The organism is Abyssisolibacter sp. ZYX002 (assembly GCF_056892235.1).
Map to the genome: position 1 here is coordinate 346,029 of NZ_JARMXH010000004.1, position 57,671 is coordinate 403,699.

57 protein-coding genes (2 of these 57 cut by a window edge) are annotated in these 57,671 nt (G+C 29.9%); 42 read left to right on the forward strand and 15 right to left on the reverse strand.

All coding sequences use genetic code 11. The annotated features are described in order from the left end of the window. Together P3X86_RS14095 and P3X86_RS14100 are read left to right on the forward strand one after the other, a co-directional pair. Nucleotides 1–677, forward strand: partial view of an ROK family protein gene (locus P3X86_RS14095; protein WP_483293343.1) — the 3' portion only. The gene continues 3,322 nt to the left of window position 1, outside the view; 677 of the gene's 3,999 nt are visible here — the last part of the coding sequence; its start codon lies off the left edge, out of view; the stop codon is at nucleotides 675–677. Nucleotides 678–701: 24 nt separating this feature from the next. Continuing rightward, on the forward strand, nucleotides 702–1,316 hold the full coding sequence (locus tag P3X86_RS14100; protein WP_483293344.1) for a class I SAM-dependent methyltransferase: 615 nt from the start codon (nucleotides 702–704) through the stop codon (nucleotides 1,314–1,316). Nucleotides 1,317–1,664: 348 nt separating this feature from the next. Here P3X86_RS14100 and P3X86_RS14105 read toward each other — a convergent pair whose 3' ends face one another. Next, the gene (locus P3X86_RS14105) at nucleotides 1,665–2,300 is read right to left on the reverse strand and encodes a TetR/AcrR family transcriptional regulator (RefSeq protein WP_483293345.1); all 636 of its coding nucleotides are present in this window, start codon (nucleotides 2,298–2,300) and stop codon (nucleotides 1,665–1,667) included. A 148-nt stretch (nucleotides 2,301–2,448) separates the two neighbouring features. On the opposite strand from P3X86_RS14105, the gene P3X86_RS14110 reads away from it, so the two are divergent. The 3 genes from P3X86_RS14110 to P3X86_RS14120 are packed head-to-tail and all read left to right on the forward strand — an operon-like array spanning nucleotide 2,449 to nucleotide 4,619. Next, nucleotides 2,449–2,988: an ECF transporter S component gene (locus tag P3X86_RS14110; RefSeq protein WP_483293346.1), complete on the forward strand. Its 540-nt coding sequence runs from the start codon at nucleotides 2,449–2,451 to the stop codon at nucleotides 2,986–2,988. After that, nucleotides 2,948–3,379 (forward strand): DUF1893 domain-containing protein, encoded by a 432-nt coding sequence (locus P3X86_RS14115; RefSeq protein ID WP_483293347.1) that lies wholly within the window; start codon nucleotides 2,948–2,950, stop codon nucleotides 3,377–3,379. The genes P3X86_RS14110 and P3X86_RS14115 overlap by 41 nt, the downstream gene beginning before the upstream one ends. Nucleotides 3,380–3,395: 16 nt before the next feature. Next, on the forward strand, nucleotides 3,396–4,619 hold the full coding sequence (locus P3X86_RS14120; protein ID WP_483293348.1) for an aldo/keto reductase: 1,224 nt from the start codon (nucleotides 3,396–3,398) through the stop codon (nucleotides 4,617–4,619). Between the two features lie 98 nt (nucleotides 4,620–4,717). Here P3X86_RS14120 and P3X86_RS14125 read toward each other — a convergent pair whose 3' ends face one another. Further along, a complete protein-coding gene (locus tag P3X86_RS14125) occupies nucleotides 4,718–6,598 on the reverse strand; it encodes a hypothetical protein (RefSeq protein WP_483293349.1) in 1,881 nt (626 codons plus the stop codon). Nucleotides 6,599–6,980: 382 nt separating this feature from the next. After that, nucleotides 6,981–7,502: a PadR family transcriptional regulator gene (locus tag P3X86_RS14130; protein ID WP_483293350.1), complete on the reverse strand. Its 522-nt coding sequence runs from the start codon at nucleotides 7,500–7,502 to the stop codon at nucleotides 6,981–6,983. A gap of 166 nt (nucleotides 7,503–7,668) precedes the next feature. Here P3X86_RS14130 and P3X86_RS14135 point away from each other — a divergent pair, with 166 nt between their 5' ends. After that, a complete protein-coding gene (locus P3X86_RS14135; protein ID WP_483293351.1) occupies nucleotides 7,669–8,181 on the forward strand; it encodes a hypothetical protein in 513 nt (170 codons plus the stop codon). A 144-nt stretch (nucleotides 8,182–8,325) separates the two neighbouring features. Here the strand turns inward: P3X86_RS14135 and P3X86_RS14140 are convergent, their stop codons facing one another. The 3 genes from P3X86_RS14140 to P3X86_RS14150 all read right to left on the reverse strand — a co-directional run bounded on the left by P3X86_RS14140 (nucleotide 8,326) and on the right by P3X86_RS14150 (nucleotide 10,422). Continuing rightward, nucleotides 8,326–8,838, reverse strand: coding sequence for a peptidoglycan-binding domain-containing protein (locus P3X86_RS14140; RefSeq protein WP_483293352.1), 513 nt, complete (start codon nucleotides 8,836–8,838; stop codon nucleotides 8,326–8,328). A gap of 163 nt (nucleotides 8,839–9,001) precedes the next feature. Then, nucleotides 9,002–9,868, reverse strand: a complete 867-nt coding sequence (locus tag P3X86_RS14145) for an EFR1 family ferrodoxin (protein ID WP_483293353.1) — start codon at nucleotides 9,866–9,868, stop codon at nucleotides 9,002–9,004. Continuing rightward, nucleotides 9,865–10,422: a hypothetical protein gene (locus P3X86_RS14150; RefSeq protein WP_483293354.1), complete on the reverse strand. Its 558-nt coding sequence runs from the start codon at nucleotides 10,420–10,422 to the stop codon at nucleotides 9,865–9,867. Before P3X86_RS14150 ends, P3X86_RS14145 begins: the two co-directional genes overlap by 4 nt. A 125-nt stretch (nucleotides 10,423–10,547) precedes the next feature. On the opposite strand from P3X86_RS14150, the gene P3X86_RS14155 reads away from it, so the two are divergent. The 11 genes from P3X86_RS14155 (at nucleotide 10,548) to P3X86_RS14205 (ending at nucleotide 21,416) form a co-directional block, all read left to right on the forward strand. After that, a complete protein-coding gene (locus P3X86_RS14155) occupies nucleotides 10,548–11,189 on the forward strand; it encodes a TetR/AcrR family transcriptional regulator (protein WP_483293355.1) in 642 nt (213 codons plus the stop codon). A gap of 150 nt (nucleotides 11,190–11,339) precedes the next feature. Then, nucleotides 11,340–12,182, forward strand: coding sequence for an AraC family transcriptional regulator (locus P3X86_RS14160; RefSeq protein WP_483293356.1), 843 nt, complete (start codon nucleotides 11,340–11,342; stop codon nucleotides 12,180–12,182). A gap of 83 nt (nucleotides 12,183–12,265) precedes the next feature. Further along, entirely contained in the window at nucleotides 12,266–13,597 is a 1,332-nt protein-coding gene (locus P3X86_RS14165; RefSeq protein WP_483293357.1) for an MATE family efflux transporter, read from the forward strand. 585 nt (nucleotides 13,598–14,182) lie between these two features. Next, nucleotides 14,183–14,725, forward strand: a complete 543-nt coding sequence (locus P3X86_RS14170; protein WP_483293358.1) for a hypothetical protein — start codon at nucleotides 14,183–14,185, stop codon at nucleotides 14,723–14,725. An 11-nt stretch (nucleotides 14,726–14,736) separates the two neighbouring features. Next, on the forward strand, nucleotides 14,737–15,012 hold the full coding sequence (locus P3X86_RS14175; protein ID WP_483293359.1) for a hypothetical protein: 276 nt from the start codon (nucleotides 14,737–14,739) through the stop codon (nucleotides 15,010–15,012). Nucleotides 15,013–15,666: 654 nt separating this feature from the next. Beyond that, on the forward strand, nucleotides 15,667–17,109 hold the full coding sequence (gene proS / locus P3X86_RS14180) for a proline--tRNA ligase (protein WP_483293360.1): 1,443 nt from the start codon (nucleotides 15,667–15,669) through the stop codon (nucleotides 17,107–17,109). Nucleotides 17,110–17,208: 99 nt separating this feature from the next. Next, on the forward strand, nucleotides 17,209–17,493 hold the full coding sequence (locus P3X86_RS14185; protein WP_483293361.1) for a hypothetical protein: 285 nt from the start codon (nucleotides 17,209–17,211) through the stop codon (nucleotides 17,491–17,493). Between the two features lie 70 nt (nucleotides 17,494–17,563). Continuing rightward, nucleotides 17,564–18,127: a GrpB family protein gene (locus P3X86_RS14190; protein WP_483293362.1), complete on the forward strand. Its 564-nt coding sequence runs from the start codon at nucleotides 17,564–17,566 to the stop codon at nucleotides 18,125–18,127. Between the two features lie 539 nt (nucleotides 18,128–18,666). Next, complete coding sequence (locus P3X86_RS14195) at nucleotides 18,667–19,593, forward strand: alpha/beta fold hydrolase (protein WP_483293363.1); 927 nt, start codon at nucleotides 18,667–18,669, stop codon at nucleotides 19,591–19,593. A gap of 306 nt (nucleotides 19,594–19,899) precedes the next feature. Continuing rightward, nucleotides 19,900–20,826, forward strand: coding sequence for an alpha/beta fold hydrolase (locus P3X86_RS14200; RefSeq protein ID WP_483293364.1), 927 nt, complete (start codon nucleotides 19,900–19,902; stop codon nucleotides 20,824–20,826). A gap of 125 nt (nucleotides 20,827–20,951) precedes the next feature. After that, the gene (locus P3X86_RS14205; protein ID WP_483293365.1) at nucleotides 20,952–21,416 is read left to right on the forward strand and encodes a hypothetical protein; all 465 of its coding nucleotides are present in this window, start codon (nucleotides 20,952–20,954) and stop codon (nucleotides 21,414–21,416) included. Nucleotides 21,417–21,485: 69 nt separating this feature from the next. Here the strand turns inward: P3X86_RS14205 and P3X86_RS14210 are convergent, their stop codons facing one another. From P3X86_RS14210 to P3X86_RS14220, 3 genes are all read right to left on the reverse strand, one after another. Continuing rightward, on the reverse strand, nucleotides 21,486–22,262 hold the full coding sequence (locus tag P3X86_RS14210; RefSeq protein WP_483293366.1) for a hypothetical protein: 777 nt from the start codon (nucleotides 22,260–22,262) through the stop codon (nucleotides 21,486–21,488). A 176-nt stretch (nucleotides 22,263–22,438) separates the two neighbouring features. Continuing rightward, the gene (locus P3X86_RS14215) at nucleotides 22,439–22,987 is read right to left on the reverse strand and encodes a GyrI-like domain-containing protein (protein ID WP_483293367.1); all 549 of its coding nucleotides are present in this window, start codon (nucleotides 22,985–22,987) and stop codon (nucleotides 22,439–22,441) included. 18 nt (nucleotides 22,988–23,005) lie between these two features. Next, the gene (locus tag P3X86_RS14220) at nucleotides 23,006–23,887 is read right to left on the reverse strand and encodes an AraC family transcriptional regulator (protein WP_483293368.1); all 882 of its coding nucleotides are present in this window, start codon (nucleotides 23,885–23,887) and stop codon (nucleotides 23,006–23,008) included. Nucleotides 23,888–24,455: 568 nt separating this feature from the next. On the opposite strand from P3X86_RS14220, the gene P3X86_RS14225 reads away from it, so the two are divergent. The 4 genes from P3X86_RS14225 to P3X86_RS14240 all read left to right on the forward strand — a co-directional run bounded on the left by P3X86_RS14225 (nucleotide 24,456) and on the right by P3X86_RS14240 (nucleotide 28,474). Then, the gene (locus P3X86_RS14225; RefSeq protein WP_483293369.1) at nucleotides 24,456–25,145 is read left to right on the forward strand and encodes a hypothetical protein; all 690 of its coding nucleotides are present in this window, start codon (nucleotides 24,456–24,458) and stop codon (nucleotides 25,143–25,145) included. Between the two features lie 169 nt (nucleotides 25,146–25,314). Then, nucleotides 25,315–25,677, forward strand: coding sequence for a BlaI/MecI/CopY family transcriptional regulator (locus P3X86_RS14230; protein WP_483293370.1), 363 nt, complete (start codon nucleotides 25,315–25,317; stop codon nucleotides 25,675–25,677). Nucleotides 25,678–25,679: 2 nt separating this feature from the next. After that, complete coding sequence (locus P3X86_RS14235) at nucleotides 25,680–27,731, forward strand: M56 family metallopeptidase (RefSeq protein WP_483293371.1); 2,052 nt, start codon at nucleotides 25,680–25,682, stop codon at nucleotides 27,729–27,731. 203 nt (nucleotides 27,732–27,934) lie between these two features. Beyond that, nucleotides 27,935–28,474 carry a nitroreductase family protein gene (locus tag P3X86_RS14240; RefSeq protein ID WP_483293372.1) on the forward strand — a complete coding sequence of 180 codons (540 nt, stop codon included), beginning with the start codon at nucleotides 27,935–27,937 and terminating at the stop codon, nucleotides 28,472–28,474. A gap of 56 nt (nucleotides 28,475–28,530) precedes the next feature. Here the strand turns inward: P3X86_RS14240 and P3X86_RS14245 are convergent, their stop codons facing one another. Continuing rightward, nucleotides 28,531–29,088, reverse strand: a complete 558-nt coding sequence (locus P3X86_RS14245) for a TVP38/TMEM64 family protein (RefSeq protein ID WP_483293373.1) — start codon at nucleotides 29,086–29,088, stop codon at nucleotides 28,531–28,533. Between the two features lie 332 nt (nucleotides 29,089–29,420). On the opposite strand from P3X86_RS14245, the gene P3X86_RS14250 reads away from it, so the two are divergent. Continuing rightward, on the forward strand, nucleotides 29,421–29,663 hold the full coding sequence (locus P3X86_RS14250) for a hypothetical protein (RefSeq protein WP_483293374.1): 243 nt from the start codon (nucleotides 29,421–29,423) through the stop codon (nucleotides 29,661–29,663). Nucleotides 29,664–29,756: 93 nt separating this feature from the next. Here the strand turns inward: P3X86_RS14250 and P3X86_RS14255 are convergent, their stop codons facing one another. Further along, complete coding sequence (locus P3X86_RS14255) at nucleotides 29,757–30,581, reverse strand: GNAT family N-acetyltransferase (protein WP_483293375.1); 825 nt, start codon at nucleotides 30,579–30,581, stop codon at nucleotides 29,757–29,759. A gap of 227 nt (nucleotides 30,582–30,808) precedes the next feature. Between P3X86_RS14255 and P3X86_RS14260 the strand changes: the two genes are divergently transcribed. The 4 genes from P3X86_RS14260 to P3X86_RS14275 all read left to right on the forward strand — a co-directional run bounded on the left by P3X86_RS14260 (nucleotide 30,809) and on the right by P3X86_RS14275 (nucleotide 34,388). Continuing rightward, nucleotides 30,809–31,366, forward strand: coding sequence for a hypothetical protein (locus P3X86_RS14260; RefSeq protein WP_483293376.1), 558 nt, complete (start codon nucleotides 30,809–30,811; stop codon nucleotides 31,364–31,366). A gap of 340 nt (nucleotides 31,367–31,706) precedes the next feature. Beyond that, a complete protein-coding gene (locus P3X86_RS14265; RefSeq protein WP_483293377.1) occupies nucleotides 31,707–33,209 on the forward strand; it encodes a thiol-activated cytolysin family protein in 1,503 nt (500 codons plus the stop codon). A gap of 122 nt (nucleotides 33,210–33,331) precedes the next feature. Further along, nucleotides 33,332–33,886 carry a GNAT family N-acetyltransferase gene (locus P3X86_RS14270; RefSeq protein ID WP_483293378.1) on the forward strand — a complete coding sequence of 185 codons (555 nt, stop codon included), beginning with the start codon at nucleotides 33,332–33,334 and terminating at the stop codon, nucleotides 33,884–33,886. Between the two features lie 37 nt (nucleotides 33,887–33,923). Continuing rightward, complete coding sequence (locus P3X86_RS14275; RefSeq protein ID WP_483293379.1) at nucleotides 33,924–34,388, forward strand: GNAT family N-acetyltransferase; 465 nt, start codon at nucleotides 33,924–33,926, stop codon at nucleotides 34,386–34,388. An 89-nt stretch (nucleotides 34,389–34,477) separates the two neighbouring features. On the opposite strand, the gene P3X86_RS14280 is transcribed toward P3X86_RS14275, so the two are convergent. After that, a complete protein-coding gene (locus P3X86_RS14280) occupies nucleotides 34,478–35,674 on the reverse strand; it encodes a type I restriction endonuclease (RefSeq protein WP_483293380.1) in 1,197 nt (398 codons plus the stop codon). 282 nt (nucleotides 35,675–35,956) lie between these two features. Here P3X86_RS14280 and P3X86_RS14285 point away from each other — a divergent pair, with 282 nt between their 5' ends. From P3X86_RS14285 to P3X86_RS14340, 12 genes are all read left to right on the forward strand, one after another. After that, the gene (locus P3X86_RS14285; protein ID WP_483293381.1) at nucleotides 35,957–36,127 is read left to right on the forward strand and encodes a ribbon-helix-helix domain-containing protein; all 171 of its coding nucleotides are present in this window, start codon (nucleotides 35,957–35,959) and stop codon (nucleotides 36,125–36,127) included. A 125-nt stretch (nucleotides 36,128–36,252) separates the two neighbouring features. After that, nucleotides 36,253–36,543 (forward strand): hypothetical protein, encoded by a 291-nt coding sequence (locus tag P3X86_RS14290; RefSeq protein WP_483293382.1) that lies wholly within the window; start codon nucleotides 36,253–36,255, stop codon nucleotides 36,541–36,543. Between the two features lie 335 nt (nucleotides 36,544–36,878). Further along, a complete protein-coding gene (locus tag P3X86_RS14295; protein ID WP_483293383.1) occupies nucleotides 36,879–38,714 on the forward strand; it encodes a sulfatase family protein in 1,836 nt (611 codons plus the stop codon). Between the two features lie 497 nt (nucleotides 38,715–39,211). Then, nucleotides 39,212–40,717 carry a thiol-activated cytolysin family protein gene (locus tag P3X86_RS14300; protein WP_483293384.1) on the forward strand — a complete coding sequence of 502 codons (1,506 nt, stop codon included), beginning with the start codon at nucleotides 39,212–39,214 and terminating at the stop codon, nucleotides 40,715–40,717. Between the two features lie 149 nt (nucleotides 40,718–40,866). Beyond that, entirely contained in the window at nucleotides 40,867–42,024 is a 1,158-nt protein-coding gene (locus P3X86_RS14305; protein ID WP_483293385.1) for a DUF6557 family protein, read from the forward strand. A gap of 25 nt (nucleotides 42,025–42,049) precedes the next feature. Then, nucleotides 42,050–42,889, forward strand: coding sequence for a PHP domain-containing protein (locus tag P3X86_RS14310; protein WP_483293386.1), 840 nt, complete (start codon nucleotides 42,050–42,052; stop codon nucleotides 42,887–42,889). A 21-nt stretch (nucleotides 42,890–42,910) separates the two neighbouring features. Further along, nucleotides 42,911–43,105: a hypothetical protein gene (locus P3X86_RS14315; RefSeq protein WP_483293387.1), complete on the forward strand. Its 195-nt coding sequence runs from the start codon at nucleotides 42,911–42,913 to the stop codon at nucleotides 43,103–43,105. Nucleotides 43,106–43,216: 111 nt separating this feature from the next. Continuing rightward, nucleotides 43,217–43,912: a lantibiotic protection ABC transporter ATP-binding protein gene (locus P3X86_RS14320; protein WP_483293388.1), complete on the forward strand. Its 696-nt coding sequence runs from the start codon at nucleotides 43,217–43,219 to the stop codon at nucleotides 43,910–43,912. A gap of 9 nt (nucleotides 43,913–43,921) precedes the next feature. Further along, complete coding sequence (locus P3X86_RS14325) at nucleotides 43,922–44,659, forward strand: lantibiotic immunity ABC transporter MutE/EpiE family permease subunit (RefSeq protein ID WP_483293389.1); 738 nt, start codon at nucleotides 43,922–43,924, stop codon at nucleotides 44,657–44,659. Beyond that, entirely contained in the window at nucleotides 44,659–45,420 is a 762-nt protein-coding gene (locus P3X86_RS14330; protein WP_483293390.1) for a lantibiotic immunity ABC transporter MutG family permease subunit, read from the forward strand. Before P3X86_RS14325 ends, P3X86_RS14330 begins: the two co-directional genes overlap by 1 nt. A 29-nt stretch (nucleotides 45,421–45,449) precedes the next feature. Next, a complete protein-coding gene (locus P3X86_RS14335) occupies nucleotides 45,450–46,109 on the forward strand; it encodes a response regulator transcription factor (RefSeq protein WP_483293391.1) in 660 nt (219 codons plus the stop codon). Continuing rightward, nucleotides 46,100–47,476 carry a sensor histidine kinase gene (locus P3X86_RS14340; RefSeq protein ID WP_483293392.1) on the forward strand — a complete coding sequence of 459 codons (1,377 nt, stop codon included), beginning with the start codon at nucleotides 46,100–46,102 and terminating at the stop codon, nucleotides 47,474–47,476. Before P3X86_RS14335 ends, P3X86_RS14340 begins: the two co-directional genes overlap by 10 nt. Nucleotides 47,477–47,676: 200 nt before the next feature. Here the strand turns inward: P3X86_RS14340 and P3X86_RS14345 are convergent, their stop codons facing one another. Next, on the reverse strand, nucleotides 47,677–49,269 hold the full coding sequence (locus tag P3X86_RS14345) for a carbohydrate-binding protein (RefSeq protein WP_483293393.1): 1,593 nt from the start codon (nucleotides 49,267–49,269) through the stop codon (nucleotides 47,677–47,679). Between the two features lie 402 nt (nucleotides 49,270–49,671). Here P3X86_RS14345 and P3X86_RS14350 point away from each other — a divergent pair, with 402 nt between their 5' ends. Beyond that, the gene (locus P3X86_RS14350) at nucleotides 49,672–49,956 is read left to right on the forward strand and encodes a hypothetical protein (RefSeq protein ID WP_483293394.1); all 285 of its coding nucleotides are present in this window, start codon (nucleotides 49,672–49,674) and stop codon (nucleotides 49,954–49,956) included. Nucleotides 49,957–50,046: 90 nt separating this feature from the next. Here the strand turns inward: P3X86_RS14350 and P3X86_RS14355 are convergent, their stop codons facing one another. Then, on the reverse strand, nucleotides 50,047–51,909 hold the full coding sequence (locus tag P3X86_RS14355) for a cellulose binding domain-containing protein (protein WP_483293395.1): 1,863 nt from the start codon (nucleotides 51,907–51,909) through the stop codon (nucleotides 50,047–50,049). Nucleotides 51,910–52,159: 250 nt separating this feature from the next. Between P3X86_RS14355 and P3X86_RS14360 the strand changes: the two genes are divergently transcribed. Both P3X86_RS14360 and P3X86_RS14365 read left to right on the forward strand, forming a co-directional pair. Then, nucleotides 52,160–52,600, forward strand: a complete 441-nt coding sequence (locus tag P3X86_RS14360; RefSeq protein WP_483293429.1) for a Type 1 glutamine amidotransferase-like domain-containing protein — start codon at nucleotides 52,160–52,162, stop codon at nucleotides 52,598–52,600. A gap of 105 nt (nucleotides 52,601–52,705) precedes the next feature. Beyond that, a complete protein-coding gene (locus P3X86_RS14365; protein WP_483293396.1) occupies nucleotides 52,706–53,659 on the forward strand; it encodes a hypothetical protein in 954 nt (317 codons plus the stop codon). Between the two features lie 255 nt (nucleotides 53,660–53,914). Here P3X86_RS14365 and P3X86_RS14370 read toward each other — a convergent pair whose 3' ends face one another. Continuing rightward, entirely contained in the window at nucleotides 53,915–54,598 is a 684-nt protein-coding gene (locus P3X86_RS14370; protein WP_483293397.1) for a Crp/Fnr family transcriptional regulator, read from the reverse strand. A 117-nt stretch (nucleotides 54,599–54,715) separates the two neighbouring features. Between P3X86_RS14370 and P3X86_RS14375 the strand changes: the two genes are divergently transcribed. After that, nucleotides 54,716–57,671: the 5' portion of an acyl-CoA dehydratase activase gene (locus P3X86_RS14375; protein ID WP_483293398.1), read on the forward strand. Its footprint extends 881 nt past the window's final position; only the first 2,956 of its 3,837 coding nucleotides appear in the window; its start codon is at nucleotides 54,716–54,718; its stop codon lies off the right edge, out of view.

Consider the following 57,671-nt stretch of genomic DNA (forward strand, 5'->3'; position numbering starts at 1 on the left):
ATATTGTTAGAACTGCACATAAAAAGACTAGAGAAAAATATTTGCTAAAGGTGATTGATTTTATAAAAAATGGTTGTTTTAAGATAAATAAATTACAAATATTAGCGAAAGAAGTCTATCATGAGTTAAAAACAACAAGTTATAAAAAAAGACTCTTAGCAGTTGGTGAAACTATAGTTTTGTATAATGATTTTTTAAACAACTTAACATTCAGCAATCTCGAAGATAAAGAGCATAGAATTGTTTATAGTCCATTTAGTGAAACTATGGTAATGCTCTGGAGTGACTTTGCAAAGCAGAATAATATTGATAAAACATCTTTATATTATCAAAGACTCAATGAATTTAAAAATTCCATCAAAACTATTTCTGAAGCTTTATTAGAAGAAAGTCCGTTTGAAAAAGATTTTAATAAACTTATTTCTATTGCAGATACAACAGTTGGATATTATTCAGGTGCAAATGGAAGATATAGACAAGCTAAAGTGTTAGGAGAACTAGAAAGGATTGATGGAATAATAACTGTAGCTTCTATGTATGAAAATACAAGTATTGTGATGAATGCGTTATATAAAGGGTTCAGTAAAAATAAAACACCATTGCTTAATTTAGTGTTTGATGGAAACAAAAATGAAAATGATGAAACAAAAATAGAGTCTTTTATATATTATTTATAAATTAAAATGAAAGGAGAATAAAATATGGATTATGGCAAAAAATGTAACAAGGAACATTTTGGACATTACAAAAAAAATAGTAATAGAAAAGGGCCTAGTAGTTTCAATATGCATGATCCTGAACTGGTGTTTAATAAACTTAATCTTAGAGAGGGAGACATATTTTTAGATTTAGGATGTGGAGCAGGAGATTATTCTATGTATGCATCAGAAATTGTTGGAGATTCAGGAAAGATATATGCTCTTGATATATGGGAAGATTCATTAAATTCTATTAAAGAAGAGTCTGTATTAAAAGGTTTCACAAACATTAAGACAATTGTTTCAGATATAAAGAAGCCATTACCTATAAACAATAAAAGTATTGATGTATGTTTTATCGCTACAGTACTTCATACACTTGATATAGATAAAGTAGGAGAGAAGATATTTAGAGAAATTAATCGTATCCTAAAGACTCAGGGACGTTTGGTGATTATAGAATGTAAAAAGGAAGATTTACCTTTTGGGCCACCTAAACAGTTGCGTCACTCTCCTGAAGAACTTGAGGAAATTGCTAAATTAAATGGGTTTAAAAAGACAGCTTATGTTGATCTTGGATATAATTATATGGTTGAATTTATAGCTAATAATCTATGATAATGCATTATAATAGGCGTGGATTAATGTAACGTAAAAGAAATAGAAGTTACTTAGTAAAATGTTATGAAAATTTAGTAATTAATTTTGGGTTATTCTAACAAAGGCAGGATTTGATATACCAATCAAATCTTGTCTTTTTACAGTCGAACACAGTAAATCAAAATTCAACTTATTTCATTTAATAATTTGTTCATTATTGGCGTTATGTAAACACGCTCTAAACAACTACTACTCATTAATTCTAGTTGCTTATCGTACTATTTAATATGGTATGAATTGCTATCCTGCGCATATTTACCATAACTATTTTTCTTGTTGTAAATTAATCTTTGTAGTAACATGTAACTATAATAAAGATGATAATGCCAATAATCCGTTGTAACACATATCTCCAAAATTTAAAATAGGATATTCAATGCCTGAGTTCTTAATTGCTTTCTTTTGTTTTTCAGTCAAATTTGTTGCTGGGTACAAACCAGAAATGAAGCATGACAAATTATAAAAAAATATGTGCTTAGAGTCATTGTCAGCGTTTGGAAAATATTTAGATATACTTGAGTATAACGGTTCCATTAATCCCATTAATTTAGATTTGAATTCTGTTAGTTTTTCTAGGCTACAATTTTTCTCTAATATTGAGTAAAGTACTGACATTAACTGAAGCATACGAGTATTTTTAAGGAATGTATTTGTTAATTCATGGCAGTAATCTTCTCTAGATAATGTTTCATGTTTCTCTAAAATGGTTTTGACATCCAAAGACCAAGTCCTAATATCATCAAGTAAAAGATCAAGAAGTATTTCTTCTTTTGTTTTGTAATATGTGTATATTGTTGATCTTACGAAAGATGTTATTTTACTTACTGCTTTGAAATGCACGCCATCAATGCCTGATTCATCATAAAGCTTTGCACAGGCTTTTAGGATTTCTTTTTTTCTTTCTTGTATTTGCTCATTAGTTCTCGCACGTTCAAATTTCATTATTTTCACCTCGTGTAAATATAGTAACATAAATTCAGTTAATTTTCAATAAATAGTTGACATAGTGTCAATCAAAGCGTATAATGCAATTATAGACACTGTGTCAACTAAAATTAAATTATATGGGTCACACAGAAAGGAGTTGAAAATGAAAACAATAAGATTGACATATACAGCGTTCTTTATAGCTTTAGGGATAATATTACCACAGATTTTTCATTTGATAGGAGGACCTAGTATAGGGTCTATATTATTACCAATGCATATTCCAGTTTTAATAGGTGCAATTATACTGGGTCCAATTTCGGGAGTAGTTATAGGAACTGTATCAGTATCAATGGGTTTTGCGCTAGGAATGCCTGCCTTACCAATGGCAATCTTTATGTTCTTTGAGCTGGGCGTATACGGATTAGTAGCTGGATACTTAGGATATACGAGAAAATTTAGCCCTTATATTGCACTAATTGGTGCAATGATTTCAGGGAGATTGGTATCATTAGCATTAATGCAAATTACCATTCAGTTAATCAAGATAAAGCTTCCCATTATATTTGGAACACTAGCCGTTTATAGTACAGGTGTACCTGGAATATTAATTCAACTTATTATAATACCAGTATTAGTTAATACTTTAAGGAGGAATCTGTATGTCGATAATCGTATCACAGCAGCTAGAACTACTAAATAAGTATCCTAAAAAAACATGTTTTGTGTTATTGGAAGATAAAATAATCTATAGTTCACAAGCAAAAGGTGTAAAACCATTAAAAGATTATTATGAACAGTTTGGTTGTTCTAATAAGCCGATAATAGTAGTTGATAGGATTATGGGTAAAGGTGCAGTTATGCTTGCTGATTTGATTGGAGCAAAAGAAATAAATACACCAATAATCAGTCAAATAGCACTGGAGTATGCCAATGCGCATAGAATAAATACTCATTATATAAAGATCGTGCCATATATAATTAATAGAGCAGGTGATGGTAGATGTCCCATTGAAACTGCGGTATCAGAGATAGATAATGCAAAGAACGGATATGATGTTATAGATATGACATTAAAAAGCTTAGTTAAATAATAAAGGAGGTAATCATATGCAATATAGGAAACTGGTAAAGGGTGGTGAGAAACTATCTGTTCTAGGTTATGGTTGTATGCGCTTTCCTAGTAAAAACGGCAGGATAGATATCAAAAAATCTGAAGAACAAATGCTATATGCTTTTGAAAATGGAGTTAACTATTATGACACAGCCTATCCATATCATGGTGGTAAAAGTGAAGTTATATTAGGCAAATTTATCAATAAATATAATCTTAGAGATAAGATATATATAGCTGATAAGCTTCCAGCATACTTAGTGAACAAACCTATACAAATTGAAAAATATTTTAATACTCAGCTTAAGAGACTTAACACTGATTATATTGACTATTATCTTATGCATATGCTTGATAGTTTACAATCTTGGCAAAAGCTTAAAAAGTTTGGTATTATTGATTTTATTAAAGAAAAGAAAAAAAATGGGCAGATAAAACACATTGGCTTTTCTTTTCATGGTAGGCCAGAAGAATTTATAAAAATACTTGAAGATTATGATTGGGAGTTTTGTCAGATACAGTTTAATTATTTAGATGAGTATAATCAAGCAGGGCTTGCAGGATTAAAGAAAGCATATGAAAAAGGAATCGGTGTTGTTATAATGGAACCGCTTAGAGGTGGAAATTTAGCTTCAAAAGCTCCTGATAAGGTGAAAGAGAAATTTGCAGATTACAGTGAAAAAAGATCGCCAGCTTTCTGGGGGTTAAGGTGGATATGGAATCATAAAGAAGTTGGTGTTGTTCTCAGTGGAATGAATGTTGACGAACATATTAAAGAAAATATAAAAGTTGCAAATTTGACAACACCTGATAGCATGTCTGTAGATGAGATTAAGATTATCGATGAAGTCAAAGAAATATATAAGAAACTTATGAAAGTGCCTTGTACGGGTTGTAATTACTGTATGCCTTGTCCATTTGGAGTTGATATACCAGGTGCTTTCAGTGATTATAATAGTAAGTATTTCTTTGGGAAGAGTAGAATAACGCAATTTCAATACATTAGTCGAGTAGTCGGATTTGGTGGTGGAAATAAATCAGGCGCAGATCTTTGTACAGAATGTGGAAAATGTGAGAAACACTGTCCACAAAATATACAGATAAGGAAAGAATTAAAAAATGCCCATAAGGAGCTTGATAGTAAATTAATGAGGTTTTTTGTAAAAATAGTCATGAGGTTCATGGGAGCAAGAAATAATAAAAAAGAAGTATCTGAATGATACTTGAATACGTATCATCTTGACAATTTTTTATAACTGGTATAGCTATAAGAAAACTCTTTAGTAGTTAATATAATATCTACCAAAGAGTTTTTATATTATGATTTACGAAAAGGGATAACAATTGGAGATTCAATTAGTTTAGGAATTGTTTTCTTTTGTTCATAATCAGATATGTTGGGTTCAAGTAAGGATGTTAATTTACTATCTGAAGTGGATTGCCACTGTTGCACGGTTTTTTCTATACCAATCGGATAAATTGTTAGGTCACCATTTTTATCTATGTGAATACGTAAAAAATTCTTCCAATCTTCTATTTTTAAGGAAGAGAAAGCTTCGTTTCCATGATAGCCAAAGACATTTAAGGATATATACAAATATAGTCCCATTATAACTGAGCCAAAGATCCAACCACCAATAAAAATAAGTAATCCTGAGAATATTATAGTAATTAAATTCCATCCTAAGTTAAATGTAAATCTTACAAGATAAACAACACAGCAGGTCATAACAAAGGCAACTAATATATGACATAAACCATGGAGACCACCTATAATATATTTAAACCTACGAGAATGACCATCTGCAAATAAAATGAAACCACCAATGATAACTAGAATGCAAAAGATAGATATAGGAGAATGGGTAATCGTCGAAAGTTCTAATAGTGAAAATTCATAAAAATTAATAGCATCAGAATAAATAGGTGCTGTTTGTAATACCGATAATGATACAAATAAATATATAAAAGCAGTTACTAAACCAAATTTTTTATTTTTCCATAAGAACGTTATATTTTTTCGGCATAGTTCCCTTGAAGTTTGCTCTGTGGGAAAATCTTTTTTTCTTTCAAATTTACGTTCTTTTACCTCTATACAATCATCAGAAAAGTGTTCAGTTATATAATTTTCACGCATATTATGAGTTGGATGCAAAAAAGCTCCACCTCCACCAGATGTTATTTTTTCAGTTTTTAAGCTATGATTTAGAGTTTTATCTGATCTCTGAGGTATATGTTCAAAACGTCTGTAGTGGTGTTTGTCTCCAGCAATAAATATTTGTATATGCTTACGTAGGATATTTTCTAAAAACATTAAATTATTTTCATCGCAGATTAGACTATTCTTTTTTTCTTTTCTAGTAGATATCCAGTAGGGCTCAGCATTGCATAAAATGACGCGATCAAGATCTTTCATTTTTTTAGCAATATCTTTAAAGTATTGAACTTGAGGTCCGTCAATGTCAGCATGAAGCTGTATATCTGTACCTATCAGCCACCAATTATGGGGAAGCTTTAGAGCGAAATAGCTTTTTTTCTGAGGAGCTTGCCAACCATTAAACCATTTATGTGAGCAGAAAAGTCTTGTAAACGAAACAAGCCCATCATACCAATCATGATTACCTGGGATGGCAAAGACTTGGGGATGTGGAGCATTTGTATATCTAAGAGCAAGATGATAAGGAGTAACTAAACGCTCTAGATATTTTTGTCTACTGGACACAGGATATACCTGATCACCACCAAAAATAAGTATATTACCTCTTAAAGTAGCCAATTCTTTTTGTGACTTAGGATCTTCCAATTTTAGCTTTAAACGGGATAAATAATATGCAACAGTATATGTTGAATTGAATCCCTCACCCAAATCACTGACATAATCAATCCAAATATCTTCTCGTTTACACGTTTCATCTCTAATATAAAAGCCTTCCTCATCGGTTATGTAACCACCATCTTCAGTTTGGAGATATTCTTTAGAAAAGTCGAAATATCCCTTTTGTTTACCGTATGCTTCTATCAATCTAGGGTCGGAGTACTGTCCTAGGATAGTTGATAAAATCGCTTTAATACCAGTTTTGATAAGCTGTTTAGGATTATACCAGTCTGTCATCTTAGGACGAGCATGTGGATTATGTATCATTGATTGCGCCATCTGTTTAATACAACAAAAATTAAACCTTTGAAATTTATCATTCATAATATACTCCTGTCTATAGGATGTATCAGATTAAATAGATTGTTTCTAGTAATACAAGATTTCATACTACCTTTTTTATCAAAGGTAGTATAACCAAAATATTTTATTAGTATCCTATAGGATAGATGTGTAAAGATTTACACATCTTTAAAAAGTTTTGCGAAAGATGGTACAAATACGTCATACATTGGATATAAGCAATCAAAATTCTTTGGCTCGTAATTAATCCATATGAGTAAATGAACATTATACAGAGACAAAAACTACTTGTATGACTTTTAAATAAGCATACTTATAAAATATGCTCAATTCTATATAAGCTACAAAAATAAACGCCATCCAAGTATTGTTTACAGGGATGGCGTTTTATTAATCACTTAAATTAAGTATATTGATTAATGACCATTTGAATCCACTTACGTTCCTGCTTATACAACATTAGGTCATGTTCAATAAAAAACTTATATTCATTTTTAGTAGTATCATTATTTTGATACTTGATCATTTTTTCAATTATATTATCTATTATTTCAATAGCTTTATTGGCATATATTATTATTTCTTGTGGTGTACGCCTTGTATTAAATTTCAATCCTAATTTAAACCCCATAAAGCTTGGGAACATTCCTTTAAAAGCTTCTTCTTGCATACTATCAAAAAGTGATCTTCCAGATTTTGTTGTTTCAAAAATGGTTTTAGTCGGATAAGCACCTTGTTTGGTTTCCATTACTTCAACTATATGCCCTTCTTGCAACAACTGTTTTATTGCAAAGTAGATAGAACCTTTTTTTGTATGAGTCCACTTATCTATCATCTTATCTCTTAGCTCTGCAAATATATCGTATCCACTTCCTTTATCTATCTGATCAAGAGTACCCAGTACTAAGAATTTACTAATATTCATTAATAACATCTCCATTATATTAAAAATTAAGTATACCATTATCACCATCTTAAGTGAATTAAATATAAAAGTCAAGAGAAAACACTAAAATAAACTAGTCAAAATTGACAAGTCAAAATTGACCTGATATACTTAAAAAAAGATAAGGTGAAAGGAGCTAAATAGAATGAAAAAATTAAAGAAAATAATAATTATCAGTATTATAGGTTTATTAGTTATTTTTGGAGGAGGTATATTGACTTATCGTTATATAAAGACGCAACATGTTATTGTAGACTGTGAAATTAACACAGTTAAAGAAGAAAAGCATATATTACTTATAACACAAAAAAGTACGTTTAAAGAGAGTGTTTTACAAGAAGTCAAAAAACATTTTGAAGGGAAGGCAGTTTATATCTTTGTAACAGATGCAACAAAGATAGGTGATATTTATCCAAAAGAGTGGGATTACATTCAGATTATTACAACAATAGAGAGCAATAAAGTACAACAAGATGTTTATAAATATCTTAAAGATAATAGTGACTACAGTAATGTATCTTTATTGTTAACAGCAGATTCAAGCAGGTGGAAAAATAAGGACATAGAAATTAATGCGTATACATCAGCTTCTAGGAAAAAGAATGTCTCAGATTATGCAAAAAAAATCATAGACAATATTGAACAGGTGATAAACTAATATTTAAAGAGAAAATTTAGAGTTTATTCCTATAAAAAAATACTTCCAAATAGATAATCTGATTTTAGATTAGACTGTCTATTTTGGAAGTATCATATTAAAATGGATGGTTTGGGTTAATATGCTTAAATAATTTTAGTTTATCTAATTGTTTGGATATGTTGCAAAGAGATATTTCCAAGTTGTTGGACCAACAATACCATCAGCAACAAGACCAATTTTAGATTGGAACATCTTAACATATTTCTTTGTTTCTGGTCCGAAATCTGCATCAATCTCATAATTATAACTAACACCTAAAAGTTTTTTATATTTATACTTTAGTTGATATTGTAATGCTCTTACCTCAGAACCTTTTGAACCAATTTGTATAGTTCTTATTAACTTTGACCAAGTTTTTGGACCAACATCACCATCCACTTGTAAGCCATTCTTTAATTGAAAACTCTTAACAGCTGATTCTGTATCACGACCAAACTTACCATCTACATCATTGCCGTAGAATCTTAAAAAACACTGCAAAGATTTAACATTGGTATTATCATCTCCCCTTTTAAGAATCGGCCATGATGCTGCGTAAACTGTAATACTACTTAGTGTAATCGTCATTATAAGTACAGCCACTAATGTAAATGTTTTTCTGTTTATGTTTCTCATACAATTTCCTCCTTTTAACATTTTTTACAATATTAATATAACACACAAATATAAAAAATAATAGAGGAAATTGTTATTTTAACTAAAATTTATAAAAGTTTGTACAGAATTATACCCTTCTATTTTAAATGAATTTGAAATGGATAATATAAATTAGTTTCTTTTACATCTCATCGCTATTAACATAATCATCAAAAAAAGATGGAATTGGTCTATCTGATGTTGTAGTAGTATCATATGGATGGTTCAATATTTCCTTTATGTTGTAGTCGTCAGCAACAGGAAAAAAAGTTAAGAATCTAAAATTAATTGAAGATGTCTGACACGAATAAACACACCTCATACAACTATTACATGAAAGTTTAAAACGAATTTTTCTATTCTTTAGATATATATTATTAACTGGGCAATTTTTAATACAAACGCCACAATTAGAGCAGGATTTATTTATAGTCAAATCTTTTCCTACTAAACGTAGTAAGTATGGAAAGCTATGCATTGCAAATTCAGCGAGTATTTTGAGACCTATACCTGTCTTCAAGATTCTTTTTTTCCCATCAATTAATTCATTACACATTATCCCCACTTTCTTGTTTGTAACTTCATAGAGCTGTTTAATAACCAAGTCATCAAATTTAACAACCCAATTACTGCTTATGGAAAATACTCTTTCATGAAAAACTTCATACCCTTTTTTTGCTAACTTTCTCATAATTAATTTTGAAGCATTGTAGTTAATAGGTGCAACTCCTCCAGCTGTACGAAATATAAATATTTTTTTACTATTTTCTTTTGGAAGTATACGTATAAAATCATAAATAATAGAAGGAGCTCCAAAACCGATAATCGGGGATCCAATACCAATCATATCAAATTTTTCAAGTTCAAGTTTTAGGTTGTTTTTTAGAACATCTTCAATGCGGATTAAAGTAATATTATAATTATTTTTTGAGAACTCATTTTTAAACATGTCTGCAACAATTTCAGTATTTCCAGTACCGGAAAAGTAGTATATAACAACTGATTTCATATTATTTCACTCCAATTCTTAGTTTTGTTTACCTTTCTATGACTTCTTGCATAAAAAGAGATAGGTATGGCTATCACCCATAAAGCTAATATTATAAACTTTAAGGATGTAACAAAACTACAGACTTTCACAAGATTTGGCAATTTAGTAGGATAACTATTCAATAGAAAAAGAATAAGTGTATTTTCGCCAATATCAAATAAAGCACGTAAATATGAAAGAGAAAGCAAAAATCGCCATTTGGTTTTTATCATAGATTTGCCCATAATCCATTTTAATAAATTGCTTTGCACATATATAAAACTGATAATAAATAAAAAATCAACAAATAAAAGTTTTATATAAAGGAGTCTTCCTTCATTTTCTAAGCTATGAAACATATTATAAACATCATCCGTTACATAGCTAAAGCGCATGTCCAGTATATTAGCTCCATTACTATAATGCATAAACGTAGGATTATAACCCCTCATAACCAATAAAGTTGAAATAAAAATAAATACAACTAATATTTTATAAATGGTTACTTTATTGAATATTCCTTTTCCTTTCATTTAGGATACCTCCTCTTTGGGTAGTTGACAAAATTCATATAATCAGATATACTTCAAGTATACTAGGTATACCGGTAGTATACTTTATCAAATTTCATTTGTCAATAAGTAAGGGAGGAATATTTTTGAGAGAGCTAACAAGGCGTCAACGAGAACAATTAGAACGAGAAGATGCTATTATTTCTAAAGCTGGGGAATTGTTTTGTAAGCATGGGTTTGAAAATGTATCTATGAATGATTTGGCAAGAGAAGCGGAGTTTACTAAAAGGACAATCTACAGATACTTTACTTCAAAGGAAGATTTGTATTTTGCAGTTTCATTTAGAGGATTCAAACGACTTTTAGATATGATAAAAAACAAAATCAAAAAAGGGAATACAGGATTTGAAAAAATCCGATTATCTTATTATGAATACTATGAATTTTATTGTAAATTCCCACGCTTAGTTCAATTAATAAATATGAGAGGATTGGTAAAGTCTGAAACTAAAGACGAGGATGTACCTTACCGCAAAAAATTTATGGATATTGATAAACTCTTATTTGAAGAGCTTATAGGCATGTTTATTGAAGGAAAAGCAGATGGAAGTATTAGGTCTGATCTAGAAATATCTGAACTTGCTCTTTCTTCTATATTTATTGTATCAGGTTTTTTTCAGATGCTTTCATTATCTGGGAATACCTATACACAACATTTCGACTTAGACAAGGATACATTTATTAAACATACAATTGAAATATTATTAGATTCATTGCGTAATAAATAGTATGATATAAAATAACTTGTATATAAGGTAATTGCTAAATAACTATTAATGATTTATGATTAGTAGTAATAATAAGCAAAATACTCTTACTTGACAAACAGATTAATTATGTATAGCAATGCTAAATCAGCATGAAAGGATGAAATAATTTTGCAAGATATAATTATAATTAAAGCTATTGACTATATAAAAGAGCATTTAGATGAAGATTTAACTGTGGAGGTTATAGCAGAACATTGCCATTTTTCAAAGTATTATTTCAATCGTCTTTTTAAATCAATAATAGGAGAAAGTGTTTATGCGTTTATTAAAAGATTGAGAATTGAAACAAGTGCTTTTCAAATTACTAGGGAATACGATAAATCAATAACTCAGATAAGTTCTAGTTATGGATATAGTTCATCGAACTATAGTACAGCTTTTAAAAAGCATTACGGTAAATCACCAGCTGTATTTAAAAAGAACCGGTATAAGGATAAAATCATAAGTAATGACTTAACATACTGTGCTGACCTTACAGATAAGGATTACGACTACTATAATAGTAGAATGAAATTAGTAGAGTTAACGGATGTAGAGGTAGTGTATCAACGATTTATTGGGAATTATGTAAACCTTAAAAATTATTGGCGAGAGTTTTTAGACAAACACAGAATATATTATAATGATGAAAGTATACAGTTTGAGATTTCATATGATGATCCGATATTAACAAATCCAAATAGATGTATAACGGATGTTTGCATAACTACATCAAAACCTATAAAAGATGGATGTAATACTATGATTCTAACAGGTGGAAAATATATGATGTATGAATATGAGGGATCTAATAAGAAGATTTTTGAAACATTTCAAGGTCTATTAGGAATATGGTCTATTAATACACACTATAAAATGGATTTTAAGTCAAGAAAAATTATAACTAAATATAACACTATTAATCATAATTGTAACTATTTTTCCTTTGACATATACATACCTATTATATAAAGCACGAATTCAGAAGTTTTTAATTCAAAACTCCTATATAATCATTTATGAAATTAAGCTAAATGAGTTGAAAGGAGTTTTTTATGAATTTAGAAGAAATAAAAAAGAACACAATAAAAAGTATTTTGAAGTACTCAATACCTGCTACTATAGCAATGATACTCTCATCATTTGTAACTATAGTTGATGGATATTTTGTATCAACAATAATAAGTAAAGATGCACTTGCGGCTATGAATTTAGGACTGCCAATTCTTTATGTTTTTCTTGCAGTTAGTATTATGATAGGCGTTGGTGGGGTATCCATAGCAGGAAGACGGTTAGGAAAAAAGAGAATTGATAAAAGTATAAATGGATTTAATCAAACTTTAGTGACAGGGATATTAGCATTTATCATATTAGCAACAATTTTTACTATAATATTAAGACCTATTTTAAATCATGTAGGTATAGATATAAGTACTAAGAATATAATGCTTGATTATTATGACATAATGTTATGGGTATATCCATTTATGATGTTAAACATAATTTTGGGGATGTTTATTAGAGGAGAAGGTAAACACAGCTTGTTTATGATTAGTACCATAATTACCACTATACTTAATATAATATTAGATTATTTATTTATAGACGTTCTAAAATTAGGTGTAAGTGGCGCTGCTTATGCATCTGGGATAGCAGTTGTTTTGGGAACATTTATCATGGTGGGTTATTTTATTAGTAAAAAGACACTATTTAGTTTTGGTAAATATAAATTTGATAAAAAGGATTTAAAACAAACTATAACAAACGGTGGATCAGAGTTTATAGGTCAATTGTCTCTTTCTATTACAATGTTTTTCTTGAATTTAGTTGTTATAAAAAGAATGGGTCTTATTGGTGTGGCAGGAATGACTATAATTGGATATTCACGATATATATATAATATGATAGTTATAGGATTTGGACAAGGAATATCGCCAATGATTAGCTATAGTTATGGTGCTAAAGATTATAAAATATGTGATAAATTGCGCCAATATACCAGTAAATTAGTATTGGGGTTAGGCGTTTTATTTTATATATTACTTAATGTGTGTGGCAAATACTATGCAGGTTTATTTACAAGAGATATAGAATTAGTAACATTAGTAATATACGGACTTAGAATATCCAGTTTTTCATTTATTGCAACGGGATACAATGTAATAACCTCTTTCTACTTTACAGGAATTGGATATGCTAAGGAATCGGCTATTATTTCAAGTTTTAGAGGATTGATTCTTCTACTAATTAATATATGTGTATTACCAGTAATTTTTGGAGATACAGGAATTTGGCTAATAGCACCTGTAACTGAGATAGGTACATTATTAATTGTATTTTATTTATTAAAAAATAGAAATGTAAAAAGAAGTATTCAAAAATTATAAAATATGAGTCAAAATTACATTAACTAAAAAACAAAAAAGACGCTGTGAATAATTGAACGGGCATATTTACCAACTCTGGTTGAAAATTGAAAAAATATAAAATCAAAGCTTTGATTATTCTTAGATTAAATAAAATTAATTTAGCAAAAAATATAATGTTTACAATTTAAACTGGAGGAAGACACATATCTATAAAAATGCAGTTTTATAATCAAATTTCTAATAAATTAGAAAAATATATCAGAATAGTTTTGTTATGATTCAACATTGAGAGTCAATTGAATTAGCAAAGGAAGCCTCAAGCAAAATGGTCAATTCTAGTGATACTCTTGAGTTTAGAAATGTACTTGATCCAAAAACTGTTAAATTAAGATTTTTAACATTAACTCGAAACTTGGAGTAAATCATAGTATTTTTAAAGACTAAGGACTTAAATATAAAGCCTCCTATATACTTAATTTATACACATTATTTATACACTTTTTATCCCAAATAATGGATTTTATTTTTTGAATTTTATCTATTGTGTTTTTTCTTGTACGGTAGTATAATATGAAAAAAATAAAATCAATGGAGGTGCAACCAATGAAAAGAAGTATAGGTAAGTTAAGTTTATTTGTTTTGCTTATGTGTTTAATTGTACTTAATGTAGGTAACATAAACGCTACTACTGGAATGAATGATACAAATTACAGCATGAAGTCTATGTACAATACAACGACAGGAATTGATGCTAAAGTAAAAGAGCTTAATAAGGATAATTCATTACCAACATGGATCCAAGAATCTTTTGCTAATAGCAATTACAGAACAGTAGAAGCCACTCAGGATATAATAGTATACAGAGCTTTTGGTGGAACTGCAAAGGCAAATGGTGGATTTGTAACAACTTTTAATAGCAATAACAAGCAAGAGATTATGGATAAACTAGCGTTACTTCCTGAATGGGGAAATACAATGGATTATGTAGCTACTATAAAAATACCAAAAGGAACTGTACTAAACATTGGTAAAGTAGCTCCTCAAACATCACAAAATGGTCAAAGACTAAATGGTGGGGCAGATCAGATATTAATGCCATTAAATTGGCCAAATTCATGGATCGTCAACATTAGTCCACTTAATTAGGAGAGATAATAATGGAAAATACTGAGTTGAAAAAACTAATAGAGAATGCACTAGTTTTACTAGAGAAAAAATATTCTGAAACTAAAGAAGATATTATAAAAACATTTATAGATGAATATACAAGGGTATTGTCTTTATTACAGAATAAATCTACTAAGAGCATTAAACTTGAAAAAATAAAGACTTTTACAAGAATGTATATGGAGACATCTTCTAATTATGCTCAAGATTTTCTGTATGCAATGTCTAAGGTAGAAGAAGCAATCAAAAATAAATATAAAAGGTGAGGAAAAGTTTATAAAGATTCTTCATAGCACAATGAAGGCTGTCAAATAGCAAATAACATTTGACAGCCTTCGATTTATAATTTTAAAAATAATAATACATGTATATGTCAAGTCAATCTCCAAAAATATAACTATATGAGATTTACTATGATTAGCTAATTAAAAGATTAGTGGATTATAATTGATGCCCCTTATTCAAACCATTACTGCTACTATACTTTTACCTTTTGGTGTTTACATGGATGCTGTATACTTCTAGATATAATGATAGTGATTATATTACGGGTAGCGTATACGGGTAAAAATAAGCTGTATATTTTTGAGTGAAGTTATATCTACTAAACATATTTTTAGGGTAATCATGATACTAGGATATAATTATTATAATGAAATTAGAAAGTTAAAAAGGTAATTGGATATAATAAACTTATCTTAAAATATTTATGAAGCTTTATTAAATATTGTGCAGTTAGAATGTTGTTATAAAGTTATTATTTTCTATTAATTATACAGGTTTAAGTACATTGTAAAATTTCTTTGTTAAAAAAGTGCCAATCCACTTGACAAAAACCGTATATTAAAGAATAATAAATATACTAAAATAAATATTAAGGAGGAAAATAATATATTAGTAAAATATATTATTAAACAAATATGAGTGCAAGAAAAGAAGACTTTTCAAAATGGTATCTAAAAGTTATACAAGATGCAGGTTTATCAGAAAATTCGCCTGTAAGAGGATGTATGACTATGAAACCGTATGGATACGCTATATGGGAATTGATTAGAGATGAATTTAATAAAATAATTAAAGAAGATGGAGTGAAAAACTGTTATTTTCCATTACTTATACCAATGTCTTATTTTGCAAAAGAAGCAGAACATGTAGAGGGTTTTGCAAAAGAAGTTGCAGTTGTTACACACTATAGATTGAAAAATAATGATGGAAACTTAGGGATTGATGAGAATGCAAAATTAGAAGAGCCATATGTTATTAGGCCAACTTCTGAAACAATAATAGGAGAGGCTATGAGTAGGTGGATAAAATCCTATAGAGATTTACCACTAAAGCTAAATCAATGGGCAAATGTTATGAGATGGGAAATGCGAACTCGTCCGTTTTTGAGAACAGCTGAGTTTCTGTGGCAGGAAGGACATAATGCTTTTGCAACTGAAGAAGAATCTAGTGAAAATGCAAAACAAGTACTACGCATATATCAGAACTTTGTAAGAGATTATTTAGCTATGTATTCAATAGGTGGAACAAAAACAAAAGAAGAAAGATTCGGTGGAGCTAAGGAAACTTATACTTTTGAATCAATGATGCAAGATGGTAAAAGCTTGCAATCAGGGACATCACATGATTTGAGTAATAACTTTGCAAAAGCTTTTAATATACTATACCAAAATAAAGATGGTAAACAAGAACTTGCATACACTACATCATGGGGGATTACAACAAGATTGATAGGTGCAATCATAATGTCTCACAGTGATGATGATGGGCTAATACTTCCACCTAAAATAGCACCAACACAGATAATAATATTACCATTTATAAAGAAAAACACAGACAATACTTTATTGCTACAAAAGTGTAATGAAATCAAACAAAAACTACAATCAAGAGGTATTAGAACAGAAGTAGATGGTGATATGGATAAGCGATTTAGTGATAAAATATGGAATAGCATAAGAAAAGGAATTCCACTAAGATTAGAACTTGGCGAGCGAGAGTTAGAGAAAGAAATGATAACATATGTACGTAGAGACCTTGGTAAAATATCAAAAACTACTATAAGCATAGATGAATTTATTGAAAATAGCGATAGTTTGCTAAATGAAATGCAAGTAGATATGTATGAAAAACATAAAAATTTCACAAACCAAAACACTAAACGTTGTGCTACATTAGAAGAATGTGAAAAATTATTTGAAAGCGGTTTTATAGGGTTTGTCGAGTTACCATTAAGTGAAACAGAAAAAGAAGAATATGATAAAGTAGCGTCTACTTATAAACTTACAAGACGTTGCATGCCTTTTGTTGATGAAAACTTTAATTTAGGTGAATCTGTAATAGTTGCAAAGAGTTATTAGAACATAAACAGAAAGACAAAAGCAACTTTTGTGTATTATAAGGGTAATAGATGTATTACTTATATTTTTTCAGACAACTAGTTTTAAGGAGAATAAAAAATGAAAAAACATGAAATCATTTATCAATCCTATAAAAAATATCACAAAGGAGAACAATGTTTAGAACTTGAAGAAAAAAAGATTCACAAAGAGCAAATGATGGCTAAAAAGAAAATGAAACAGGCATCAAAAAAACTAGATAAATTAATGAATTATGAAAACATTAATGACGAATATATTGAAGAGTTAGATAATTTGTTATACGCAGAAAAAAAAGTAAGGAAAAATAGAAAGACGCACAAAAGACGTCTTAACGAGTTAAAAAAGAATAAAGATTTTAAATAAAAATATAATGTGAATTTATTTCATTAGGTTCGTTTATAATCTACATTTTAACCATTCTATGGAGGTACCAATGAGAAAAATATTAGTAAAACCATATAATCCTAATTGGAAAACGGAGTTTGAAAAAGCTAGAAAATTCTATGAAGAGCTATTAGTTGAAGTTAATACCAAGATTGAGCATGTTGGAAGTACGTCAGTTGAAGGATTATGGGCAAAACCAATTCTTGATATTGCTATTATTGTAAAAAATGAAGAGGACAATTTGAAAGTAATAAAACTACTTGCAAGTGTTGGTTACAAACATGTGGGCGATTTAGGCATAAAAGGTAGAGAAGCTTTTAAATATAAAAAAGATAATTCTCATATAAACTGGATGGAGCATCATTTATATGTTTGTATTGATGGTTGTGTAAATCTTAGAAATAATTTATTAGTCCGAAATCATTTGAGAAAAAATAAAGAAGCAGTTAAAGCATACAGCGATATAAAACGTAAGCTTGCCAAAGAATATCCAAACGATATAGAATCATATATAGATGGAAAAACAGATTTATTGATTAGCTTTTTAAAAGCAGAAGGAATGAATGCTGATGAATTAAATAGCATTAAAGCAATAAATAAAAAAGATAAATAATATAATGCACTGCATAAGCCTCCTTATTAAAAATAAGGAGGTCTTTTAAACTATTCGGATTCAATAATCACCTAGATTTCTTATTGTTCCACACTCACTAATAGTGGACATATGAATGAGATTGATGAATATATCTATTTAATCAAAGGCAGTGTAAAACTTATTCTGGATAGTGAAGAAGGGAAATTACCTCATGAATTTGTTAATTGTTATGATAATACCGCTAGTCTGATGAATATATTGAATTATAAATAGATGTGTAAAGAGAGTTTATGAAGACAGACATATGATACAAATTTAGTTCTGTCTTTATTTGTGAGTTTTTATAGCTTTTATTATAAACTGTATTAATGTACAAATAAAGAAAAATCTATACATCTCTATAAAATGATAATAAAAATCATTATTATTTGTTCTAAATGGACACCTTTTCATCTTTTTAATTAAGAAATAAAAAAAAAACTATGGTAATATAAGCTAGAATGTATTTCTGTTTTAAAAAAATAAATGAAGATTAAATGAAGGAGAGTTGGTTGAATATGAAAAAAGTACTTTGGATAGCTATAGGACTTGTTGTGATTATAGTATTACTTCCATTTATTACAGGCGATATGGAAAGTAAAGATCTTAATGAAATAACAAGGGCTGATATTGGTGGTAGTTTTGCAAAACTATCGGATGGATACACTCATTATGAGTTAAAAGGAAATGAAGATGCAAAGGTAATAGTGTTGGTTCATGGAAACGCAGCACCTGCTGTAACATGGGATTATAATATACAGCCATTATTAGATGAAGGGTATAGAGTTTTAAGATATGATATTTATGGTCATGGATATTCTGACAGACCTAAATTAAAAGAGTACAATAAAAGTCTTTACGATAATCAACTTATGGAACTTTTAGAAAAACTGCATATAAAAGAACCTGTTTATTTAGTGGGAACATCTCAAGGAGGTAGTATTTGTGCTTATTTTGCAGCTGAACATCCTAGATTAGTAGAAAAAATAGCATTTTTAGCGCCATTATTTGATGATTTTGAAGGTAAAAACAGATTAAAACTTATGCAAACTAAAGTAGGAGATTATTTGATGGGGGTAATGGGGGATAAATTAATAATAAAACCCGCTAGTATGCTTTCGGATAAGGCAAAAAAAGAAGAACTTGAAATAAAACTCAAAAATCAGTTAATATATAAAGGAAAAAAAAGAGCAGTATTAGCAAATATGAGAGGAGATAGTTTGCACGATGCAAAAATCTATTATGAAAAAGTTAAGCAACAAAATATTTCTACGCTATTAACGTGGGGCGAAAATGATAAGAGTATACCAAAACAATCTATGGATAGATTACGAGTAACTTTACCTAATATGGAATTTCACTTGATTAAAAATGCCTCTCATTTAGCACATTATGAATTTCCAGAAAAAATAAATTCTATTTTAATCGATTTTTTTAAAAAATAATGAAGAATGGCGTATTATCTACAAAAACACTTATAGTGCTATGTTTAAGTGAAGAAAGTATAAATTTTATAAGAAAAATAGTGAAGGCATAAGAGTGACGAGCATTAAGGTGAGTTGCTCTTATTTATTAATATAATAAATCATGTAAGTTTATAAAGCACTTCTAAATGGATTCTTTTTTATCTTTTAATTAAGCAATAAATAAGAACTATGTTTAATATAATTTAGTATAGTAAAAACAGAATAATTTTTTAGTTTAGAAAGAATAGGCTAAATTAGAATTAATTGAAGGAGCGTTGATAGAAAATGAAAAAAGTGTTTTGGATAGTTCTAGGGCTTGTTGTGATTATAGTTTTACTTCCAGTTATTACAGGTGATATGGAAAGTAAAGAACTCAATGAAACAACAAGAGCTAGTATTGGTGGTAGCTTTGTCAAATTATCTAATGGATATACTCACTATGAATTAAAAGGAAATGAAGATGCAAAGCTAATAGTGCTAGTTCATGGGAATGCAGCACCTGCTGTAACATGGGATTATAATATGCAACCATTATTAGATGAAGGATACAGGGTTTTAAGATACGATGTATACGGACATGGATTTTCTGATAGACCTAAATTAGATAAATACGATAGATATTTATATGATCAGCAACTAATAGAACTTCTTGAAAAACTAAACATACGAAAACCTATATATTTGGTTGGAACATCTCAAGGAGGTAGTACTTGTGCTTATTTTGCAGCTAAACATCCTGAATTAGTAGAAAAAATAGTATTCTTAGCACCATTATCTGATGCCTTTGAAGGGAGTAATATTGTAAGGCTTTTGAGAAGTAAATTAGGTGAATATTTCATGAGTGTAGCAGGAGATAAATTTATACTTAAAAAAGCTAGTATACTATTAGATGATACAAAAAAAGAAGAACTAGAAAGTAAGCTTAAAGCACAATTAGTGTACAAAGGAAAAAAACGTGCTGTATTAGCAAATGCGAAAGGAAATTGCCTAACCGATTCAAAACCGTATTATGAAAAAGTAAAACAACAAAATATACCTGCATTATTAATATGGGGCGATAACGATAAGAACATACCTAAAGAGTCTATTGATAGGTTAAGATTAATTATACCTGATATGGATTTTCATATTATCAAAAATGCATCTCATTTAGCACATTATGAAGTTCCTGAAAAAGTGAATACTATATTAATTAATTTTTTTAAACAATAGAACTTGGATTAGGTATGTAATTAAAAAATATTACAATATAATTATTTACTAGATTCTATCAAAATTAAACTAAGTATTGGCAAAATGGGAGCGATTTTGTCGAGATAATAAAAGGAGTGATATTAATGAATATTAAAAAGTTAGCTGTATTATTACTAGTTATATGTATGGCATTTATGATAACAACTTCATTTGCAATTTCATCATCAAAAACTGTTACTTCTTCAAAGAAAATGAGTTTATACTTAGATGCGGGTAAAAGTGGTGATTCAAGTGTTATAAAATTTAATGTCTATGGTATTCCATCAGGTGCAGTTGTAAAAAAAGTTGTTGTTGATGCAAATTCAAATATATCATGGAGTGGGAAAGGTGCTATCGTATCAAATAGGATACACGTAAAAAATAGTAAATCAGGATATGTTTCAGCACCTTGGGGTTCATTAAATAAAACAGAAGTAACAGGAGCACTTGTTGGCACACCTGCAAAAGGAACATGGTATGTTTACTATAATGGTACAAATATAAGTAACTACTATTATGGTTTAAAGTCTTATCAATATGTTAAGCTTACTGTTTATTATAATTACTAAATAAAATTGAAAAACCCCGATACTATTCCGCCTAGTATTGGGGTTTGAAATAATAATGAGTACAGATTGTTATAAACCCATTAAAGATATAAAATTAGATATACCATTATTATAGATGTTGACTATATTATCCAAATGGTTTGATAAAAATAGTTTGCCACTAACAGATGCATATTTACTCCAATAAGAACCATAGTTAGATTCAATAAGTAATTGATCTTGTTTGAGGGGTTTTTTTTCTTGTAGTGCATCTTTTAGTTTTGTGAAAGATCTATTATAGTGTTCATCTATATATGTAGAAAAATCTATTTGCTTAATATTATCTTTAAATGATAGTAAATGTGCAAAACTTTCATCAAAAACGATATATTTCATTTTGTCAATATAAGCGTTAGATAGAGGAAAAGGATATTTTTCGTGCAAACAAATGTGAGAAGTTTCGTGAGTGATTAATTTTTTTACTAACGTATCAATATTATGCCCCTTTATAGAGTATTCATAAAAACGGATCAAATCGAATATTATATATTCTTTATTATTATAAGTTCTTACCAAAGCATCATAAGGCTCAGGACATCCCACAACGAGTAGTATATTGAGATTACTTGTGATAGATTTCCAGTTAGGATACAAAGCAGAATAAATTGATTCATTAAGAGGTGTAAAATTTAAAAGAATCGATTTCATTATTGTATGGATTTTATTTATCTCATCTTTAAGGTTGCAATCTGGTGTTTCAAATAAAAATATTCCTCTATTTATATTTTGAAATACCCAATGATTTTTAATACAATCATGATTTTCTTTATTTAAAAAATCTAATACTATACTGTCGTCAACCAACATAGAAAAACCTCCTAAGGTGTATTATGTGAATAATTATAGTGTTTATTTTTTGCAAGTATAACATACTATTAAAAGCATGTAAATAAAGTGTATATATAAATAAGATATTAATCAATAAAACTCTAGCAGATAAGATCATATTTGCTAGAGTTATTGTGCCATAAGCTTTTATCATTTTACTTTTTTAAACAAGGTATATAATAATCAAGTACTAAAACCTTTTGACCATTATTTTTAGGTATATTGAACCTTATATCAGTATAAACTTCACATTCAAAGTAATTTTGCAGATCTAAAGTATACCCATTTTGCTTAATAGAATTAATTGTTAACTTACTAGCATTAGGCAATATATCATATTCTTCACCTTCAATCCATGCTCTTGCAATAGTGCAAGCAGGAACATTGTAAGAAACATATCCATCAGGAGTAGGAGTGCTAGCTTTCATAAAAAAACCCACAAGATAAGTAAATGTTCCATCCTTATCACAATAGTCTCTTTTGTACCCTTGGTAACCTTCAGGTGTTTCTGATGGGAAGTATTTTTCCATAGCTATAAGCTTGTCAAAGGTACCATCAGAGAAGCATCTTTTCCATAGAGATGGTATAGTTTCATGCTTTGATCCCCAAACAGGGTTAAAACTTTGATGCTTTGTTTTTATTTCCTTTCCGATAATTTTATAAGGTCCAAATTCTATGAATTCTATCTTTTTTAATGTTGCCATTTTATCATTCCTTCCGTGTTATAGAGTAATTGAATTTTGTTTGTTAATAGGTATCCAAAGTTCATTTTGAGGATTATGATCTGGAGGATAATAACATTCAATTGCTGGTAAATTAGCAAGAGAATATATTGACGTTGGAAGCCAGTCGGTGTACAATTTTTTCCAAGCGTTTGCTACTTCAGAAAGATTTGAGGCTTCAAATACTACCCAATGGCTTTCAGGAAAGTGCAATTTCTCCATATTTACAGGTGTATTTTTTTCATACAGAATGGCTAGGTAGTATGATAAATCCATATTCTTTCCCCAATCTCCACCTGATAAAATACCAAGTATACCATTTAATTTTTTTTCTTCATTTGTGTCTATTAAATCTAGTAATTTCTTTGAAAAGCCTTTGTGATGTATTTGATGCCAAAGTTTAGGTACTGTTGTAAATACTTCATCAGTTTTTACAGTATGCTTGAAACCCACTGCTGAAAACTCATTCATTTTTTCGATCCTGTAATTCATGTTTGTACCTCCTGTAATCGAGATAGAAAAAGACATTCGTGGATAAGCCTTCAAATTTACACCTGATTTACGTGCTAAAGTAGGAGCAATCCCATGAAGTTCGTTAAAAGCACGAGTAAAGGCTGAGTGAGATGTATAACCATATTTATATGCAATTTGAATAACACTACTATTGCTATGTTGTAAATCAAAAGCTGCAAGTGTTAAGCGTCGACGTCTTATGTATTCAGAAAGTGATATTTCTGTAATAAACGAAAACATACGTCGAAAATGGTAATTGGGGCAACAAGCAATTTTTGCAATCTCATTGTAATCAATATTACCAACAATATTATCTTCAATATAATTTATAACTTTATTCATTCTATCTAGCCAATCCACAGTTATCATTCCTTCCATTACAGTCTAACAAAGTAAATAATACTTTGCTTTGTAATTGGTGTACTAAAAATGCAAAGTAAAATATAATGTCATTAATTTAATGTATATATTAGTATATCAGACAGTGTTTAGTAGTCAAGATAGTATGTTAGCAAAAATTGTAGATAAGCATTTTTTATGTTATAATCATTAACAAAGTGAAGAAATATTGGTAACCAATATCTCTAATTGTAACAAGGAAGCTAAAGAAGTAATTATATTATTATTTTGCAATACATTGCTAACAGATTAAGAGTTGGATTAACTAATTAAAAGGAGATGTGTATATGAAAAAATACAATATAATAATAGTATCTATTTTACTAGTTGTATCAATCATTTTCTTCATCATAAATCCAGCGATATTTTTAATGGTTTCTACAAATATTAGTATAGGCTACATTTGCATGAAAACATTTAGTTTAATTTTCACTAGAAATCCTTACTTCCAATTTGTCGATATAATTCTCTTTACACAAAAACTAGAATAAAATTCTCCTTTATATGAGTACAAACATATTGAAGGGAGAGTTAATATATGAATAATAATTCAGCATTAAAAATAGGCTATTGGGCATCAATAATGGCTGTTATCGCATTTGTAACATATACTATTTGCTATGTTGCAATTTTAGCCTTAAACCCAATTTTCTTGTGGACAAACTTTGAAAACTATGTAAATACAGTTCTAACAACTAATCAAATATTTAAGCATATTGCAATGTGTTTCATGATTTTGTATGGAGTATGTTTTGTTATACAGCTATGTAGCATTGAAGAGCTTGTTAAACCAACAAAAAAGTATTATATAAAGATTGCTAAACTATTTGGACTTGGTTTTTTAATATTAATTAGTATAAATTATTTTGTTCAAATAAGTAGTGTTAGAATGTTAATAAATAATGGGCAAACAAATGGGCTTGAGCAATTTATTTTATCGAACCCAATTTCAGCTATCGCCGCTATTAATATGCTAGGATGGACACTTTTTTTTGGTATGTCATGCATTTTTGTATCTTTAGCATTTGATAAAGATAAAAGAAGTAAGATAGTAAAATATGCTTATCTTGCTAACGGTGTGATAATGCTTATAGGATTAGTTGGCTATTTGATTAATAGTGCCATTGTTGTTTTTTTCTGCATGAATATTGGGATGGGAGTTGCTATTCCTGTTGCTACAATACCTTTAAGTAAGCTATTTAGAGATAAACAACAAAATTATAATTAGATATATTGATATAAAACTAGACCGACATATTGTATTTTGTCGGTCTAGTTATTTTTAGTATAGGAACTATGGTAAAAATTTTATGTAAGTTTCTATTGACAATTTGGTCTACAAGTTGTAAACTATAGAAAGTGGTTTACAACTTGTAGACTGAAAGGAGATGTTGATAGTGAAAGAATATAGACTTACTGATACGGAGTCAAAATTTGCAGATATTATTTGGGATAGTGAGCCTATCAAATCAAAAGAATTAGTAAAGTTGTGTGAGAAAGAATTGAGCTGGAAAAAATCTACTACATATACCATGCTCAAACGTCTTGAGAAAAAAAGAGTTTTTGAAAATAAAAATGGTGTGGTAATAGCTCTCATAAAAAAAGATGACTTTCATGCCGAACAAAGCAAACAGTTTCTAGAAGAAACATTTGATGGTTCGCTTCCGAAGTTTTTAGCATCATTTACAAGAAGTAAAAGATTAAATAACAAGGAAATAGATGAGTTGCAAAGGTTGATCAATGAGCATAAGGAGGGATAGATATGGATCAATTGTTTTTACAGATTTTAGATATGAGTATTACAACAAGCTATGTTATTTTATTTGTTATTGTTGCACGATTTCTACTTAAAAAGACACCTAAAATTTTCTCATATGCCCTTTGGTTAGTAGTATTGTTCAGATTTTTATGTCCATTTTCATTTGAAAGCATATTTAGTCTAATACCTGCCAATACACAGACTGTCCCACAAAATATAATGTATTCTAATTCACCACAAGTTAACAGTGGTATTACAGTAATAAACCAAGTAGTAAAAAGCTCAACGTCTGCATCTGATGTTAGTGCCAAAATGAGTTCAACTCAATTTTGGTTTACATTAGCAGAATTAGTGTGGGTTTTAGGAGTAATTGTTTTATTAGTATATAGCATTTTTACAGCTATTAAATTATATCGTAAATTAAAATCAGCAAAATTTATTTCAGATAATATTTATGAAGTAGCGAGTATAAAAACACCTTTTGTATTTGGTATAATTAAACCTAAGATATATCTTCCTAATAATCTTAATGAACATGAAAGAGCTTATATTCTTAAACACGAACAAACACATATTAAAAGATATGATTACATTGTAAAACCTTTAGCATATTTTGCATTATGTATACACTGGTTTAATCCTCTTGCTTGGGTTGCATTTTTTCTTATGTGTGAAGACATGGAATTGTCTTGTGATGAAAGTGTTATAAAACAAATGGGTAGTGATATCAAAAAGGATTATACAACTTCGCTTTTATCGCTATCTACGGGCAGACGAAACATACTCACTTGTCCTCTTGCATTTGGTGAAAATAATACTAAAGGTAGAATTGTAAATGTATTGAACTATAAAAAACCTGCATTTTGGGTTACTGTAGTAGCTATAGTAGCTGTAGTAGTAGCTTGTGTCGGGCTAATGAGTGACCCTAAAAAAGAACAATTTACAGTAGATGATTATGCTAATCAGTTTGTTGAGAAGGAGATTAATGCTTTTAATGATAATAAGAAGTCAGATATCAGGGTAGCTGATAAGAAAATTACGAAACTCGAAAAAATGGCGTCGTTTGATACTCTATATTCATCACCATTAGAAATCTGGAGTCTTGAATATAGGTTGAAGCTTGAAGAAACAGATAAAGTTATGCTTCCTGGAGGTAGAAATATGGTTGATGGATGGATTACTGAAGACACTAGTAGAGGAAAGCCTATATTGGTATTTTCGCGTAAGAAATCACAGTTACAGTATTTAGGGTGCATCTGGAGTGGTGAAGGTGATTTTACTACTATAGCGCAGCAGGAAACTGCAGTTCGAATATTCCTTGAAAGCATAAAATTATTGCCACATGAGACCTACAAAGGCAATCATATTGTGATGAAATTTACTACATCTTCAGGAGAGACAGCTAAACTTCTTTTATCTCAACCTGCGAAGCAAGGAAAAGCAGGTATATGGTGTGTAGAGCGATGGAAGGATACCAATGGAAATGTATATTATGTAACACCTAAAACAGATAAAAAGACAATAGACTATTATAATGAAATGCAAAAACAATGTGATGATGGGAATAAAACTTCATTACTTGATCCATTGCAGGTAGCTACAAACTTTACAAAAAATGATAAAGGATTGAATATTGTGCCTAAATCATTTGATACTGTAAATCCAGCTATGATAGAGGATTTTGCAAAAACTCCAGAAAGTCATTTTGTTGGTTTTATATTAAACTTTAGCACTGACAAGCCATCATTTCATTTTGATCAAGTTGAGTGGTTAACTGACAAAGATACAGAGAGATTAAAGGAACTGAAGATATCTCCTGTGGATATGCCAAATGGGTATTATATACACAACCCTGTTACTTACCCAATGTATTGTGAAGTGAATAAGCAAACTAAATATAATATTGTTGATTGGAAAGGAAAAGGTGGGTATAAAACTGTTAATAAAGAGGAGTTTGACAAATATCTCAAGGAATATAAAAGTTCTAGACCACCATTTAGGATTGTCACACAAGATGGATATGTGCAAAGCATTACAGAACAGTTTTTACCATAAATCATGAAAGATTAATTTATACGCTAAATAACCCAATAGGGATTATTACATCATAAAGCTAGTATAATTAGCATAGGTACCGAATAAAATATACTGCGTATTTATAATTATAAAGATTGGCTTTTACCTGTTGTAAGAGTATATCATAATCAAACTTGACATAAAGAAATATGTTTGAAATTAAAACGTAGGAGGATGTTTTAATGACTTTTCAAGATTTGATTAAAGCTAGACAAAGTGTTAGAAAATTTTCAGATGAACCAATTAAAGAAGAAGATATCCTAAAATGTGTTGAAGCTGCCAGATTAGCACCATCAGCTACCAATTCACAGCCTTGGCGTTTTGTTCTTGTAGATGAACCAGATAAAATGAACAATATAGCTAAAGCAACATTTAATTCTGTTATTAGATTTAATAAATTTACACTTAGAGCAAAGGCGTTAATAGTGGTTGTTGCCAAGAAAGGAAACAGTTCTTCTAAAATTGGTCAGATGATAACAGGATTGCCTTATTATCTTTTGGATGTTGGTATGGCTGCGGAGCATTTTTGTTTACAAGCTGCTGAGTTAGGTATTGGAACATGTATGATTGGATGGTTTAATGAGAAGAAGATTAAAAAACATGTAACTTTAGAATCAAATGAACGAGTAGTATTAGTTATTGCATTAGGATATCCTAAAGATACAATTGTACACAAGAAAAAAAGAAAAACTATTGAGCAGATATATAGCAGAAATAAGTAATATAAGGAGAAAATGATTAATATAAGAAAAGAGAGCATATCAAATTTGCTCTCTTTTTAGCTACTATTTTTTCTTCCAATCGTAAACTTCAATACTACTAAACCTATAATAGTTATACCAAGCCTTATCCAGTTATTATAAGCATTTATTATCTGATAGCTAACTAAAGCTTCCAAAGCTATAGAGGGCATCTTTCCTACAAAAGTTGCGATAGTAAATGTTAAGCTATCTACATTGCTTATTGAACCAGCTAAAGTTACTAATCCCGATGGAAGAAAAGGAATCACTCTTCCTTCAAATATCAATAGACCTGCTTTTTTACCCTCGCTGTTAGCTAACCTATTGAGTAGTTTGTTTTTATCTGTTAGTTTATTAATTCTCTTTTTAAGACCTAGTCTATAAATAGTAAAAGTGATATAAGCACCAATAGTTTCACCTAAAAGAGATATAAAGAAACCTTTTATACTTCCAAAAAAAACTATATTAGCCCCTGTTACGAATACGGAAGGCAGTACTCCTACTAAAGCTATACCTATGTTAATAAGTAAACTTATAGGGATTGCTATAGAGCTATTATTCTGAAAAATTTCCACTAGGTCGTTTAAATTAAACATGATTTCTCCTTTATAATGTTTTTTATAAAATTATTATAACAAAAACCGACAAGTTTTGTTACAATTTTAGTACAAATATTGAAATTAGCAATAAAGTGGTTTACTATATAGACAATGAAAAAACAAATGTATAATTGGTGTGGATAGACAAAAAGAATAAATTGATTTGGAGTTTATAAATACGAGTATGAGAATAATACAAAAAATTTAGTTGAAGATCATTATATTGTATTAGAAGAGGAAGATGAAGAATTAGTCGGAAGATACTATGGAACCAGTGATGAATTTGATGAAGGTAGAGAAGGGTATTATCCTGGCTTTTTTGTTGTGGATTGAAGGCGTTAAAAGTAGATAATAAATCCATAAGCTTTATATTGAGTGTTAAAGCAGATCAAATATTTACTAATCCAGTTAAATTAGAATATAAAGCTAGTACAGATATTCCTAAAGATGAAAATCCACAATGGACTGTAACAAATCTTTTGGGTAAAAGACAATATTCTGGAACTATAGAAGATGGTCAAATAAAATTAAATATAGTTGATGGTAAAAGGATATTTAAAAGGATAAAGTAATTAAAAACATTGACAACTTTAACTAGTATAACCCCCAATAGAAACTGCTTCTATTGGGGGTATTTGTATCATGATACTAGATAATAATGGTCGTTATATCCACATCCCTACAGATGATTCAGTTTCTTCTTTGAAGCTATAACCCATTTTCTTATATAAGTTGTAAGCACGTATATTAGCACTCCATACTTCAAGTCTTGACTCATTTAATCCTAATGATTTAAAGTAATCTAGACCGGATTTTACTAAAAATTCTCCCAGATGCTTATTTCTGTATTTTTTAGAAATAAACATATCCTCTAACCAACCAATTTTCAAGCCAGAATCTTTATTATCTTCAACTATGAGCAAAATATTGCCTATCATTGTTTCGCCATCATAAATCGCTATGTTTTTGAATCCCTTTTGTTCTTTAAATTCAATGATTTGTTCTTTAGTATAAGGATGAGATCTGAATACCTTGCTATGTACATTTATAAATTTATTTATTTCTTCGTCGTTGTTCAAGCAATCTTCTTTTATTTCGTAGTCAAGGTTACTACTTTTATGAGGAGTAATTGTACTTAGGTCACAGCTTAGTATATGCATACCTTCATCGTGTTTAAAGCCATCAATTGATGAAAATAACACAAGCTTTTTTTCATCATTAGAAAAACAACAATTGTACACTTTCGATTTATAACTTGGATAATTTTTTCTTTTTGTCTTTGCTTTCTCTACCAAATTTTGAATAATGAATTTTTTTATTTTATTATCATTGTCTCCTACTTCAGCTTTAACATCAATGAAATAGTTAACTCTATCTATTTCATATATCTCAGAAGCTATGAATTCATAAATATATCCTTTACCTAATATGTTATCATCTTTGTTAATTGCGAGTATTTCATTCTCATTTTTACCAGTAACTATTTTCAAATTTGTCAACTCCTTTTAATGTGTTTAAAGAATTAATTTAGAACAAATAATATGAAGAATACTTAGCTAAAATAAATCTACCTAGAATCGTTTGATTGTTATTATAACACAAACAAATGCATAGACGCAAAACTTAATATATTTTGTTAAATAGTAGATACTAAAACTGGAATTAAATATGACCATATTCTATAAAGATTAAAAATGAGAAAATAGGGTGAAGTTGTATGTCACAAAGACAAGAAATGATTGCTTCTTTAAAAGAACATGTTATACCATTGTTAGAACAGCAGGGATTTAGTGGAGACTTTCCGCATTATAAGAGAAATTTAGGTAATCGAATAGAATTATTAGTGTTTTATACTTATAAATGTGGGGGAGCATTTAATATTGAAATATCTACAGTCTTTACTGATTGCGAAAAAGAATTAACTAATTATTATACTGAAGAATTTCAGTCTTTAGAAAATATTACAGTATATTCAACTATTAAAAGATATAGATTAAAAGGGATGTTTGATGGATGGTTTTATTATACAGATGTGTATAAATCAAAAAAACGTTATACGAGATTTAGAACATACTATCATTATGAATCAGTAGGAGAGAAAAAAAGTAAAAATTTTATACCTAGTAAGGATCAAATTCTAGTGCAAAAATCAGATTCCTATTTGTATACCAAAATTTCAAGTGAAGTTAATCGTCAGATGAAAAGTGCCTATAATTGGTGGAGTAAATATAGTACACCTAATAGAATGAAGAGAAATAAATGGTCATATATTTAGAGATAAGGGTAAATGTCTAGAACGCATAACTACGCTATCCAATTATTGATAAATTTGACAAAAATGTATACTGTTGATATAATAAATTAAATACAAATATACTTAATGCTATCAAATCAAACTGATAGCTAATTTTTTAAAACAATTCTTTAGTTAAATAACGCAATATCTAATTAATACAATAGCAAGTTATAAAACCACAAAAACAAAGTTGTTTATCCTATCTTTTTTTCATCACCATATTTTATACCCAAATAAATACATAGTACATTATTCTAACATTAGCAGTATGGATGAAGTAGTGAAAGCTACCAATAAAAAAATATAGGAGGTTTGTATAATGAAATTAACAAGAGTTAACAAACTAATTGTGGGACTAGCTTTATCGTTATGTATAGTGGCACAACCTGTTATAGCTTCATCATCACCACTATTGCAAAGTACTAAAAGTATTGACATAGGTATTGCCAAACTTGATTACAACAAACATGAAATACTAGCAAATCAAGGAGATACCATTGAAAATGTTGTACCAAAAGAGGGGTACAATAAAGACGGAAAGTTCATAGTTTTAGAGCATACTAAAAAATCATTAGGAACTTCTCCTATTGATATAACAATAGTTGATTCAATAAGAGATAGAACCTATCCAGGATCTATATTACTAGCGGATAAAGATTTTGTTAAAAATAGACCAACACCATTGATTGTGAGAAGACAGCCTATAGATATCAGTATTGATTTACCGGGTTTAAGTAGTGATAATACTATAACAGTTAACAATCCATCTTATGGTACAGTAACAGCAGCAGTAAATGACTTGGTTGATAATTGGAGTGAGAAAAATTCAGATACACATACTCTACCAGCTAGAACTCAATACAGTGAAACAATGGTTTATAGTAAGAATCAGTTGAAGATGGGGTTAAATGTGGATATAGAAGTTGCTGATCAAATATTAGGAATTGACTTTGGAGCAATAACTAAGGGTGAACAAAAATATATGGTAGCTTCATATAAACAAATTTTCTACACTGTTAGTGCTAAATTACCTTATTATCCATCAGATTTATTTGCTACAGATTTAGAATACGAAGATTTAGCTAGAAAAGGGGTAAGTGATGATTCACCACCAGTTATTGTATCAAATGTTGCATATGGAAGAACTATTTATGTCGTATTGCAGACAAGCTATAAGAGTGATAAAGTCGAAGCAGCATTTAAAGCATTAATTAAAGGACAAAAGATAGAGGCGAACACAGAATTTGAAAGAATAATAAACAATAGTTCATTTACCGTAGTAGTATTAGGAGGAGATTCTCAAGAACACCATAAATTAATAACAACAGATTTTGAAAAGATAAGAAAAATAATAAAAGACAATGCGACTTTTAGTTTGAAAAATCCAGGATATCCTATATCTTATACAAATACATTCTTAAAAGACAACTCTCTTGCAGTAGTTCATAACACCACAGATTATGTAGAAACTAAAGCAACAGAATATAGTAAAGGAAAAATAATACTAGATCATAGAGGTGCATATGTAGCAAGATTTATAGTATCTTGGGATGAAGTGGAGTACAATGATAAAGGAGAAGAGATATTGACTCATAAGACATGGGAGGGTAACGATAAAGACAAAACAGCTCATTACTCAACAGTTATCAATGTTCCAGCTAATACTAAGAATATTAAGATTCTAGCTAAAGAATGTACAGGACTTGCTTGGGAATGGTGGAGAATAGTCTTAGATGAAGTAGATGTACCATTATCAAATACTATAAAGGTAGCAATTTGGGGGACAACCTTACATCCAGCTTCAAAAATAGAATATAAATAGATATAAAGGAGCCAAGTTATCGTATAATAATGCGATAGCTTGGCTCCTTTTTCATTTTTATGTAATCTATTTGTGATAAAATAATAATAAATGTTTGTAGTGTTAATTTGTAGGGAGAAGATATGAAAATCTCAAATGATATAATAAAAACTAAACGACTTATTTTAAGATTACCAACTACAGATGATTATAAAGAACACTTTAAATTTCAATGTTCATTAGACAATTTTGAGTTTGTAGATATGAAAGAGCTACTACACGAGAAGGAGGCTAAAGATTATTTTAAGCGTATGGAATCAGGTGTTAATAATAACAAATGGCTTTTTTGGGTGATAGCAGGTAAATGTACAAATGAACCATTTGGGACTATCTCTGTTTGGAATATAAACCATAAAAAAGGAGAGTATGCGTATACATTGTATCCCAAAGCAAGAGGAAAAGGATATATGATAGAAGCATTACGTGCAATAAACAATTTTTGCTTTAATACTTTAGGGTTTGAGACTCTATATGCATGGACACACGAAAAAAATGAAGCATCTATTAAACTTTTAAAGAGAGCAGAGTTCTTATATGTTAAAACTGTAGTAGAAAAAGGGCATGCTGTAAAAATAGACTTTCCTTATGCAGTATTTAAGTTAGATAATCCAAAGTTTAATATTTTCTTTTCAAAATGATGAATGTTACTAGTATATAAGAGGAGTGTGAGTTGTTTTGTTTGATAAAAAGATTGAGTACATTATAGGAAGTAAGGAATTATTAGATGAAGTACAACCTTTATGGGAAGAACTTAATGAAGTACATATTGCAAAATCCATTGACTTTAGTGATTATTTTAGTAGTTTTAATTTTAGTATGAGAAAAAATAGTATATTAAATAGTGATAGGGATGTTTTTATTATACTAGCTAAAGATGCGGAAAATGATAAATTTATAGGATATATCATAGCATCTATTGATAACAAATTAGTAGGAGAAATTGATTCACTTTATGTAAAATCTGATTATAGAGGAAAAAAGATAGGCAAAGTATTAATGGAAAAAGCGTTAGAGTGGTTAAGTAAGAAAGACTCTCGTAGAATTAAAATAGGAGTAGCTGTTGGTAATGAAAGTGTTATTGGTATGTACAAAAAATATAATTTTTATCCTAAGGTTACTATCTTAGAGAAAAAGAATTAGAAGTCAAAAGTATAATTGGACTCAAATCGCAAAACTATTAGAAAAGTGAGACGATTTGAAGTCCTATTTTATTTATACAATAATTAAACTTATGCAAAATATTCTTGATAAAATTCTTGAAAATCACTCATATTAACTACTAAATATGGAAAATTTTGAAAAGAAACACCACTAATATTACTCTGCAAATAGTAAGAAATACTATTGTTTTTACTGACTCTTTTTATAAATTTTGCATTAATAAATCCACTTTCATTAACAATAGGGTTATTTTGTACAAAAGATGCTATGTTGTCCCAAGGGGCACAATATAGCATGATATTTTCATTACCAGATTCATCCTTTGTTCCTAAGTAATGTCCTATTAAATAGCCTTGGATATTTTTTTTATCACTATAAATTGCAGCAATAAAAAAATCGCTGTATGGATTTCCTTTTTCTACACAATAATTATCTTTATCAGTTCTAATTAATTTATCAAATTTTTGACGAGATGGTATAAATATTTTATGTCCTATAGAATCAATCATTTCATATCTTCCTAAATTTAATAATTGTTCTTGGGAATAACGAAGTACGACTTTTTGCTTACGTTCTTCTTCGTACTCATCACCTTTTTTGATAACAGCTCTTTCTATGGCAATAGGAATTAGTCTGTTTATGGTATCATTCGGTAATCCATTAAAATCATCTATAAAAAAGTCTTTGAGTTCATTTGGATTCCCTAACAAATTGAATAAACTATTGCTCATTTTATTAATAAGTCTATTTTCATAAGCTAGTATACGCATTTCTCTATACGAGTATTTATTTTTAGTAAAGCCTACAAGCGTTTCAAGATCATCTATGGAGTAATCTAAAAGATTAAACTGAAAAAATGGTTGAGTTATCATTCTTTCAGTTTGCTTAGAACTTGTGAAGAAATAATAATTAATACCATTTGTTAAAATACCATATTCCACACTATCGGACGCGTTGTAATATTTCTCCATTTGCTCTGTGTATTTTACAATGTTTTTATTGTAGCTTTTTGCTTCAATGAAAACGCAATTCTTATTGTTAATACTTATACAATAATCTACTTTTAAAGAATTTGGTGCATTTATTGGAGAAAATTCTGCCTTTACTTCATTTGGATTTTTAGTATTAAAACCTAGCACTTTAATAAATGGTAATATAAGAGTTTGTTTTGTTATTTCTTCATTTGTAAAACTGGATTTGTTTTTAATTGCAAAGCTTTGTAATTTTTCTATTTCTTTTTGTAGATTAATAACAGGGTTTATCATTATGTAGTATCCTCCTAGTGTAAACGTAAATTTAGTAATAAACTAAAGTTTATTGATAGTGTATATGAAAATTATAGCATAAATAATTAATGGTAAAAATGCTTATTTTGTTAAATAATTAGTCATATAGGTAAAAGTATTACAAAATTATTTATTAAAACATAGTTTTTTTATTAGAGCTAAATTGAGGGAGAAATTTTAAAAAAGAAATTTATGCATAACCCTTGACTTTTGTTCGACGAAACTATATGATAATTATGTCGGACAAAAGGAGGTGAATTATTGAGCGACAAAAAAATAGGTCGTCCAACTGAGAATCCGATGCCTGTACGTATTGGTTTTAGGATAGATAAATCAACGTTAAATAAATTGGACAAATATTGTGAAGCTAATAAATTATCACGTTCTACTGTGATAAGAAAAGCAATAATTCAGTTGGTTGACAATAAATAAAAGGAAGCGGTGCATGTCGGACAAACAAATTCACCACTTCCAAGTTCCACTATCACAAATAGCGGTAAATCTATTATACCCTGTTTGTGGCAGTATTGCAAGATACCATAAGGAGGACAATAATTATGTTAAACGAGTATAAGGAGTATTTTCAAGATTTATTTGTTGACATTCATGAGCATGTGCTAAGTGGTTTGCGTAATAATGATAATGAATATAAAGCTTTATTAGATAATAATATAAATGAAAGTGTAAAGGCACAAAAAATTCTTAGTCTTCTTAAAGATGAAGATAGAGAGTTCTTGTTAAAATATAGGGATAGCTCTACAAATATTGAATGGATAGAGAAAGAAAAACTTTATTTTCAAGGTTTTAAAGATTGCGCTAAGCTTTTAAATGAACTCGGAATAATATGAAAGTTTAATTATCAACCAAATGATGTTTAGTCAATCAACAATAAACATAGCAACCCAATAATTTTATTAATGGGTTGCTAATTTTATCACTTAATTATGATAGCGTAAATTAGTCAACTTTTTAAATATATCTAGCTATAGGTATATATTGTTTTGCGAACGCCAACTACATTTACATACTACAGGGTAATATTACTCTAGAATCATTAAATTATGTAGTTGTTTTATTATTGTAAATAGAATCATATTAAAGTTTCACTCATATATTATAATAAAATTTGTCTATTATGCAGTTTGATTAATTTAACAAATTTAATTTTATTTGAGGTGATATTTTGAATCAAAATAAAGAAAATAAAACAATATCTAATTCTTTAAACAAACCTAATTTTCTATTCATACTAATTGACCAAGAACGTTATCCTACGGTATACGAAACGGAAGAAATTAAACTTTGGCGCAAGTTAGAATTAAGAGCTCAAGAAATGCTAAAAGAAAATGGATTAGAATTTAATAACCACTATACTGGTAGTACTGCATGTTCACCTAGTAGAGGGACTATCTATACTGGGCAATATCCTTCGTTGCATGGTGTAAGTCAAACTACAGGGGCTGCTAAAGTAGATTTTGAACCTGATATGTTTTGGTTAGACCCAAATACTGTACCAACAATTGGTGATTACCTTAGAATAGGAGGTTATAGAACGTTTTGGAAAGGTAAATGGCATGCATCTCAATCTGATATACTGATACCTGATACACAAGATTCTTATTTAACATATAATGCTGAAACAGGTGTACCTATTCCTGAAAATGAAAGCATATATGTTAACTCAAATCGCTTAGGGCCATTTGGTTTTGATGGATGGATTGGACCTGAGCCTTTTGGAGGAAATCCTAGAAATTCAGGGTCATCGGCAGCTATAGGTCTTAGTGGAAGAGATATAGTTTATGCTGATGAAGTAATTGAGTTAATAAATCAATTGGATGAGAATAAATCTAATTTAGATAATGAATGTAAACCTTGGATGATAACATGTTCTTTTGTTAATCCACATGACATAGCTATATTTGGTGATATTACAAGAATAGACCCATTATATGATTTTAGAATAGACCCATCTGTTCCTGATATACCTAGAGCGCCAACAGCTAATGAATCACTACTTACTAAACCAATAGCGCAACGAAGTTACAGAGAAGTTTATCCAAAAGCACTTCAACCTTTAGAAGATACTTTATTTTATCGTAAGTTGTACTATTCTTTGCAACTAGCAGTGGATAGAGAGATGCAAAGAGTTATTGAAGCTCTCAAAAAATCTTCGTTTTATGAAGATACTATTATAATCTTTACTTCTGACCATGGAGAACTTTTAGGTGCTCACGGAGGACTTTATCAAAAATGGTACCAAGCTTATGAAGAATCTACTCATGTTCCTTTTATTGTACACAATCCAGCAATATTTAAAGAAAGTAAATCTACAGATATACTTACTAGTCATGTAGATATATTACCAACAATTTTGGGTCTTGCTGGATTAGATGAAATAGAAATTCAAAGTGTACTTAAAGAAAATCATACAGAAGTACATCCTTTAGTAGGTAAAGATTTAGCACCTTTTATAATAGAAGAAATCAAAAGTACAATATTAGATGAACCAATATATTTTATGACCGATGATGATTTTACCAAAGGGCTATTTCAAACTAGTTTTTTGGGTGTGCCATATTCTTCAGTGGTTCAACCTACTAGTGTCCAGACCATAGTTACAATGTTACCTACAGGTGAAAATAATACTTTAGAGAAATGGAAATATTCCATGTATTTTGATAATCCTCAATTTTGGAGTAATCCAGGTTGCGAAGACGTCGTAACCACTACAGAGAAACCTATTGAAATTAATGATACAATTAGTTGCTCGGCTTGTATTACTACAACTAAGACGACTCCAATATCTCCTGAAATAGAATTTTATAACCTCACAAAAGATCCTCTTGAAAAACATAATCTCGCTTTTACAGAATTTTCAACACCAGAAACAGAAGTTGTAAAAGTAGTCTTAGCTAAGGTGCTTGAAGAACAGTGTCAACTAAAGCGGTTATATCCTACTAGTGGAAATGTACCAGGGAAGCCATCGTGTCCAACTTGTTCCCCTGAGTACCTTGTGTAAAAGCTCTTATGCTCTAAACATCCAAACTATATTATTAGTGCATTTAAATAGAGGACTGACTTTTATGTGTTGGTGTTTATCAACAAACATAACAACCCTATAATTAAATTATAGGGTTGTTTAATTTTAGTATTTAATCATAATAGAGTAAATTAGTTTGTATTTCTTCTTTTTTACTTTTTTTACTTTGAAAATATAGTTTTTTACAATTTTAATATACCAAATCATGTTAGCTTTTTATGTTTTTTGATTAATTTAAATGCAAACTAATCTTAGAAAAGTGAAATAAATTAAGATTTGATTATATTGGTAACCTATAAAAAGAGAGATTTCATTCCTATTAAATACGTGTTCACGGCAGATTATGTTCCTTTTTTACATTGTATATTTTAATTGGATAGCAAGGCATAACCTTCCGGTTGTAAACGTTCTTAGGCAGGTGTACAATCAACTCAAGAAGTAGACTCAAAAATATCTAAAGAAGAGGAGGATTGTATATGAAGTTATCAAAAATGAACAAGTTAATAGTTGGACTAGCGTTATCAGTGTGTTTAAGTGTTCAACCAGCATTAGCCTCAAATGAAGCATTAACACAAAGTAAAACTAACAGTATTGACAAAGGTATAGCTAATCTTGATTACAATAAGTATGAGGTTCTAGCTAACCAAGGAGATGTTATTGAAAACGTTGTACCAAAAGAAGGTTACAAGGAAGATGGAAAGTTTATTGTGCTTGAGCATACTAAGAAATCTTTAGGAACTAACCCCGTAGATATTTCAGTAGTTGATTCAATTATGGATCGTACGTATCCAGGTGCACTTCTGTTAGCAGATGGCGATTTTGCTAAAAACAGACCAACAGCTTTAACTGCAAAAAGAAAGCCGATAGATATCAGTATTGATTTACCGGGCTTAGGAAAAAATAACACAATCACAGTAGACAATCCATCCTATGGTGGAGTTACAGCAGCTGTCAATGAATTAATTGATAAGTGGAGTAAAAAAGATTCAGAGACACATACTTTACCAGCAAGAACTCAATACAGCGAAACTATGGTATATAGTAAGAATCAATTAAAAATGGGTTTGAATGTAGATATTGATGTTGCTGACCAATTATTAGGTATTAATTTTGAAGCAATAACTAAAGGCGAGCAAAAGTATATGGTTGCTTCTTATAAGCAAATTTTTTATACTGTAAGTGCACAATTGCCAGATAATCCTTCAGATTTATTTGATGAAAGTGTTACATTTAAACACTTACAGGGTAAAGGAGTAAGTGATCAATCACCACCAGTAATGGTTTCAAATGTTGCATATGGAAGAACAGTTTATGTTGTATTAAAAACAAATTCTCAAAGCAATAAAGTTGAAGCAGCTTTTAAAGCTTTAATCAAAGGTCAAAAGATAGAGGCAAACTCCGAATATGAGAATATAATAAACGATAGTTCTTTCCAAGTTGTTGTATTAGGTGGAGATGCACAAGAGCATAATAAGCTTATAACAACAAATTTTGAAGAAATAAGACAGATAATAAAAGACAATGCAACATTTAGTTTGAAAAATCCAGGATACCCTATATCTTATACAAGCACTTTCATTAAAGATAATGCATTAGCAGCAGTTCACAACTCTACTGACTATGTTGAAACTACAGCTACAGAGTACAGCAAAGGAAGAATAGTTCTAGATCACAGTGGTGGTTATGTTGCTAGATTCAATGTATCTTGGGATGAAGTATCTTATGATGACCAAGGAAATGAAGTATTAACTCACAAGGTTTGGGATGGTAATGACCATGATAGAACAGCACACTATTCATCTATTATCAACTTACCTCCAAACACTAAAAATATCAATATTTTCGCAAAAGAATGTACAGGACTAGCTTGGGAATGGTGGAGAACCGTAGTTGATGAAAAAAATGTACCATTAGCAGGAGAAATAAAAGTAGCTATATGGGGAACAACTTTATTCCCAGCTTCATCTATAGAATTTAAATAAATTATAAATATATAGAGCCAAACAGATATATGACGTTTGGCTCTATTTTTATGCAAATTTTGAGTTTTCTTACCACAATATAGAAGGATATAACAGAAAAATATAGAACTATACATATATTATATATTACCTAATTATGGAGGTCATTCATGGGAAAAAATGAGCTATTGAGCAAGCAGATAAAAGATTTAAAAAACAGAGAATTATTTGAAGTAATAAATGCAAAACGAGATGAATATGTAGAGGAAGCTGTTGATATTGCAAAAGAAGAACTAAAAAAAAGAAATCTTCCTCTATATATAGAATCAGATAACTATATTAATTCTAAAGAAAAGCATAGTGAGCATATGATGTTTATGGAATTATTTTTACAAGTTTCATTTGAGGATGTATTTAAAGAACTTTGTAAAATTGACTACTCATTTAAACAACTTCAAAAACAGTATGAAATTGTTTTCGATAGTCTAATAAGTACTTTTGCTCTCAATGATGAAAAGATATATATTTCTTTAAAGGTAAAAGATAATCTATTCGATTCTAAAATTAAAGAATGGGAAATTTGTGGTATTGATATAGATACTAAAGAAGAATATTCTGTTGAATTATTAGAGTGGGAATACTGGATGTCGTCAATAATAAATATAAAAGAGGTTGATGTTATAGGTAGAAATCTTTTTGTAGCTCACTGTTTAAAGACGATGACCAAATACGGATTGTCTGCTGAAGAAATAAACAATGAATATAACAATTTGAAAGATACTCTTAATTGCGAGGAGGTTTTAGTTGAGAATGAAATAGAAGAAGCTGAAACTAAAAGTGAACATAAACCTTGGCTTAGATTTTGGGCAAGGTGTGCTGACTATATAATAGTCTCATCAATTTATATTATCATTACTAGAATTCTGGGTATAAGAAATATATTTGTAGATATAAAGCATATCAATTTTATGCCTATTACGCGACTAGTGTATGTTATAATAGAAATAATAATATTATCAACATTAGGCACTACACCTGCAAAGTATATTTGTAACATTAAGATTAATACTGGAAATGAGAAAAAAATTTCATTTAAAAATGCTTGTATAAGAAGCACACTAGTATATGTTGTAGGCTGTGGTATGTATATTGCTTTCATAGATTTAATTACGGGAGGTTTAGCATACAATAAACTTGAAGAAACAAACTCTACGTATTGGGATAATAAAGCTAAAACTACCATAACCTATGGTAAAATGAGTAATGTAAGAATTATAATCATGCTTATCATAACTGCGATACCATTAGTGTTATTATATACAAAATGATGATAGAAGGTTTAGGAGGAATCACATGGCAGATGAGAAGACGGCAGATTTACATATTCATTCGTTGTACTCAGATGGTACAAAATCTCCAAAAGAAATTTTAGATACAGCTATCCAAAATGGAGTAGGATTGCTTGCTATAGCTGATCATAATGTACTTGACGGCACAAGACAGCTAAAGGAATTATGCACAGAAAAAGGAGTTAAAAGTATTGTTGCTGTAGAGTTAGACTCGCTTGATAAAGGTATTGATATACATATACTAGGATATGGTGTTGATCTAAACAACAAGGAGTTTTGTGATTTTGTAAAGGAAAACCGTAGATTATTGGATGAAATAAGTATTAAGCTGATAAGAAAACTAGAGGAGTATTATGACAATATTACACTAGATGATTTTATGGAATATGACTATGATAGTAGAAAAGGTGGATGGAAGGCATTACATTATTTTATGGATAAAGGATTGACAGATAGCTTAGTGGATGGTTTTGTACTGTATACTGATTATGGATGCTTTTATGATTCGGTAGAGTTTCATTCAGTTAAAGAAGTTTGCGAGTTTATACATAAAGCAGGAGGCAAAGCTGTGTTAGCACATCCAGGAGTTCGTATTATAGAAACAGATATGAGTATCTTTAAAAAAGAACTACTAAGACTTGTATCACTAGGATTAGATGGTATAGAGTGTTACTATCCTAAGCATACAGAGGCTGTGACTAACGCATGTCTAGAGACATGTGTTCAAAACAACTTGATTATCACAGCTGGCTCAGATTTTCACGGAAGTTTTGGAAATACAGATATAGGGCAAATGAGTATACCTATAAACAAACTAAACTTAGAGGGAATCAATATAGATTAGATATGTAAAGGAGTGAAAATGATGAATAAATCAAAATTATTTTTGGTTATTGGGAGTTTAATGGTTATAGTGATGATTGTATTTGTTGGATATGCCTTTAGGCACCCAGAGATGTCATTTGGGATAGGTATTGAAGCTACATATACAATTTATACAATATATATTTTAATCATGATAGTGATGTTTGTATTATCAGCAAAGTTGAAAAATAAATAGAAAATTACCAAAAAGATTGTATGTTTTTAAAACATTACAATCTTTTTTATTTTCCTTATAAAATCCTTAAAATTATCTATTATTATGGTATTAAAGAAGGAGATGATTGATATGGAAGATTATATTTTGCAAACAAAAAAATTATGTAAACAGTTCAAAAAACAAAGCGTTGTGAATAATGTTAATATCTCAATAAAGAGAAATACAATCTATGGATTACTTGGACCAAATGGGGCTGGAAAATCTACTACATTAAAAATGTTAACTGGGTTATTAAAGCCTACAACTGGTAAAGTGTTATTTGATGGTCATGATTGGAGCAGAAAAGATTTGAATAATATAGGAGTGCTTATAGAATCGCCACCTCTCTATGAAAACTTGACAGCAAGGGAAAATTTGAAAGTTAGAACAATGCTATTAGGAATTAATGAAAAACGTATAGATGAGGTATTAGAAATAGTTGATTTGAAAGATACAGGCAAAAAAAGAGCTGGTCAGTTCTCAATGGGCATGAAGCAAAGGTTAGGAATAGCTATTGCTTTGATAAATCATCCCAAGCTATTAATATTAGACGAACCAGCTAATGGACTAGATCCAATAGGAATTAACGATTTACGAAAACTTATAAGAAGGTTACCGAGCAAAGGAATCACAGTGATTATTTCGAGCCATATTTTAAGTGAGATAGAGCAAACAGCAGATTATATTGGTATTATAGATGGTGGTATATTAAAATATGAATCAAAAATTAATAATGATGAAAATCTAGAGAGTTTATTTATGAATCTCGTTAAGAGAGAAAGATAGGGTGATAATGTGAAAAACTATATAAAAGCAGAAAACTTAAAATTGAAAAGGACGTTTATAAGAAAATTGATTATGATTATGCCGATACTTAGCATTTTGGTTGGCGCACTATCACCACCTTGGTTTGAAGTAAACAGTTTGAATTGGTGGTATGTAATGGTACTTTCGGGATATATCGCACTCATATGTTTTTTAGTTCATCAGAAAGAACAAAAAAAGCAGAAATATATTGGTGTTATGAGTTTGCCTGTTGATTTGAAAAAGATATGGATATCTAAGATTTTAGTAATTGGTAAATTTCTTTTTATATCTTCCATATTACTTGCAATAAGCGTCTTTGTAGGTAAAATAGTTTTTATAGATGATATAAAAGAACCTATACATAATATAAATATAATAGTTGGGTTAATAGTTATCGTTATAACTTCTCTTTGGCAGATTCCTTTATGTATGTATCTATCAAAAAGAACAGGGTTGTTCACAACAGTGGTGATAAATAGTGGAGTGGGAATAGTACTTAATATAATCATGGTAAGTGGTAGCTTTTGGTGGATATGTCCATATAGCTGGACTACGAGGTTAATGTGCCCGATATTAGGTATATTACCTAATGGAACATTGGCTGAAAAAGGAGATATGTTATTAGGGGATAACGTTATAGTATATGGATTGATTTTATCAATAATGTTATTTGCTTTGCTAGTTTTTATAACATCAAATTGGTTTAGTAAACAGGAGGTGAAGTGATGATTAAGCTATATAGATTCATAAAAGCTGATTATTATAAGTTAAAGAGGACTCAGATGTTTTGGATACATATATTGATTCCAATTATTGGAGCTAGTGTATTTGTAGGATATTATTCAGTTTCAAATTGGGCTACAACAATCAAAATCAGTGCATATTTTCAGACACTTGCCGTTTCTTTACCTTTACTAATATCATTATTATGTAGTATGATTATATCGTTAGAAGAACAAGCGGGTAATTTTCAAGAACTACTTATTGGTTCAAGATTTAAACCACTAGCATTAATTAGTAAACTAATAGTTTTGATTACAGGTAGCCTTATATCTATTACCATAGCATTGTCAACTTTTGCATTTTTGTTTTCAAACGTACTAAAAGAAACAAATTTACCTTTTAGCTGTTATATAAATGTAGCAATAGGGCTAATAGTGGGCAATATTTTCTTGTATATTTTGCATACGTATTTGAGCCTAAGATTTACGAAAGGTTTATCTATAGGAGTAGGGATATTAGGAAGTCTAGTATCTGCGATAATGGTGACTGGTATAGGTGATAAGTTATGGAATGTAGTCCCTTGGGCATGGGGCGTAAGACTTTGTGATTATTCAGTTTTAAGGTGTATTAATATGGATGTATATGAATTATTAAAGGAAAGTTTTAAAAGAGGACTTATTAACATATCTGCTATAACTACAATCTCATTAGTAGTTATAGTACTATGGTTTTCAAAATGGGAAGGAAGTAGATTTTACGAATAGTAGATAATAGATGAATTGGAGGGGATAATATGGCTAAAATACTTGTTGTTGATGATGAGCCTGATATTCTAATACTCATAAAAAATATCCTGTCTAAAGACAATCATCTTGTAGTAACTAAAAATAATGCCAAATCAATGTCAAGCAGTGATTTCATAGGATATGATTTAATATTGTTAGATGTTATGATGCCAGATATTGATGGTTTCAAAGTATGCAAGAAAATTAGAGATATAGTAGATTGTCCTATTATTTTTATTACTGCTAAGACACTTGAAAGTGATATAGTGTTAGGACTTGGTATAGGGGCAGATGATTATATAACAAAGCCATTTGGAATGAGTGAAATTAGAGCAAGGATAAGTTCACATATCCGTAGAGAAAAACGAGAGAAGCATAGTTTTTTTATAGTGTCAGATGTTAAATTTAATTTACTAGGCAAAGAAATAATAGTAGGAAATGATAAGATACTATTTACAAAAAGTGAGTATGCTATTTGTGAATATTTGGCTAGGAATAAGGGGCAGACATTTTCAAGAGAACAAATTTATGAAGCAGTTTTTGGATATGATGGGCAGAGCAATAACTCTGCTATAGCAGAGCATATAAAAAATATTAGGGCTAAATTTTCTAACTACAGTATGAATCCTATACAAACAGTTTGGGGGATAGGCTATAAATGGAAATAAATAAGATAAACAGAAAAACCACTTTAAAAGCAGTCTTTATAAAGTATTTGGCTACATTAATAATTGTATTTGCTATTATAGCTTCTATTATTATGCTTTTAGTTAGCATAGGTTTAAAATATGAATTTTTAATTCCTGCAAACCATGTAGAAAATATAATAAAACAAATGAAGCCTGTATTAATTAATGCAAAAGAAATAACAGAAGAGATGATACCACAGGGATGTAGATATACTATATTGGACAAAGAGTTAAACATCAAAAAGACTAATATGAACGAAGAAAATTTAAAACAATCCATCCTATTTGCAAAAAACAAATTAGATAAATATTCAGGGTCATCTAAAAGATATTACTTAATAGAAAACGGTGATGAAATATGTGTATTGCAATATTATGTACAACTCAATTATAACTCTGAGTGGCTAAACGAGCATTTTCCTAAGCCAGAGATTTTATTAATCATAAGTTTTGGGGTGGTGTGTTTAATAGCAGTAATATTTATTACACTTATATTTGCTAAAAATTTAAAAGTAAGCTTAGAACCTTTATTAGTTGCGACAAAAAAAATAAAGGAGCAAGACTTAAATTTTGATACGGGAAGCTCAAAGATTGAAGAGTTCGATAATATACTTATCTCGCTATCAGATATGAAAACAGAACTAAAGAAATCATTAGAAAATCAATGGAACTTTGAGCAATCAAAGAGAGAGCAGATATCTGCACTAGCTCATGACTTAAAAACTCCACTAACCGTCGCTAAAGGTAATGCAGAGCTATTAAAAGAAACAAAACTGGATAACGAACAAAAAGAATATATGGATTATATTTTAAAAAAGATTCAACAAATAGAGCAGTATATTATATTGTTAAACAGATTATCGAATATTGATTTAGGTATTTCATTTTCTTTAAACAATATAAATACAGAAGAATTTATTAAAGATATAACAAAAGAACTTATTGTATTGGCTACTCCAAAAGATATAGAAGTTGTACACAAGAATGAGAATTTACCACAATTACTAACCATAGATAAAGATTTATTTTATCGTTGTTTGATGAATATTGTTTCAAATGCAGTAAATTATACGCCTGTAGGAGGGAAAATAATATTTAAAGCTGTTGGAGAAGAAGATTGTTTAAAGTTTATAATTATAGATAGTGGAAAGGGTTTTACCAGAGAAGATATAAAATTTGCTAAGAAACAATTTTATATGTCTGATTTGAGCAGAAGCTCATCACAGCACTATGGTTTAGGGCTGTATATAGCAGACTCTATAGTAAAGAAACATAACGGTAAACTCATAATAGAGAATTCAAAAGGTCATGGTGGGAAAGTGGTAATAACTATACCTATAGTATAGTAAAGAGAGTGGTTTATGTATAAGACCACTCAGACTGTAGAAAAAAGCCCAATTTCTGCGTTGTATTCAAATTTCCGTTGCTCACTTACCTCTAAGTAAGCTCTGCTACTCAATTTTAACACGCCCCCGAATTGAACTTTTACTAAAGTCTGTTAGATTGATAACTTTGTCATTATGAACCACTTTCTTGTGTTTTTAAATCAACCTATTAATTTCCAAGGCGTCTCCCAAGGGTTTGCGACTTCTTTAGTAGGGTTACTACCTTGATTCCACCATTTGGCTTCATATGTCTTTCCTTCATACTTAACTCTGTCTCCACCAACATAAACAGCTGTAGATGACCAGTTAGGGATACCTCCTTCACCAGGTGATGGCGGGGTAGGACCTGAACCTGGCTTGAAATTGCTCAAATCATTATATTTATTGAATGTGCTTGAAAACTCATAGTCTTTTTGAAGAATACTACTACAAGTAATTGATACATATTTAGTTTCACCGCCAGGGCATTGTTTGTCTCTGTTAAGTGACCACATAGATATCATACCTATTGATTTTTGTTTTGCAAAATCTACTGTTTTATTAGCGTCATTAATCGTAAATATTTCAGTTGTTACATCATTCATACCAATCATAGGAGTGGTTCCTATCATGCTCCATAGTTCTGAATCACTTTTGCTAATACCATATTCATTGTGTACAGATTTGAGCTGAGCATGTAGATTAGTTATAGCATCTATTCCATACTGAGCCATTCTACCTTGTGGATTAGGTGCTACCGAATCACCATAATCCATAGTCATCACATTTACACCATCTAAATTAACTTTTTCAGCAAGTAAATATCGGAGTGAATTGATTCCATCTGCAGTTAATCCACTAGGCAGAACAGGTAGTGTATACCAAACTTGTAGCATGTAGTTTTCATTTTTTAGTTCATCTTGTAGCAGTTTTATTGCTTTGCTGTTTCTTACTAATGAGTTTTTATCATTTAGCCAAGCACCTTCTATATCAAAATCAATTCTAGTTAGACCATATGCTTTGATAAATCTCTTATATTGCTCCTTTAAGGTGTTTACATCAGGAGCAGTTACATGTAAAGGTGTATTTGCAGCTCCACCAAACGATACTATGACGTCTCCACCCATTGCACGAATGGATTTTATCTGGTCATTTAATGGACCAGCTTCGCCGGCATAATATGTTCCCCAACTTGCTTTACATAGATTACTACTCTCAGATACAACAAAACCTAGATTAAAGTATGGTACAGATAAAGTGTTTGCCATGTCAGCAAATTTAAGAGGTGGCCATCCTGTGGCATCAACAAAAGGAGCAAAACATTTACTTGGCCATTTTATACCTTTACCAACATCTACATTACTATAATCCGGATAGACGTTAGGTATGTTTTGTGTAGGTGGTTCTTCAGGAGTAGGTATAGGAGTTGGAATAGGGGTAGGTTCTGGGGTAGGTTCTGGAGTCGGCTGTGGAGTAGGTGATGGTTCAGTACCTCCAGAAACTAGTTTCCAAGGAGTTTCCCAAGGATTAGCTACAGGTTTATCAGGAACGTCACCTCTAGTCCACCATTTAGCTTCATAAACTTTACCATTATACGTAACTTGTTCTCCGCCCCAATAAACAATATTACTATTCCATGGATCTATTTTCATAGCATCAAGATAGTTAGTATGTTCATTTAAAGAATTGAGATAATTTGCATAACGCATTCTAGCATAAAAATCCATACGCATGTAGTGTTCTAGCATTAACCCATATATATACGGATGAATCATTATTTATAACCTCCTTCATAAAAATAGTCTTTATATATTTATATGAAGTTTCTAAAAAAACGCTTCAAAAACTATCCAATAAAAGAGTTACGTCAATGCTAAATGAGCTTATTTTCAAGGCTATCTGAATTTAATTGAACTCAGCTATTTTTTTTAATATAAGTTAAAGCATTATTTATTAATTTAAGCCAGTTAATTTAACCATCTTCAGCAGTTGATTATTAATATTTAAAATATAAATTATATACTTTCATTATAAGTGTTTCAGATTATAGAACTAAATAAATTTGAACCAAAAAGTATAATATAGTAAAATAATAGTAGAAAGTAATAGCAAATAAAATATTATATTACAAAAATTGCATATTGAGTTGTAACTAAATATTATCCTAGGAGGTAGATATGGAACAAGAATTAGTCAAACGGAAATTCAGGAAAAAAGTTATTTTCAGGAATATTGGACTATTGATATCATTAGGTACAGTAATAATATTTGCAATACTTGAATATACAGGTGTTTTTAGAGAACCACCAGTGTATTTAACAGTAATAGCAGGATTAGCATTATTTAGCGGATTTTTAATTATGGTGATACCTTGGAGGTGTCCTGTATGTAGAGCATGTCTACCAAACAGACTTGCTGGTAATGTACATAGCTGTCCACATTGTGGAACAGAGTTTGAATAATATTTATTTGCTATTAGTAAGAGAACGATTAATTTAAAAATGTGTAGTATAAACAACCACGGAGCAAAGTATCCGTGGTTGTTTGTTGTTTTAATAAGCTTGGAGAATATTAAGAGTCAAATAATCGGTGTAAACAGCACCAAATGAGTTTTCCACCAAGAAACGGTAAGAGTAATAACCATCAGGTTTAGAACTTAGTTTTATTCTAACTTCTTGCCTATCTGGAGTCGTGTCAGTTACAGCTTTACATACAATAGGATTACCATTTTCATATAAGGTAACCATAGTAGCGTTATATCCCGAGTTAATATACATTATAAGCTCGTAGTTATTACCACTTGGGAAAATACGTGAACTGATACTTGGATTATTTGGAACTCTTGCATTCATTCCTTCAATAGTAATATTATCTACATTACTTAAATCAGATGGATTCGATAGTGGGAATAATGGTGCATCATAATTAGGGAATCCGAGGTTTCTAGCTATAGCACTAGCCATGATTTGATTGTCAGGGAAATCATCGCTTGGATCTGGCGTAGTAGCGTATAATTGCCACATCATCATTCCACCTACATTGTTATCATTGATATATGAACCTACTCGATTTATTTCAGATACAGTCCAGATATGATTACCATAAGCCTCTGGAGGAACATGAGCTCCCATTAAAATACCATTTCCAAAATAGAAATTATATGCTTGTGTGGCTTGTAGTGGATCAAATACTTCTCCAGCATTATAACCCTGTACATTCACATAATCAAGGTCGTCGCCAGCAGTTCTCATCGGATTCAAAAACATACCTGTATTAGCTAGGTTAGCAGGAGGAGCATCAACCCATTGATCTTCACCATACGCACCTACACTAAAAGGAGAAGCTGTTACAATCATAGGTCTAGGAAGAGCCGCTCTTGCAGATTGAATTAGTTCAATATATTGTTGATCTGCTCTACATTTTATAACACCAGAAGCATCAGGAAGGCATCCAAATCCACCGTCAGGCTCAAAGTCAATATCTATGCCGTCAAATCCAAAATCTTGAACGACTGTAACTATAGTATCAATATCCCATTCATCCCATCCAGTATAGGTTTCACCACCTATACTTAAAACTACTTTAGTAGAAGGGTTACGTTGTTTTAAAACTGCTATAGCTTCTTTTAAGACAGAACCATCATAACTAAAAGAAAGACCAGTACCGTCTAAATTTAGGTTTCCAGAGTAAGTCATATCAGGTTTGCCAAAGGAAACTAATACTAAATTAACATAAGAAGGAAGATTAGCTAAGTCAGTACTCATACCTTGATTAGCCCATCTATCACTCCAAGATGCAAAATACCCACCAAATACATTAGGATTGATTTCATTTTGAGTATAATCAACAACAACGTTTACAACAGTGTCTGGTTTTAAATCTACAGAATTCGGAGTTGCTTCACCACTATATATATATTCGGTTGTAACATAAGGTTCTGCTTCAATTAGATAGGACATATCTGCAGGTAAGGTAAATGGCTTTGTTTCACCCCAAGGGATTTCCATTGAGATATCACCTATTGTAATAGTTGGAGTAAATATTGATGGACTAAAAGAAGGCGTATTTACGGTTACTGAGATATCGCCGTATTCAATAGTAGGAGGTATACCATTTAATGTTACATTATTAAAAGCTATAAAAGGATTTGTACTTGATACACTCATACCTATTTGAGCTGATCCACCTGGTGGAATATTACCAGTAAAACTTTCATTTGTCGCTGTTACATGAGAGCCTTCTTGTAGATAAGAAGCTACATTCCAAAAACTAAGGATTTGTTCATCACCAGCAAAGTCAAATTCCATAGTCCAATCGCCTATAGTTTCGTCACCTATATTGTTTATATTTATGTTAACAGTATATCCGCCAGAGTAATTGTTAGCGTCATAAGAGAGTGAGTATTTAATGGCCATTTTATTGCCCCTTTCATTTAAAATAAAATTATTACTATTCCACGATATAATATGCAAATATGTATATATATGTACAATGCATAATAGAATCGAACATGGGTTTGTATAAAACAAGACAATTTGATATAATGTTAATAGTTAAAAGGGAGAGGATTTTTTATGATTTTATTAACATCAACAGGTTTCATTAATCACAAAGTCTACGAAACAATAGAAAAAAACAATAACTAAGTGCATAAATAAAGCTTGTATAATACCAACGGGGATACCTACAAAAGCCAAACATCCTATAGCATTAAGAACTAAAGAGTTTTTGAAGAGTAAAGGTATTGGTGTTGTTGATTTTATTGATGTAGAAAGTCAAAACATATGTGGACTAAGAGAATATGATTTAGTTGTAGTAATAGGAGGAGTATATACTAAATTAGTAAAATGCATGAGGCAATCAGGTGCAGATAGAGTATTAATTGATATGATACAAAACAATAAAGTTATAGTAGGAGCAAGTGCAGGTGCTATGTTGCTTTCAACAGGCAATAAATTAGCAGGTGAGTTTAATAATATAGAAGGGTTACCTGTTGAAGAAGGTTTGGATATTAACGGGCTTAATATGACTTATCACATATTATTTCCCCACTACGATATGTTTGTATCAAAAGTAAATGGTCTAGAAGAAAAGCTTTTAACTTAGAGCAAAATTATAACATAGATATTATACGTTTAAAAAACATGGACTTTATTTATGTTGACAATCAAGGAAATAGTCATTTAATAAATGGTTAAAGAGAGGGATTGGATGATAAGTGCAAAAGCGTTATTAAATTATGATTTAGATACTATACCTAAGTACTTACTTATGAGAGATATAATAAAACTTAGCAAAGATGATAAAATACTTTTAAAAGCAAAACAAGCTTTGTTGGAATCAAAACACATAAAAAATATCACAAGCTTACAGTGGGACGACGGCTCATGGGGACAATTTCACAGTATGAGTCAGTTTTCAAGTTCAAAAATCACAACAGAGCAAGCTATCAGAAGGCTTTTGACAGTGGGGTTAGATATAAACGATGAACCTATAAAAAAGGTACTAGGTTATATGAATAGTTATATGCTTGGTGAGATAGTATTAAGAGACTATAATGAAAAGAAGCATGATTGGGGTTTGTTAACTAAGCTATTTGTTGCAACTTGGATGGTCAGAATAGATACATCAAATGAACTAGCTATAAATATGGCAGAAAAATGGGCTCAAATTATAACTCATGCATTTTCAGAAGATACTTATGATTATAAGGCATATTTAGAGGCTTACAATGAAGTTTTAAAACCGGAGCCTAAGAAGAGTATATGGGGATTTCAAAATTTCTATGTAGTTTCTTTGTTAGCAGGGTATTTGGATAGTGATATTCGATCAAAGTTTTTAGATTATATAATGAATGAAGATAAAGGAATATACTATATTTACAGTAATAATTTAAAGACACCACCTAAAGATTTTTGCTCTAGAGAGGCAAATAGATATATTAGAGCATACGAACTACTTAGTCGATATGAAGGTTGTAAAGACAAGTTTGTAGAGTTTACTAACTGGATAAACAAAAATGTTTCTGAAGATGGCTTTTGGGATATGGGGAAAATTGCCAGAGATAAGATGAATTTTCCACTATCCGAGTCATGGAGAAAAAGTATTAATAGAAAGATAGATTGTACTGTTAGGATAATCAGAATATTGGACAAAATCAAATAACAATATGAGATAAAGAAGATGTTTAAATTGACTAAACATCTTTTTTTAGTATAAAATTGTTAAATCATACGAATACATAACAAATATGAGAGGACTTTCATTGGGAATTAGAAATATTTGAATTTAAGTACTTTGCACTTTAAAATAATAGGAGATATAGGGTAGTAAAAGGCTTTATACAAAAAAGGACAGAATTTATTTCAGTTCCTTTTTTCGCATTTTAGCTAATATATTGATAAAGCAGGTAGTAATTATCTATCTATTTATGATATTAGCTAATTTATCCATATCAAGTATAGTTATATCTCTATCATTTATATGCAATATATTTTGCTTTTGAAGTTTTTTTATTTCTCTAAAAAAGGATGGTCTAGATACATTTAAATGTTCAGCCCATGTTTTTTTTGTAAAAGGTAGGCGTACTGTATTACCATAAGTATGTTCATTCATTAAATAGAGTAAAGAAAAAGCGATTTTTTTCTGTATAGATGAATAACACAATAACTCTGCCTTAAGATTTAACATCAATACTCTATTTGCAAAAGATGATAAGAAATTGTCAAGTAACTGTTTATCAGAAGATAACAACTCCAGCATAGCATTTTTTGATACTAAAAGTATGGTGCTTTCTGTCTCAGAATAAATATTACAAGGATATGTTGATGCTTTAGAAAATACAGAACCTTCTCCAAAGAGATCGCCTGTTTTTTTGTATAGTATGTTGATGATGTTTCCATTAGCAAGATTTTTCTGAACTTCTATACATCCTTCTAAGATAATACCTATATTTTTAGTGGATTGTTCCACGTTGAATATCAAATCATTTTTTTTATAAGAACAAATATTGTAATCAATAGTTGATAGTATTTCAGCTATTTCATTTATGTTTTTACCCTTAAAAAGCACAGTGTCATAGAGATAGTTAGCTATATTTTTCATGAGTACCTCCAAATTTTCAAAAAGTAGCTATAGATACGTGTATCTATATAGTAATTGTACTATAATGTTATAGATATGTAAATGATAAAGATTATCAATATTAAAATGGAGGGTGACATGTATAGCATTGGGATAGATATTGGATATGCAACATTAAAAATTGTCATATTAAATGAAAAAGGTGATATTGTATATCAAGTTTGTACATTTCACCATGGGAATATAAAAGACTTATTAAAAAAAGAGCTAGAAATAACCAAGGAGAAATTCAATGTTTCTAGTTGTTATATTGGATTTATTGGAAGTTATGCAAAAGGGTTTAAAAATCAACTAAATGATTTGTCAGCAGTTATAGAAGGCACGCTATACACAAATAAAGACATTCAATCAATAATTGAGATAGGAGCACAAAGTTCAAGATATATAACAAATATAAGTAATGATAATAAATCAAATATAAAATATGCAATGAATTCTAGCTGTTCAGCCGGTACTGGTTCTTTCTTAGAGGAGCAAGTATCAAGGCTAGGCATCAAACTCGATGAATATTCAGATTATACCTTAAAAGCTACACAAATTCCAAGGATAGCCGGTAGATGCAGTGTGTTTTCTAAAACAGACATGATTCATCATCAGCAAGATGGTGCTAAAGTTGAAGATATTTTGATGGGGTTAGCATATGCACTTGCAAGGAATTATAAATCAAATGTATTACAACGTATGCCTTTAGCAAAACCTATAATGTTTGTGGGTGGTGTTGCGAAAAATGAAGGGGTTATTAAAGCTATAGTAGATATCTTAAAATTAAAAGAAGATGATTTAGTAGTTGAAAAAGAAAGTTCAAATATAGGGGCATTAGGGTGTGCATTATTAGCTAAAGATAAAAATATGGTATGTGATATTAGTGAAGTAGTTAGACAAATAAGCGTACCTAGAGCAAGTGAAGATAATACTAGTGTTCTTAGACCACTAATAGAGTTTGGAGAATATAATCATGAAAATAAGCATGAATGTAAGCTTGCAAAAGGAGATATTAACGGTTATTTAGGGATAGACATAGGATCTACTAGTACTAATCTAGTGTTGATAGATGATATGGGTGATGTTGTAGCATATAGGTACTTGAGAACTAAGGGAAATCCCAGACAAGCAGTAAAGTCTGGTTTAGAATCCTTATATGGTGAGTTTAATGGTAAGTTAAATATATTAGGCATAGGAACAACTGGCTCTGGTAGGAATTTAATAGGAAAAGAACTAAAAGCAGATGTTATAGTTAATGAAATTACAGCTCAAGCAAAAGGGGCTATCAATATAGATGAAGGTGTTGACACTATTTTTGAAATAGGGGGACAGGATTCAAAATATATAAGAATAAAAAATAAAAGAGTAGTAGATTTTCAGATGAACAAAATCTGTGCAGCTGGAACGGGATCGTTTATTGAAGAACAAGCCAAAAAACTTGATATCAATATAGAGGATTATCAAAGTATTGCATTAAAAGGAGAGAGACCAGTTAATCTTGGAGATAGATGTACAGTTTTTATTGAAGGAAATATATCCAAAGCATTAACAAATGGCAAGAGTAAAGAAGATATTACAGCTGGTTTAAGTTATTCAATAGTTAACAATTATTTAAACAAAGTAGTTGCTGGCAAACCAATTGGAGAAAATATCTTTTTACAGGGGGGAATCGCTCACAATCAATCTGTGGTCAATGCTTTTAAAGCTGTTTTAAATAAGGATATAAAAACACCGCCTTTTTTTAGCGTAACTGGAGCATATGGAGTGGCGCTGATAACAAAGGAAGATTTAGAAGATAAGAAAAAAGAAGATAAGGAAGTTAAAGATATATGTAATGTAGATGACCAAATAAACGAGCTATTTTTAAAAGGATACACAGGTCATATAGAGCAAGGGAAAAAGACTATAGGGATACCTAGAGTATTGTTTATACACAAGTTGTTCCCTATGTTTAATGAGTTTTTTAAATCATTAGGTTTTAACGTAATCTTATCTGAAGGAACTAATAAAGAAATAGTAGCGCTTAGTCAAGAGTATTCATTAGATGAAACATGTTATCCTATAAAACTCATAAATGGACATGTTGCAACGCTTATTAATAAAGGAGTAGACTATATATTTTTGCCTAGTCTTTACACTATGAAACACCCAATATCGAAGGCTAGAAAAGATTATGCTTGTGTTTATATGCAAACAGCTCCTTCTATAGTCGAGAAGACTATGAACTTAAAAAATAGAGGGATAAAACTACTTTCACCAGCATTGTCATTTAAATTCGGTAAAAAGTATATCATGCAAACATTATTAGACTTAGGTAAAAGTTTAGGTAAAAATAAAATGCAAACGTCAATAGCTTTGGCAAAAGGTATGAAGCGATTTAAGGAATTTGAGAAGGAAGTTGAAAAACTTGGAGAAGAAGTTATAGATTCTCTAAGAGATGAAGAAAAAGTATTTGTAATAATAACTAGAGCTTATGGGATTGCAGACGAAGGATTAAATATGCAGATTCCTAGAAAATTAAGACAGATGGGACATAAAGTTTTAACACTTTCAAATTTACCAGCACATAGCTATGATTTGTCTGATGATTACAGCAACATGTATTGGGCATTTGGTCAGCATATCCTATCTGGTGCAAAGATAGTTAAAGAAAGTAAAAATTTATATGCAATATATCTAACAAATCATGGATGTGGTCCAGATACAGTTTTAAGTCATTATTTCAAACAAGAAATGGGTAATAAACCATATTTGCATATTGAGGTTGACGAGCATGATTCTAATGTTGGTGTGATGACGAGACTTGAAGCATTTGTAGAAAGTTTAAAAAACAGTGATTACAAAGACGATGAAAAAAGAAAAGTCCATCAAAAGAAAGAAAGTGAACATATAATATTGCCTTATCTATACCCATATAGCGATTTGCTAAAGTCATTTTTTGAAAACAAGGGTTTAGAAGTGAGTTTATTAAAGCAGACAGATAAAGAGTCAATAGAAATAGGTAAAAAACATACAACTTCTAAAGAATATTTATCAATGATGTCATTAATAG

Coding starts and splice junctions, on each gene's coding strand:
- P3X86_RS14100 (WP_483293344.1), top strand. CDS start 702: ATGGATTATGGCAAAAAATGTAACAAGGAACATTTTGGACATTACAAA.
- P3X86_RS14105 (WP_483293345.1), bottom strand. CDS start 2,300: ATGAAATTTGAACGTGCGAGAACTAATGAGCAAATACAAGAAAGAAAA.
- P3X86_RS14110 (WP_483293346.1), top strand. CDS start 2,449: ATGAAAACAATAAGATTGACATATACAGCGTTCTTTATAGCTTTAGGG.
- P3X86_RS14115 (WP_483293347.1), top strand. CDS start 2,948: ATGTCGATAATCGTATCACAGCAGCTAGAACTACTAAATAAGTATCCT.
- P3X86_RS14120 (WP_483293348.1), top strand. CDS start 3,396: ATGCAATATAGGAAACTGGTAAAGGGTGGTGAGAAACTATCTGTTCTA.
- P3X86_RS14125 (WP_483293349.1), bottom strand. CDS start 6,598: ATGAATGATAAATTTCAAAGGTTTAATTTTTGTTGTATTAAACAGATG.
- P3X86_RS14130 (WP_483293350.1), bottom strand. CDS start 7,502: ATGAATATTAGTAAATTCTTAGTACTGGGTACTCTTGATCAGATAGAT.
- P3X86_RS14135 (WP_483293351.1), top strand. CDS start 7,669: ATGAAAAAATTAAAGAAAATAATAATTATCAGTATTATAGGTTTATTA.
- P3X86_RS14140 (WP_483293352.1), bottom strand. CDS start 8,838: ATGAGAAACATAAACAGAAAAACATTTACATTAGTGGCTGTACTTATA.
- P3X86_RS14145 (WP_483293353.1), bottom strand. CDS start 9,868: ATGAAATCAGTTGTTATATACTACTTTTCCGGTACTGGAAATACTGAA.
- P3X86_RS14150 (WP_483293354.1), bottom strand. CDS start 10,422: ATGAAAGGAAAAGGAATATTCAATAAAGTAACCATTTATAAAATATTA.
- P3X86_RS14165 (WP_483293357.1), top strand. CDS start 12,266: ATGAATTTAGAAGAAATAAAAAAGAACACAATAAAAAGTATTTTGAAG.
- P3X86_RS14170 (WP_483293358.1), top strand. CDS start 14,183: ATGAAAAGAAGTATAGGTAAGTTAAGTTTATTTGTTTTGCTTATGTGT.
- P3X86_RS14175 (WP_483293359.1), top strand. CDS start 14,737: ATGGAAAATACTGAGTTGAAAAAACTAATAGAGAATGCACTAGTTTTA.
- proS (WP_483293360.1), top strand. CDS start 15,667: ATGAGTGCAAGAAAAGAAGACTTTTCAAAATGGTATCTAAAAGTTATA.
- P3X86_RS14185 (WP_483293361.1), top strand. CDS start 17,209: ATGAAAAAACATGAAATCATTTATCAATCCTATAAAAAATATCACAAA.
- P3X86_RS14190 (WP_483293362.1), top strand. CDS start 17,564: ATGAGAAAAATATTAGTAAAACCATATAATCCTAATTGGAAAACGGAG.
- P3X86_RS14195 (WP_483293363.1), top strand. CDS start 18,667: ATGAAAAAAGTACTTTGGATAGCTATAGGACTTGTTGTGATTATAGTA.
- P3X86_RS14200 (WP_483293364.1), top strand. CDS start 19,900: ATGAAAAAAGTGTTTTGGATAGTTCTAGGGCTTGTTGTGATTATAGTT.
- P3X86_RS14205 (WP_483293365.1), top strand. CDS start 20,952: ATGAATATTAAAAAGTTAGCTGTATTATTACTAGTTATATGTATGGCA.
- P3X86_RS14210 (WP_483293366.1), bottom strand. CDS start 22,262: ATGTTGGTTGACGACAGTATAGTATTAGATTTTTTAAATAAAGAAAAT.
- P3X86_RS14215 (WP_483293367.1), bottom strand. CDS start 22,987: ATGGCAACATTAAAAAAGATAGAATTCATAGAATTTGGACCTTATAAA.
- P3X86_RS14220 (WP_483293368.1), bottom strand. CDS start 23,887: ATGATAACTGTGGATTGGCTAGATAGAATGAATAAAGTTATAAATTAT.
- P3X86_RS14225 (WP_483293369.1), top strand. CDS start 24,456: ATGAATAATAATTCAGCATTAAAAATAGGCTATTGGGCATCAATAATG.
- P3X86_RS14235 (WP_483293371.1), top strand. CDS start 25,680: ATGGATCAATTGTTTTTACAGATTTTAGATATGAGTATTACAACAAGC.
- P3X86_RS14240 (WP_483293372.1), top strand. CDS start 27,935: ATGACTTTTCAAGATTTGATTAAAGCTAGACAAAGTGTTAGAAAATTT.
- P3X86_RS14245 (WP_483293373.1), bottom strand. CDS start 29,088: ATGTTTAATTTAAACGACCTAGTGGAAATTTTTCAGAATAATAGCTCT.
- P3X86_RS14260 (WP_483293376.1), top strand. CDS start 30,809: ATGTCACAAAGACAAGAAATGATTGCTTCTTTAAAAGAACATGTTATA.
- P3X86_RS14265 (WP_483293377.1), top strand. CDS start 31,707: ATGAAATTAACAAGAGTTAACAAACTAATTGTGGGACTAGCTTTATCG.
- P3X86_RS14270 (WP_483293378.1), top strand. CDS start 33,332: ATGAAAATCTCAAATGATATAATAAAAACTAAACGACTTATTTTAAGA.
- P3X86_RS14280 (WP_483293380.1), bottom strand. CDS start 35,674: ATGATAAACCCTGTTATTAATCTACAAAAAGAAATAGAAAAATTACAA.
- P3X86_RS14290 (WP_483293382.1), top strand. CDS start 36,253: ATGTTAAACGAGTATAAGGAGTATTTTCAAGATTTATTTGTTGACATT.
- P3X86_RS14300 (WP_483293384.1), top strand. CDS start 39,212: ATGAAGTTATCAAAAATGAACAAGTTAATAGTTGGACTAGCGTTATCA.
- P3X86_RS14305 (WP_483293385.1), top strand. CDS start 40,867: ATGGGAAAAAATGAGCTATTGAGCAAGCAGATAAAAGATTTAAAAAAC.
- P3X86_RS14310 (WP_483293386.1), top strand. CDS start 42,050: ATGGCAGATGAGAAGACGGCAGATTTACATATTCATTCGTTGTACTCA.
- P3X86_RS14315 (WP_483293387.1), top strand. CDS start 42,911: ATGAATAAATCAAAATTATTTTTGGTTATTGGGAGTTTAATGGTTATA.
- P3X86_RS14320 (WP_483293388.1), top strand. CDS start 43,217: ATGGAAGATTATATTTTGCAAACAAAAAAATTATGTAAACAGTTCAAA.
- P3X86_RS14330 (WP_483293390.1), top strand. CDS start 44,659: ATGATTAAGCTATATAGATTCATAAAAGCTGATTATTATAAGTTAAAG.
- P3X86_RS14335 (WP_483293391.1), top strand. CDS start 45,450: ATGGCTAAAATACTTGTTGTTGATGATGAGCCTGATATTCTAATACTC.
- P3X86_RS14340 (WP_483293392.1), top strand. CDS start 46,100: ATGGAAATAAATAAGATAAACAGAAAAACCACTTTAAAAGCAGTCTTT.
- P3X86_RS14345 (WP_483293393.1), bottom strand. CDS start 49,269: ATGATTCATCCGTATATATATGGGTTAATGCTAGAACACTACATGCGT.
- P3X86_RS14350 (WP_483293394.1), top strand. CDS start 49,672: ATGGAACAAGAATTAGTCAAACGGAAATTCAGGAAAAAAGTTATTTTC.
- P3X86_RS14355 (WP_483293395.1), bottom strand. CDS start 51,909: ATGGCCATTAAATACTCACTCTCTTATGACGCTAACAATTACTCTGGC.
- P3X86_RS14365 (WP_483293396.1), top strand. CDS start 52,706: ATGATAAGTGCAAAAGCGTTATTAAATTATGATTTAGATACTATACCT.
- P3X86_RS14370 (WP_483293397.1), bottom strand. CDS start 54,598: ATGAAAAATATAGCTAACTATCTCTATGACACTGTGCTTTTTAAGGGT.